General features: G+C 37.6%; 54 protein-coding genes, 1 tRNA gene and 3 pseudogenes (1 of these 58 cut by a window edge). 22 read left to right on the forward strand and 36 right to left on the reverse strand.

Features of this window, described 5'->3' with window-relative positions:
- A protein-coding gene (locus FJR38_RS06170) for an RNA polymerase sigma factor, RpoD/SigA family (protein WP_168495540.1) crosses the window boundary here: on the forward strand, positions 1-730 show its 3' portion. 254 nt of this gene lie to the left of the window's left edge; only the last 730 of its 984 coding nucleotides appear in the window; its start codon lies off the left edge, out of view; it ends in the stop codon at positions 728-730.
- 442 nt (positions 731-1,172) lie between these two features.
- Complete coding sequence (locus FJR38_RS06175) at positions 1,173-1,931, forward strand: hypothetical protein (RefSeq protein WP_168535972.1); 759 nt, start codon at positions 1,173-1,175, stop codon at positions 1,929-1,931.
- Between the two features lie 53 nt (positions 1,932-1,984).
- Here the strand turns inward: FJR38_RS06175 and cobO are convergent, their stop codons facing one another.
- From cobO to FJR38_RS06195, 4 genes are all read right to left on the reverse strand, one after another.
- Positions 1,985-2,671, reverse strand: coding sequence for a cob(I)yrinic acid a,c-diamide adenosyltransferase (gene cobO, locus FJR38_RS06180; protein WP_168535973.1), 687 nt, complete (start codon positions 2,669-2,671; stop codon positions 1,985-1,987).
- Between the two features lie 124 nt (positions 2,672-2,795).
- Entirely contained in the window at positions 2,796-3,113 is a 318-nt protein-coding gene (locus FJR38_RS06185; RefSeq protein WP_168495534.1) for a DUF433 domain-containing protein, read from the reverse strand.
- A 42-nt stretch (positions 3,114-3,155) separates the two neighbouring features.
- Positions 3,156-4,568, reverse strand: coding sequence for a hypothetical protein (locus FJR38_RS06190; RefSeq protein WP_174763897.1), 1,413 nt, complete (start codon positions 4,566-4,568; stop codon positions 3,156-3,158).
- The gene (locus tag FJR38_RS06195) at positions 4,561-4,962 is read right to left on the reverse strand and encodes a hypothetical protein (protein WP_168535974.1); all 402 of its coding nucleotides are present in this window, start codon (positions 4,960-4,962) and stop codon (positions 4,561-4,563) included. The genes FJR38_RS06190 and FJR38_RS06195 overlap by 8 nt, the downstream gene beginning before the upstream one ends.
- 130 nt (positions 4,963-5,092) lie before the next feature.
- On the opposite strand from FJR38_RS06195, the gene FJR38_RS06200 reads away from it, so the two are divergent.
- Positions 5,093-5,896, forward strand: a complete 804-nt coding sequence (locus tag FJR38_RS06200) for an Rpn family recombination-promoting nuclease/putative transposase (protein WP_168535976.1) — start codon at positions 5,093-5,095, stop codon at positions 5,894-5,896.
- 71 nt (positions 5,897-5,967) lie between these two features.
- Here the strand turns inward: FJR38_RS06200 and FJR38_RS06205 are convergent, their stop codons facing one another.
- Genes FJR38_RS06205 through FJR38_RS29245 form a run of 3 tightly spaced genes read right to left on the reverse strand, consistent with a single transcriptional unit; the run spans position 5,968 to position 9,233 of the window.
- Complete coding sequence (locus FJR38_RS06205) at positions 5,968-6,789, reverse strand: CHAT domain-containing protein (RefSeq protein ID WP_168535978.1); 822 nt, start codon at positions 6,787-6,789, stop codon at positions 5,968-5,970.
- Positions 6,728-8,296 (reverse strand): tetratricopeptide repeat protein, encoded by a 1,569-nt coding sequence (locus FJR38_RS29240; protein WP_168535980.1) that lies wholly within the window; start codon positions 8,294-8,296, stop codon positions 6,728-6,730. The genes FJR38_RS06205 and FJR38_RS29240 overlap by 62 nt, the downstream gene beginning before the upstream one ends.
- Positions 8,247-9,233 carry a tetratricopeptide repeat protein gene (locus tag FJR38_RS29245; protein WP_168535982.1) on the reverse strand — a complete coding sequence of 329 codons (987 nt, stop codon included), beginning with the start codon at positions 9,231-9,233 and terminating at the stop codon, positions 8,247-8,249. The genes FJR38_RS29240 and FJR38_RS29245 overlap by 50 nt, the downstream gene beginning before the upstream one ends.
- 101 nt (positions 9,234-9,334) lie before the next feature.
- Between FJR38_RS29245 and speY the strand changes: the two genes are divergently transcribed.
- Entirely contained in the window at positions 9,335-10,483 is a 1,149-nt protein-coding gene (gene speY / locus FJR38_RS06220) for a deoxyhypusine synthase (protein WP_168535984.1), read from the forward strand.
- Positions 10,484-10,584: 101 nt separating this feature from the next.
- Here speY and FJR38_RS06225 read toward each other — a convergent pair whose 3' ends face one another.
- Positions 10,585-11,082: a bifunctional nuclease family protein gene (locus FJR38_RS06225; protein WP_168495522.1), complete on the reverse strand. Its 498-nt coding sequence runs from the start codon at positions 11,080-11,082 to the stop codon at positions 10,585-10,587.
- Positions 11,083-11,483: 401 nt separating this feature from the next.
- Here FJR38_RS06225 and FJR38_RS06230 point away from each other — a divergent pair, with 401 nt between their 5' ends.
- Complete coding sequence (locus FJR38_RS06230; RefSeq protein WP_168535986.1) at positions 11,484-12,140, forward strand: riboflavin synthase; 657 nt, start codon at positions 11,484-11,486, stop codon at positions 12,138-12,140.
- 167 nt (positions 12,141-12,307) lie between these two features.
- On the opposite strand, the gene FJR38_RS06235 is transcribed toward FJR38_RS06230, so the two are convergent.
- Complete coding sequence (locus FJR38_RS06235; protein WP_168535988.1) at positions 12,308-13,993, reverse strand: M23 family metallopeptidase; 1,686 nt, start codon at positions 13,991-13,993, stop codon at positions 12,308-12,310.
- Positions 13,994-14,149: 156 nt separating this feature from the next.
- On the reverse strand, positions 14,150-14,965 hold the full coding sequence (locus FJR38_RS06240; protein ID WP_168495632.1) for a biotin--[acetyl-CoA-carboxylase] ligase: 816 nt from the start codon (positions 14,963-14,965) through the stop codon (positions 14,150-14,152).
- 104 nt (positions 14,966-15,069) lie between these two features.
- Between FJR38_RS06240 and pgeF the strand changes: the two genes are divergently transcribed.
- Positions 15,070-15,849, forward strand: a complete 780-nt coding sequence (gene pgeF, locus FJR38_RS06245) for a peptidoglycan editing factor PgeF (RefSeq protein ID WP_168535990.1) — start codon at positions 15,070-15,072, stop codon at positions 15,847-15,849.
- Positions 15,850-15,904: 55 nt separating this feature from the next.
- On the opposite strand, the gene FJR38_RS06250 is transcribed toward pgeF, so the two are convergent.
- The 4 genes from FJR38_RS06250 to csaB all read right to left on the reverse strand — a co-directional run bounded on the left by FJR38_RS06250 (position 15,905) and on the right by csaB (position 18,515).
- Complete coding sequence (locus tag FJR38_RS06250) at positions 15,905-16,483, reverse strand: Uma2 family endonuclease (protein WP_168535992.1); 579 nt, start codon at positions 16,481-16,483, stop codon at positions 15,905-15,907.
- Positions 16,484-16,586: 103 nt separating this feature from the next.
- On the reverse strand, positions 16,587-17,030 hold the full coding sequence (locus FJR38_RS06255) for a type II toxin-antitoxin system VapC family toxin (protein WP_168495513.1): 444 nt from the start codon (positions 17,028-17,030) through the stop codon (positions 16,587-16,589).
- A complete protein-coding gene (locus tag FJR38_RS06260) occupies positions 17,030-17,317 on the reverse strand; it encodes a DUF2281 domain-containing protein (protein ID WP_168495511.1) in 288 nt (95 codons plus the stop codon). The genes FJR38_RS06255 and FJR38_RS06260 overlap by 1 nt, the downstream gene beginning before the upstream one ends.
- A gap of 148 nt (positions 17,318-17,465) precedes the next feature.
- Positions 17,466-18,515, reverse strand: coding sequence for a polysaccharide pyruvyl transferase CsaB (gene csaB, locus FJR38_RS06265; protein ID WP_168495509.1), 1,050 nt, complete (start codon positions 18,513-18,515; stop codon positions 17,466-17,468).
- Between the two features lie 100 nt (positions 18,516-18,615).
- On the opposite strand from csaB, the gene FJR38_RS06270 reads away from it, so the two are divergent.
- The 3 genes from FJR38_RS06270 to hisA are packed head-to-tail and all read left to right on the forward strand — an operon-like array spanning position 18,616 to position 20,045.
- Positions 18,616-18,951, forward strand: a complete 336-nt coding sequence (locus FJR38_RS06270) for a DUF2499 domain-containing protein (protein WP_168495507.1) — start codon at positions 18,616-18,618, stop codon at positions 18,949-18,951.
- Entirely contained in the window at positions 18,948-19,238 is a 291-nt protein-coding gene (locus FJR38_RS06275; protein WP_168495505.1) for a DUF3593 domain-containing protein, read from the forward strand. Before FJR38_RS06270 ends, FJR38_RS06275 begins: the two co-directional genes overlap by 4 nt.
- A 33-nt stretch (positions 19,239-19,271) precedes the next feature.
- Positions 19,272-20,045 carry a 1-(5-phosphoribosyl)-5-[(5-phosphoribosylamino)methylideneamino]imidazole-4-carboxamide isomerase gene (hisA, locus tag FJR38_RS06280; RefSeq protein WP_168535994.1) on the forward strand — a complete coding sequence of 258 codons (774 nt, stop codon included), beginning with the start codon at positions 19,272-19,274 and terminating at the stop codon, positions 20,043-20,045.
- A gap of 28 nt (positions 20,046-20,073) precedes the next feature.
- On the opposite strand, the gene FJR38_RS06285 is transcribed toward hisA, so the two are convergent.
- Complete coding sequence (locus FJR38_RS06285) at positions 20,074-20,382, reverse strand: HigA family addiction module antitoxin (RefSeq protein WP_168535996.1); 309 nt, start codon at positions 20,380-20,382, stop codon at positions 20,074-20,076.
- On the reverse strand, positions 20,375-20,698 hold the full coding sequence (locus FJR38_RS06290) for a killer suppression protein HigA (protein ID WP_168535998.1): 324 nt from the start codon (positions 20,696-20,698) through the stop codon (positions 20,375-20,377). The genes FJR38_RS06285 and FJR38_RS06290 overlap by 8 nt, the downstream gene beginning before the upstream one ends.
- A 135-nt stretch (positions 20,699-20,833) precedes the next feature.
- On the opposite strand from FJR38_RS06290, the gene FJR38_RS06295 reads away from it, so the two are divergent.
- Positions 20,834-22,345, forward strand: a complete 1,512-nt coding sequence (locus FJR38_RS06295; protein ID WP_168536000.1) for an FAD-dependent oxidoreductase — start codon at positions 20,834-20,836, stop codon at positions 22,343-22,345.
- Positions 22,346-22,539: 194 nt separating this feature from the next.
- Here FJR38_RS06295 and FJR38_RS06300 read toward each other — a convergent pair whose 3' ends face one another.
- Together FJR38_RS06300 and FJR38_RS06305 are read right to left on the reverse strand one after the other, a co-directional pair.
- Positions 22,540-22,968: a hypothetical protein gene (locus FJR38_RS06300; RefSeq protein WP_168536002.1), complete on the reverse strand. Its 429-nt coding sequence runs from the start codon at positions 22,966-22,968 to the stop codon at positions 22,540-22,542.
- Between the two features lie 161 nt (positions 22,969-23,129).
- Positions 23,130-23,984, reverse strand: coding sequence for a DUF72 domain-containing protein (locus FJR38_RS06305; RefSeq protein ID WP_168536004.1), 855 nt, complete (start codon positions 23,982-23,984; stop codon positions 23,130-23,132).
- Between the two features lie 109 nt (positions 23,985-24,093).
- On the opposite strand from FJR38_RS06305, the gene FJR38_RS06310 reads away from it, so the two are divergent.
- Positions 24,094-24,528, forward strand: a complete 435-nt coding sequence (locus tag FJR38_RS06310; RefSeq protein WP_168495491.1) for a molybdopterin-binding protein — start codon at positions 24,094-24,096, stop codon at positions 24,526-24,528.
- 62 nt (positions 24,529-24,590) lie between these two features.
- Here FJR38_RS06310 and FJR38_RS06315 read toward each other — a convergent pair whose 3' ends face one another.
- The 5 genes from FJR38_RS06315 to FJR38_RS06335 form a co-directional block, all read right to left on the reverse strand.
- Positions 24,591-24,875 (reverse strand): DUF427 domain-containing protein, encoded by a 285-nt coding sequence (locus FJR38_RS06315; RefSeq protein WP_371418160.1) that lies wholly within the window; start codon positions 24,873-24,875, stop codon positions 24,591-24,593.
- A 218-nt stretch (positions 24,876-25,093) separates the two neighbouring features.
- Positions 25,094-26,527, reverse strand: a complete 1,434-nt coding sequence (locus FJR38_RS29250; protein ID WP_168536011.1) for an SUMF1/EgtB/PvdO family nonheme iron enzyme — start codon at positions 26,525-26,527, stop codon at positions 25,094-25,096.
- Positions 26,528-26,588: 61 nt separating this feature from the next.
- Positions 26,589-27,167: a hypothetical protein gene (locus FJR38_RS06325; RefSeq protein ID WP_168536013.1), complete on the reverse strand. Its 579-nt coding sequence runs from the start codon at positions 27,165-27,167 to the stop codon at positions 26,589-26,591.
- Positions 27,168-27,471: 304 nt separating this feature from the next.
- Positions 27,472-27,921: a PIN domain-containing protein gene (locus FJR38_RS06330; RefSeq protein WP_168536015.1), complete on the reverse strand. Its 450-nt coding sequence runs from the start codon at positions 27,919-27,921 to the stop codon at positions 27,472-27,474.
- Complete coding sequence (locus tag FJR38_RS06335; RefSeq protein WP_168536017.1) at positions 27,908-28,141, reverse strand: hypothetical protein; 234 nt, start codon at positions 28,139-28,141, stop codon at positions 27,908-27,910. The genes FJR38_RS06330 and FJR38_RS06335 overlap by 14 nt, the downstream gene beginning before the upstream one ends.
- A gap of 150 nt (positions 28,142-28,291) precedes the next feature.
- Between FJR38_RS06335 and recQ the strand changes: the two genes are divergently transcribed.
- The 7 genes and pseudogenes from recQ to FJR38_RS06370 all read left to right on the forward strand — a co-directional run bounded on the left by recQ (position 28,292) and on the right by FJR38_RS06370 (position 38,740).
- Positions 28,292-30,481 carry a DNA helicase RecQ gene (gene recQ / locus FJR38_RS06340; protein ID WP_168536019.1) on the forward strand — a complete coding sequence of 730 codons (2,190 nt, stop codon included), beginning with the start codon at positions 28,292-28,294 and terminating at the stop codon, positions 30,479-30,481.
- 1,083 nt (positions 30,482-31,564) lie between these two features.
- On the forward strand, positions 31,565-33,568 hold the full coding sequence (locus FJR38_RS06345; protein ID WP_168536440.1) for a long-chain fatty acid--CoA ligase: 2,004 nt from the start codon (positions 31,565-31,567) through the stop codon (positions 33,566-33,568).
- Positions 33,569-33,725: 157 nt separating this feature from the next.
- The gene (locus tag FJR38_RS06350; RefSeq protein ID WP_168495628.1) at positions 33,726-34,175 is read left to right on the forward strand and encodes a YlqD family protein; all 450 of its coding nucleotides are present in this window, start codon (positions 33,726-33,728) and stop codon (positions 34,173-34,175) included.
- A 283-nt stretch (positions 34,176-34,458) separates the two neighbouring features.
- Positions 34,459-35,541, forward strand: a complete 1,083-nt coding sequence (locus FJR38_RS27525) for an RNA-guided endonuclease InsQ/TnpB family protein (protein WP_371418149.1) — start codon at positions 34,459-34,461, stop codon at positions 35,539-35,541.
- Positions 35,542-35,718: 177 nt separating this feature from the next.
- Complete coding sequence (locus FJR38_RS06360) at positions 35,719-37,026, forward strand: dihydrolipoamide acetyltransferase family protein (RefSeq protein ID WP_168536021.1); 1,308 nt, start codon at positions 35,719-35,721, stop codon at positions 37,024-37,026.
- Positions 37,027-37,192: 166 nt separating this feature from the next.
- Complete coding sequence (gene trxA, locus FJR38_RS06365) at positions 37,193-37,510, forward strand: thioredoxin (RefSeq protein WP_168536023.1); 318 nt, start codon at positions 37,193-37,195, stop codon at positions 37,508-37,510.
- 98 nt (positions 37,511-37,608) lie between these two features.
- Positions 37,609-38,740 (forward strand): annotated as a pseudogene (locus FJR38_RS06370) (aldo/keto reductase).
- Between the two features lie 92 nt (positions 38,741-38,832).
- Here FJR38_RS06370 and FJR38_RS06375 read toward each other — a convergent pair.
- Positions 38,833-40,740 carry a sodium:proton antiporter gene (locus FJR38_RS06375; protein WP_168536025.1) on the reverse strand — a complete coding sequence of 636 codons (1,908 nt, stop codon included), beginning with the start codon at positions 40,738-40,740 and terminating at the stop codon, positions 38,833-38,835.
- A gap of 507 nt (positions 40,741-41,247) precedes the next feature.
- Between FJR38_RS06375 and FJR38_RS06380 the strand changes: the two genes are divergently transcribed.
- Positions 41,248-41,320, forward strand: a tRNA-Glu gene (locus FJR38_RS06380).
- Between the two features lie 193 nt (positions 41,321-41,513).
- Here FJR38_RS06380 and FJR38_RS06385 read toward each other — a convergent pair.
- The 3 genes from FJR38_RS06385 to FJR38_RS06395 form a co-directional block, all read right to left on the reverse strand.
- On the reverse strand, positions 41,514-42,041 hold the full coding sequence (locus FJR38_RS06385) for an SRPBCC family protein (protein WP_168495469.1): 528 nt from the start codon (positions 42,039-42,041) through the stop codon (positions 41,514-41,516).
- The gene (locus FJR38_RS06390; RefSeq protein WP_168495467.1) at positions 42,031-44,076 is read right to left on the reverse strand and encodes a GAF domain-containing sensor histidine kinase; all 2,046 of its coding nucleotides are present in this window, start codon (positions 44,074-44,076) and stop codon (positions 42,031-42,033) included. The genes FJR38_RS06385 and FJR38_RS06390 overlap by 11 nt, the downstream gene beginning before the upstream one ends.
- A gap of 497 nt (positions 44,077-44,573) precedes the next feature.
- Positions 44,574-44,909 carry a hypothetical protein gene (locus FJR38_RS06395; protein ID WP_168495466.1) on the reverse strand — a complete coding sequence of 112 codons (336 nt, stop codon included), beginning with the start codon at positions 44,907-44,909 and terminating at the stop codon, positions 44,574-44,576.
- Positions 44,910-44,992: 83 nt separating this feature from the next.
- Between FJR38_RS06395 and FJR38_RS06400 the strand changes: the two genes are divergently transcribed.
- The 3 genes from FJR38_RS06400 to FJR38_RS06410 all read left to right on the forward strand — a co-directional run bounded on the left by FJR38_RS06400 (position 44,993) and on the right by FJR38_RS06410 (position 46,242).
- Entirely contained in the window at positions 44,993-45,229 is a 237-nt protein-coding gene (locus FJR38_RS06400) for a hypothetical protein (protein WP_174763884.1), read from the forward strand.
- Between the two features lie 79 nt (positions 45,230-45,308).
- A complete protein-coding gene (locus FJR38_RS06405; protein WP_168495463.1) occupies positions 45,309-45,827 on the forward strand; it encodes an HNH endonuclease in 519 nt (172 codons plus the stop codon).
- Positions 45,828-45,843: 16 nt separating this feature from the next.
- Entirely contained in the window at positions 45,844-46,242 is a 399-nt protein-coding gene (locus FJR38_RS06410) for an alr0857 family protein (protein WP_168536029.1), read from the forward strand.
- A gap of 63 nt (positions 46,243-46,305) precedes the next feature.
- Here the strand turns inward: FJR38_RS06410 and FJR38_RS06415 are convergent.
- The 9 genes and pseudogenes from FJR38_RS06415 to FJR38_RS28240 form a co-directional block, all read right to left on the reverse strand.
- Positions 46,306-46,554 (reverse strand): annotated as a pseudogene (locus tag FJR38_RS06415) (polysaccharide deacetylase family protein); the annotation flags it as partial.
- 307 nt (positions 46,555-46,861) lie between these two features.
- Positions 46,862-47,956: a glycosyltransferase family 1 protein gene (locus FJR38_RS06420; protein WP_168536031.1), complete on the reverse strand. Its 1,095-nt coding sequence runs from the start codon at positions 47,954-47,956 to the stop codon at positions 46,862-46,864.
- Positions 47,957-48,026: 70 nt separating this feature from the next.
- Positions 48,027-49,439 (reverse strand): methyltransferase domain-containing protein, encoded by a 1,413-nt coding sequence (locus tag FJR38_RS06425; protein WP_217359987.1) that lies wholly within the window; start codon positions 49,437-49,439, stop codon positions 48,027-48,029.
- Positions 49,440-49,483: 44 nt separating this feature from the next.
- The gene (locus FJR38_RS06430; protein ID WP_168536033.1) at positions 49,484-50,770 is read right to left on the reverse strand and encodes a glycosyltransferase family 1 protein; all 1,287 of its coding nucleotides are present in this window, start codon (positions 50,768-50,770) and stop codon (positions 49,484-49,486) included.
- A 45-nt stretch (positions 50,771-50,815) separates the two neighbouring features.
- Positions 50,816-51,565, reverse strand: coding sequence for an ABC transporter ATP-binding protein (locus FJR38_RS06435; RefSeq protein WP_168536035.1), 750 nt, complete (start codon positions 51,563-51,565; stop codon positions 50,816-50,818).
- Positions 51,566-51,656: 91 nt separating this feature from the next.
- Positions 51,657-52,328 (reverse strand): Uma2 family endonuclease, encoded by a 672-nt coding sequence (locus FJR38_RS06440; protein ID WP_168536037.1) that lies wholly within the window; start codon positions 52,326-52,328, stop codon positions 51,657-51,659.
- A 9-nt stretch (positions 52,329-52,337) separates the two neighbouring features.
- Positions 52,338-53,024, reverse strand: coding sequence for a Uma2 family endonuclease (locus FJR38_RS06445; RefSeq protein WP_168536039.1), 687 nt, complete (start codon positions 53,022-53,024; stop codon positions 52,338-52,340).
- A gap of 35 nt (positions 53,025-53,059) precedes the next feature.
- Positions 53,060-53,791, reverse strand: coding sequence for a Uma2 family endonuclease (locus FJR38_RS06450; protein WP_168536041.1), 732 nt, complete (start codon positions 53,789-53,791; stop codon positions 53,060-53,062).
- Positions 53,792-53,899: 108 nt separating this feature from the next.
- Positions 53,900-54,209: pseudogene (locus FJR38_RS28240) on the reverse strand (Uma2 family endonuclease); the annotation flags it as partial.

The following is a 54,209-nucleotide window of genomic DNA, read 5'->3' on the forward strand; positions in this document are numbered from 1 at the left end:
GGTGATGCAAGGTAAGAGAGCCAAGCAAAAAATGATTGAAGCGAACCTGCGTTTGGTAGTAGCGATCGCTAAAAAATACCAGAAGCGAAATATGGAATTTCTGGATTTAATCCAGGAAGGAACTTTGGGACTAGAAAGGGGTGTGGAGAAATTTGATCCTATGCGGGGTTATAAATTCTCAACCTATGCTTACTGGTGGATTCGTCAAGCAATTACAAGAGCGATCGCTCAACAAGGTCGTACCATCCGTTTACCAATTCATATTACCGAAAAACTGAACAAAATTAAAAAAGTTCAACGGGAATTAGCGCAGAAGTTGGGAAGATCCCCATCACCAGTAGAAATTGCGCGGGAACTAGAGTTAGAACCTGCTCAAATTCGTGAATATCTAAACATGGCGCGTCAACCAGTCTCTTTAGATATCCGTGTTGGTGATAACCAAGATACTGAGTTGCAAGAAATGTTGGAAGATGATGGTCCATCACCAGAGTATTATACTACTCAGGAATTCTTGCGTCAGGACTTAAATAACCTACTTGCAGAACTCACACCCCAACAGCGCCAAGTTTTAGCCTTACGCTTTGGGTTAGAAGATGGACATGAAATGTCTTTGGCGAAAGTCGGTGAACGGTTGAATCTCAGCCGCGAACGAGTCCGTCAATTAGAGCATCAAGCTCTTGCACATTTACGTCGCCGTCGAGCTAATGTCAAAGAATACATTGCCAGCTAGGAATGCAAACGCACAGCAGCGTATTTCAAAACATCCCTCTTGGTGATGCGCCTCCTAAATCAGGGGGCGATTTTTTTTTGTTTTTTAGGAATCTCGTCCGAAATCTCCAAGATTGCTGTTGTAGTTAAAAATAGACAAGTGATTTGGACTGTGGATGCAATATCTATGATCACAATTTGCTTATACAAATTCTCTAGGGGTCTTATCGTTAAAAAAATATTTTTCATCCCCCAAATGGGTGAATACCTTGGGTGAAGCCTTAAATTTTTAAACAATGATATTGTCAAATTATCAACCAAAATCCCGGAAAAATTCATTTTTAGATAGTTTTTAATCCCAATAATATATATAAAACCTTTGAGGGAATTACGAAGTATCAATAGTTAGTTATCATTCTAGCAAGTTTGAAAGCAGTAGTTAAGTTTGTTACAGGAGGAACGGGGTGTTTAATCATATTTCTAAATTCATTACTTCTAGCATATTAAAAGTTCCCGTCGCTGGCATAGTTCTTTCTATGAGTGTTTTAGGTATTAGTTATGCTGGTGAACAACATAAAGAAATACTGCCCTCTAAAGCGATCGCTACTAATTATGTAATTCCTACCCATCAAAGTCAGGTTAATTCTCAACCTGATCTTTTATCACGGCTTAGAGAGGTGAAAGAGGCAAGAATTCAAAAACAAAGTAATCTTGATAGTCATAACTTTACAAAAGTTGAAAAATCGCCAGTTGCTAATTCCCATGAAGAGTCTGCTGAAAGATTAACGGAAAATCTCACAACATTATCTACAAATACCAGAGAACTAGATAGAAAAGGAATAGTTCAATTTCCACAACAAGATGGTATTTATCTTTATGGACAGTCTGCAACACCAAATCAATTAGGACAAGGTTATATCCTCTTTCAAAAACAACAAGGTAAAGTTATTGGTGCTTTGTATATGCCTCAATCAGAATTTAGTTGTTTTCAAGGGGCTTTGGCTCAGTCTGGAGAATTAGCAATGACAGTAAGAAGTTCACCAGGTGAACTGGGGACAATGGAAATTTCCACAGCTAGTACAATTCCCAAATTCAATGATGATGAATCCACAAGTTATGCTCACTCGGTAACTTTGCAAGACTATCATCCCCTCAAGTTTTTAAGTGCTAATGATCGAGAAATGTTGCAGAAGTGTAAACAGGAAGTAAATGGTGTTAGGTAGAAGGCAGGATGCAAGGGGAAAGGGAGGAGATGTTTCCCCATTCCCAATTTAGATTAATATTCAATTCCTGCTTGAGCTTTCACACCTTGATCGCGGAAAGGATGTTTAACTAATGTCATTTCTGTTACTAAGTCGGCTTTTTCAATTAATGCCGGGGGTGCGCCTCTTCCAGTGAGAATTACGTGCTTGTCTAGTGGTTTTTGGGCTAAACCTGCTAACACTTCTTCAACTTGTAAATAACCTAGTTTGAGGGCGATATTAATTTCATCTAAAAGAACTAATTTAAAATCTGGGTTTTGGATAAATTCTAAGGATTTTTCCCACGCAGCAGCAGCTTTATCAAGATCCCGATCACGATCTTGAGTTTCCCATGTAAAGCCTTCACCCATGGCGTGAAATTCTAGTTGTTCTTCCCAATGGCTAAAAGCGCGTTTTTCTGCTGGTTCCCATGCGCCCTTTATGAATTGGACTATTGCTACTTTGTGTCCATGTCCGAGCGATCGCAACACCATTCCTAAAGCCGCAGTAGTTTTACCTTTACCATGACCAGTATTAACAATAATTAAGCCTTTTTCAGATATGGCTTTAGCTATTCTTTGATCTTGGACTTCTTTCCGTCGCTGCATCTTTTGACGGTATTTGTCGTCAGTGGGGGATGATGACATCACCTCATCAATTAAACGGGAAATTTCTTGATCTGCTGGATCTGTATTTAGTTCTTCTGGTGTGTCGCTTTTCATAAACCCTGTTGATAAATAACTGTTAACACTAAGAGAATGAAGTATAATTTTTCGGCTTTGATAAATTCATTAGTCATGATAGACGAGAAATCACATAAGTTCTGTTAGCTGCGATCTTAAAAATTCAAAATTGTAATAATTTATTTTTTTGGTGATTTTTAAACATAAGCACTTCTGCTTCGAGTCGTTGGCATTCTTCTTGATATCGAGCAAATTCAATATCTAGTAATTCCTTATTAGCATAATAATAAGCCAACGCAGTGTAAATACCTGCAATTGTCAAATAAGGCTTATCTTCGATAATTTCTTCTGGGGTCATACCAGATTTAATCTCATTGACAATATACTGAACAGTAATGCGAGTGTCAACAATTCGCAGACGACCGCCACAAGTACCTGGTGTGCTAACAATCAAAGTGGAAATATCTGTGAGGGTTGGCATCGGTTGGTAAATAAATCCTTAGATATAAGTTTATTATAAGTCCTAGAAGCGTCTAATAAGACGGAAAATAAAGAACATTACTATAGCTGAAACAATACCAATACTTACACTCCAACCAAAAACTTCAACCCGAAATGGCAGATTTTCTGTATTTTTATAGTCGTTAGGTGAAGCGAGAATCACCGCAGAGGCTATTTGACTGGTGGCTAATCCCACACCAGCGATCGCTATGGTCGTATTCAAAGTGCGATCGCTTTTTGTCTGTTCTAAATCAATAATACCTTGGATTGTACTATTGAGATTTTGTAGTAATATTAAACCAGGGCTAAGATTTTCATAATCTGCATCTACTTGAAGCTGATATTTTTGCGCGTAAATTTCACTTTCACTAAACCTTTTCAAAACTTCCAAATCACTACCTGGATACTTTTTTTCGATTTCAACTAATCTTAATTTGTAATTATATAAATTTAGCTTAATTGTGCGACTGTGATTTTCTAAAAAATTTAAAGCAATGGTATAATCGGAGAGATTAATTAAATTGTTTGTCAAAGTTGTTTGTAAATCACTTAACTTTAAATTATTAGTTTGCAATAATCGAGTTAACTGACCAGCTTGTTGAATCGAAGGTTGAACATCAACATATTCTTGTTTAAGAATACGTTTTTGATAGCGACTTTGATAATATGCCCAAACTATTTTATGACGATATTGCCACAGTTTTAAAAAATCTTGATATAATTTCTTTACCTGTTTTCGCATTTCATCGGGTGAAATATGCTCAGGAAATAACCAAATTAAGATATGTTGATTTAATTGTCGAAATTTATTCCAAAACTCTTTACCTTCTACTTCTAAATTTTGGGGATGATACCATATTTCAAATATTTTACCTTCACCTAAATCACCTTTGCCAATTAAATCTCGTTGCCAATTATAATCATTAACAACTTGAGTATAGCATTTTTGAGCTATTTCTTCTATTTCTAAATCAGTTTTAGGGCTGGTTAGCTTTCCCCATAATAACAAAGTTTGTCCAATTGTTCCTGTTTGTTCTCCAATCAGATTATTTATTTTTTGTTTGAGGTTTAAAAATGGTTTATCATCAATATTTTGAACATCATCATTAGGTTGACCATTAGCATCTAATTTACCAGAATAATCAACTAACAATGAATAAGTATCATTAACTTGTAAAGGGTAGTAATAGCCATCTAAAGGACTAGGAAATTCTCTAGTTCTACTTTCTAGAAGTTCTATATCTTCAGCGTCAAAATTTTTATATTTCTCAAATTGTGCTACTTTTTGCAAAAACTCCTTTTTACCAAGATCATTGTATATTTTTCGGCAGAAGTTCTCACAATTTTTATTTACTTTGGTTTCATCTTCTCCTAAACCATCTTTCAAATCATAGAGAAATAAATTAATGGTGGGATAAATAATTTGTTCAGTCATTATTTGTGTTACCTGTAATAAATGCGAGAACTTTGGTTATGAAATTGGAGGTAGCAACTTTTTTAGCAGTATCTACAGAATCATAACTATTAAAAACATTAACTGCTGCATTCGTCAATTCATTAGTTGGTTTATTGTTTAAAGGTTCAGGTGGTAAACTTTTGTTTCGTTCACCGATAAGACCGCGAATTTTCAAGACTTCCTGCTGATAAATCCGATCTAAATCTGGATAACTTTCAGCTATTAAGTCCAAACCACGAATATTGCTAGAATTTAACTCTATAGCTTTACCAATATTATTAATTTGAGATTGAATATCAAAAGGCAGTGGTGTATCTAACTGACCAAGAGCAGTTAAAAAAGCAAATACACTGATAATATCGTTGTCTTTCATGGTAAATTTGGTAAAAGGTAGATACAAAAAACTGGTAGCTTAATTTTATTTGACATCATTTAGGTTAACATTCATAAAACTTTTCAATGTCTACCCTAACTGAATAGATTGTCAAGGCTTTATAAATATCATGTACGACAATATCTGTAAATATCTCGCCGAGAATTTTAAAGACGATTTAGCAACATGGTTACTAGGTTCACCAATTAAATTAACGGAACTTAGCCCTACAGAATTATCAAATGAACCAATTCGCGCTGATTCACTAATATTATTACAATCGGATAATTTAGTGTTACATATCGAATTTCAAACAGACCCTGAAGATCATATACCATTTAGGATGTTAGATTACCGTGTGAGAGGATATCGGCGATTCCCTCATAAAGAAATGCGTCAAGTAGTGATTTATTTGCGAAAAACAGGTTCTGAGTTAGTCCATAAAAACAGTTTTAAGTTAAGCAATACTTACCATGCTTTTGAAGTTATCCGTCTATGGGAGCAACCAACAGAAAGGTTTATGAGCGTTCCTGGGTTATTGCCATTTGCTGTGCTAAGTCAGACAAAAGATCCTACAATAGTATTAAGCCAGGTGGCACAAGCTGTGGCAGCAATTAAAGACCAACAGCAACAACGAGATATAGCCGCTGCTACCAGCATTTTAGCAGGGTTGGTGTTAGATAGAAATGTAATTAAGAAAATCTTTAGGAGTGAGATGATGCGCGAATCAGTGATTTATCAAGAAATTCTTGAGGAAGGTAAAGCCAAAGGTATGGCTGAGGGTAAGGCTGAAGGTAAAGCCAAAGGTATGGCGGAAACAGCAAGAAAGATAGCTTTAAATTTGTTGGGAATTGGTATGAGTTTAGAACAAGTTGCTCAAGTTACTGAATTATCTATTGAGCAGGTTCGGGTTTTGCAACAGGAGATTATTTAGGCTGAATTAAATATCTTTCAGAACCCAGATTTCTTTAAGGAGTCGGGGTTTTTTGTTGGTTTTAAATTAAGTTAAAAGCCTGTAATGGTAAAACCTGCCCAATAATAAGGATTTGCATATAGTTTTTTCTGTTTTTCGGCAATAGACATTGATGGTATAGCTGCAATATATGGGCGGATAAATGGACGTAATGGTACTTCTTCTCTGGGTAGTTTGGAGAAGATTAAGTTATAAATTCTCTCTAGTTTGGCAAATGTTAAATTAGATAACCATTTTTGAGATTTTTTTAAGGCAATTGCTGGTGGTTGGCCTTTTTTTAGTTGCCAATAAAAATAAATCATAAAAAAGCCGCTGGAGTTGTCGGGTACAGTCCATAGTGTACTAATAACGGTGTTTACTCCTTGGGCAAGAAAGGCACTGACTAAACCTACATATTCCGCCGTGATAGTTTGTTGGTTGGTAATGGCTGTTTCACAAGCAGAAAGGGTGACAAGTTGATATTTATTTAAGTTGGGAATATTGTAAATTTCTTCTAGTGTTAATAAGTCTTTGCCGCTTAATGCTAAGGCAGATTTTAGGGGATTGTTGAAGTTATAAAAACTATGTCCGGTAAAGTGCAAAATACCATGATTATTTTGCAAGGCGTTGATAACTTCTTGGTTGGTGGCTTGGTTTTGGGCGAGTTGTTGAGAAATTGGGAATAGTTGATTAATGGCGGCTGATTCTATTTCTGCGTATGGTAAGCTACCGTAGCCTTCATGATTGGGGTTTTCGATGCTGAGTATGGGTAATTGATAAATTGGGGTAGGGTTAGGGTTGATTTTTTGTAAGTTAATCCCCATTTGGGCGCTGGGTAGGTAGGTAATGGTGAAGTTGGGGGGGAAATATTGCATGGAGTGGGAATAGGTGTAAGTCGCGGTGAGGTATTAAAATTAGGTTTTGGATGGAGTTGGATTCTTGATCATTGATGATGTTGACAATGGCGGCTATGTCGAGAATTTCCCTGAGTTTTTGTAGTGTTGAGGGTAGGTGATCTCGCCAAGTGGGTTGTGTTTCTGGTGGGGAATCTTTGCCTTTGCGGTGTTTACTGTATTCCTCGTTCCAGGTTTTTGTCCAGGTTTCAAATTGCTGTAAGTGTTGGCTGGAGGTTTGCAGAATAATGGGTGGTTTGTTCTCGGTGAGGATGAAGGTGTGGAGGGCGTAGGGGCTGAGATGCCAGTAAACTATGACTGTGGTGGGATTGAGGAGTTGTTGGATTTGGGCTAGTCTGGGTTGATTAGGTTCGGAAGTTGAATCTTCAAGCAAATCAGGTAACAGCCAACCTAAACAGGCGTTTTTGCCTTCCTCTGCTAACTCTAAGGCGGCACACCAGTTACCAGACTGCACTGCTAAATCAACGGTGAATTGTTGAAAACTTACAAATTTTAAGGTTAGTTGTTTTTTCTGGGTTGGGTTTTGAGATTCATCTAACAAGCGTCTCAATAAATCTGTTCCTAGTCGTTTCAGTTCTTGTGCTTCTGTGGTTTCGCCCAAATGCAAATGGACACGAATTAAGCCTCGTAAAACCTCAAGGCGCAATTGGGGAAAATCTGCCACTGTCAGGAATTTGAGGGACTCGTTATAACTTTTAACGGCTTTGCGGTAATAGGTGCGGCGGTGGCGTTGGCTTAAACCTTGGAAATAGTGAGCATCACCAATTTTCCGATGTAATAAACCTTGATCTTCTGGCTGAGGACAATATTTCAACCCTTCTTCATAACTTGCTAATTCGCCATCATAGCCACGCTGGTTAAGTTGAGGATTTCTTCTAGCCACAGCGCTTGATAAATTCAGGAAGGGATCGGAACTCCTTGATCGTCCAGCTGCCACACCTCTATTTAACCAAGCTTTGTGGTAATCAGGTTTAAATTGGAGTGCTTGGTCGTATGATGCGATCGCCTCTTCATTTCTTCCTAAATTCCCCAAGTCAACGCCCCGGTTGTTCCAAGCTGTGTGGTCATTAGGTTTAAATTGGAGTGCTTGGTCGTATGATGCGATCGCTTCTTCATTTCTTCCTAAATTCCCCAAGGCAACGCCCCGTTTGTGCCAAGCTGCGTGTGAATCAGGTTTAAATTGGAGTGCTTGGTCGTATGATGCGATCGCCTCTTCATATCTTCCTAATTTCTCCAAGGCAACGCCCCAGTTGTTCCAAGCATCGTGGTCATCAGGTTTAAATTGGAGAGCCTTGTCAAAGGAAACGATCGCCTCTTCATATCTTCCTAATTTCTCCAAGGCAACGCCCCGGTTGTTCCAAGCATCGTGGTTATCAGGTTTAAATTGGAGAACCTTGTCAAAGGAGGCGATCGCCTCTTCATATCTTCCTAATTTTCCCCAATGCAATGCCCCGGTTGTTCCAAGCATAGTGGTAATCAGGTTTAAATTGGAGAGCTTTGTTGTAGGAGGCGATCGCCTCTTCATATCTTCCTAATTTCCTCAAGGCAATGCCCCGGTTGTTCCAAGCATACTGGTAATCAGGTTTAAATTGGAGAGCTTTGTCATAGGATGCGATCGCTTCTTCATTTCTTGCTAAATCTGCCAAGATAACGCCCCGGTTGTTCCAAGCTTCGTGGTGATCAGGTTTAAATTGGAGAGCTTGGTCGTATGATGTGATCGCTTCTTTATTTCTTCCTAAATCCCTCAAGACATTGCCCCGGTTGTTCAAAGCTTCGTGGTGATCAGGTTTAAATTGGAGAGCTTTGTCATAGGATGCGAGTGCTTCTTCTTTTCTTCCTAAACGCTCCAAGGCAATGCCCCGGTTGTTCCAAGCTTCGTGGTGATCAGGTTTAAATTGGAGAGCTTTGTTGTAGGAGGCCAGAGCAGCTTCAAAATTTCCCGCCATAAATTGCTCATTACCACGATTTAACGAAGTTTCTGCTTCCCCAACTGCCTCTATTTCTTCATTTCCAGGTGGGATAGAAACATCATTCCTTTCCTGTGGTTGCAACTGTACCCCAATCTGATAAGCCACCTCACCCAAATCCATCCCCAAATCACGCAACAGTACCAAACGCCTACCTAACTCCTGATTGGGCGCATCAGCAACTAATAACCTTTCCCCAAACCCCCGCAACCAAATAATTAACTCAGTCTCAGCCACACCATTGGTAGCTAATAAGCCCTTGACTCCTGCCCTGGTCAACCCCTGTTCAACCTCAGCCAACAACCGGAAAAATAAAGCCTCATACTCAGTATCAGTTAACCGTCGCGCTGGTTTTACTTCCACAGGTGCAGAAGTGGGTTTTTTCACAAATATCCGCCGCCAAAACCTTTTGAGCCACTGCCAAATCCGTCTGAGCATGGTTGCTAATTCACATCGCTACAAAACATTTTAGCAACTTCCGTACATTTGAATACGATAACATTGTATTCAGCATATTTACTATTCAGGATTTCCCGAAAATGTCAAAACAGCAAGGTAAGAAAATTGCACCGATACCAATGTCTAACAATGTTAGCGTGGTTGATTTAATTGATACCTATTTTACCGCTTACAACTCAGCCCGGTTACGGGAAGCCTGTCAACTGCTGACTAAAGATGTGTTTCAAGAGGGTGTAACTGTCGGGGTGAGTCTTTCAGGAGCGATGACACCCGCAGGTTTTGGTGTTTCTGCTTTTGCGCCTTTAATTCGCAATGGTTTTATTGACTGGATGATTAGCACTGGTGCGAATCTTTACCATGATATGCACTATGGTTTAGGTTTTGAACTATTTGCTGGTAGTCCCTTTTTAGATGATGTCAAATTGCGGGAAGAAGGAACTATCAGAATTTATGACATTATTTTTGGTTACGACGTACTGCTAGAAACCGACGCTTTTATTCGCAAAGTTCTCCAAGCAGAACCTTTCCAAAAACGCATGGGAACGGCTGAATTTCATTATCTGTTAGGTAAATGTGTGTGGGAAGTAGAAAAGCAATTAGGTGTCAAAAATTCTTGCTTATTAGCCACAGCTTATGAATGTGGCGTACCTATTTATACTTCTTCTCCCGGTGATAGTTCCATTGGGATGAATGTCGCAGCTTTGGCTTTAGAAGGTTCAAAGTTGGTATTAGATCCCGCTATTGACGTAAATGAAACAGCAGCGATCGCCTACAGTGCGCGAGAAACTGACGGTAAAAGTGCAGCGGTAATTATTGGTGGTGGTAGTCCTAAAAACTTTTTATTACAAACACAACCGCAAATTCACGAGGTATTAGGACTAGAAGAACGGGGACATGACTTCTTTCTCCAATTTACTGATGCTCGTCCTGATACAGGTGGGTTATCGGGAGCGACTCCAGCCGAAGCTGTAAGTTGGGGGAAAATTGACCCAGATGAGTTACCTAGCACAATTGTGTGTTATACTGACAGTACGATCGCTTTGCCTTTGGTGACAGCTTACGTTCTTAATCAATGTCCACCCCGTCCCCTCAAGCGTTTATATGACAGACGCGAAGCTTTATTAGATACTTTGCAAAAAGATTATCTAGCAGCTAAAGACAAGCCAGTAAGTGAAAGTAGTCAAGAAAAAGTAGCTACTTATCCCTGCGGCACACCAGTTAAAAAGTAGTTCACGACTTACACAAAACATCTCAAAAGTAGGGGTAATTCATGAATTACCCCTACAAAAAAGTTAGGTTTTTGGTGAAATCCTCAGAAGTTTATCAGATTTTAGCTATCACCATTACCAAATCGCTTAATCAAATCCTCCGGACGAAGATTAGAAATAAATTCACGGAAAGCTTCCTGTTCAGCTTCATCAGCATCACGATCTACGGGAATAGAAGCATCAGCTACTACTTCTTCCATGACCCAAATAGGAGTATTTGTGCGGAGAGCAATGGCGATCGCATCACTAGGACGAGCATCAATTTCCTTTTTGACATCACCTTGTTGCAGGATCAACGCAGCATAAAAAGTATCTTTTTGGAGAGTATGAATAATAACTCGATCTAAAGTCATATTCCATGCTTCCAGAATATTCACGATGAGGTCATGAGTTAAAGGTCTAGGAGGCTTTTGATTTTCCATTGCCCCCATAATTGCCCTAGCTTGTTCCTGACCTATGTAAATGGGCAAAGCGCGACGATCTGAACCATCCTTCAGAAGTACAATCGGGCTGCGGGTGATCGCATCTAATGCTATACCAGCGACTTTCATTTCTATCATTTGGTTCAGCCTCTAAAATTCTTTAATCGCTTGGAACTATGTAGCAGATAGTACAGTTTCTCAGTTCTTTCTGGGACAGAAATTAACATAGGTCTTTTCTTGTCTATAATGCTTCTCTTAAACTCCGATAGCGTAGCGTGGCATCAGCCATATTGTTGGTAAATGACAGAAGTAACTTAACTCAAGAGTGAAGTTTGAAGTTTATCTATTCTTCATATTTTATCCTTGATCCTGCTTTCACCTTCTTCTTCAAGTATGCCTTGAGATTGATGCTAATGTATTAATATTCATTTACCAAATAAGGAAAGAAATTAAATTCAGAAGCTTTACATTTTCTCCTGGAATTATTAGTTGATTTCCGCCAGAATTAGGCAATAAATAGATTTACTTTTGCAAAAGCTGTGTTTACAGGATTAATTCAAGGTTTGGGAACCATAAAACCCTTAGAAGCAGATTCTTGGCAGATTAATTGTATTAGTCAGCCAGAGATGATCATTCAAGACTTAGCCTATGGTGATAGTGTGGCCGTAGATGGGGTATGTTTGACTGTTGAAGAAATATTAAGAGATGGGTTTATCGCCACTGCGTCACCAGAAACCCTCCGCCGCACTACATTAGGCAAAGAAGAAACTCAACAAAAATATGTGAATCTAGAAACATCGCTGCGGGTAGGTGGTAAAGTCGGCGGTCATTTTGTTATGGGTCATGTAGATGGAATTGGTCAGCTAATCACATCTGAACAAACTGCTACTTCGTGGGAAATGAAATTTGTTGCCCCAAAAGCGATCGCCCGCTATATAGTCCCTAAAGGTAGCATTGCTGTCAATGGTATTAGTCTGACTGTAGCTGACTATCACTCAGAGTCATCTCAGTTTACAGTTGCCGTCATCCCCTTGACATATAGCGAAACTAATCTTAGTCATTTAATCGCTGGTAGTTGGGTAAATTTAGAAGGAGACATCCTTGGTAAATATGTAGAAAAATTCCTAACGCCTGAAAATCATCATCAACAAGAGGAAATTACAAATGCCTTTTTAGCGGAAAATGGGTATTTATAGAGGGGGAAGGTGACAGGTTACAGGTGACAGGTGACAGAGAAGAGGCAGGGGCAGGGAGCAGGGGGGCAGGGGAGCAGGGGAGCAGAAATAAGTTTCCCAATCACCAACCCTTCAGCTACGCTCAGGGCAAGTCACCAATCCCCTATCACCAATCCCCTATCCCTAAATTACTGAGCTTGTGCTGTTCTTCTATCTTGTGTAGTTTGAACTAACTGGCTCAGGCCGCCTTGTAACTGTACACCTGGATCAACAGCAACCCATCCATTTTGGGTGAGGTGACGGACTTCAAAGTGCAGGTGAGGTCCAGTCGAGTTACCAGTGCTACCAACTCGGCCAATGACAGTTCCAGGTTCTACCCATTGACCGGGTTGAACAAGAATTTCTGACATATGTCCGTAGAGACTTTGTTGAGCAGAACTGTGATTGATAATTACAGTCAAACCATAACCACCTAACCAGTTAGCTGTTTCTACTTGACCTTTAGACGCTGCTAAAATTGGTGTTCCTGTGGGCGCACCTATATCTGTACCAGCGTGGAAACGACGATCGCCTGTGATAGGATGAATCCGCCAGCCAAATAAAGAAGTAATTGGTGCAGCAGCAGCTAGTGGAAATACCATTCCCGAACCACCACCACGATAAGCAAGAGTATTAGTATAAGGAACTTGTGGTAATACTGATGCTAGAGAGAAGTCATAAGACACCATGCTAGGACGGGGGGCAAAATTACCCTCAATCATCGGTGCTGGTAAACTACCTACCTGTGGAGCAATAGGAGTAGCACTCACAGTTGTAGTGCTAAATTCTCTAGGACTAGGAACAAAGCGATTAGCATTATAAGCAGCCTTTGTATGACTGTTAGTATTAGCTTTGGAAACCTGCCAATTATTTTGACTAACTTTACTAACACTACGCGCAACAGCCCCAGCAACACTATTATCCTGGTTTCTGTTTGCAGTTATAGTTGGTGCGTTTAATTTTCTTTGCGGGGAAACTGGAGATAATTTAGCAGTTTCACTTTTTTTCAGCCAAGTTGGTGATGATTCTTTTGACTTAGCCACACTAGGAGTCTGAGTAGCTTTAGCGCAACCACTTCCAGCACTTTGCCCTGCTGCTACAGTTGCCTGACAACCACTAGAACGTTCTGTAACGATGACAGAGCTAGGTGGTTCATAGTTACCTGTGGCTGTATTTTTGTAATCGGTAGGATCAATATAAGCGTTGTTATAATCCTTAGTGTTATTCCCTGTTTTCTTAGCAGTATTTTGGGAATTATTAACTGGTTGGGCAACTTCGGGAAGTTTTTTGATTACTGAGTCAGCTTCATTGACACTAGCGGTAGGTTGAGTATTTTCAACTTTAGGTTTTGTGATTCTGACACTAGCGGTAGGTTGGGTATTTTCAACTTTAGGTTTTGTGATTCTAACACTAGCGGTAGGTTGAGTATTTTTAACCTTGGGTTTGGTGATTCTGACACTAGCAGGAAGTTGATTATTTTCAACTTTAGATTTTGAATCTTTAACAACTTCTCTTGCTTCCGAAACATTTTTATTATTTAGCCTCTTTTTCAGCCTCACTTGTCGTTCTGAAAAATCTGGTTGTGACTTTACTGTTTCTGGAATCACAATTTCTTTCTGGACTGGATTTTTAACTGCTGTTGGTTGGGAATTCTCAATAGTGGGGACAATGTTATCTATTGAGGAAGTTTCCGATTGAGCAACTACAAAACCGCTACCGAGAAGACTAAAGCTACTTAACAAACAGAGGCTTTGTGCTGGTAGTCTAGAAGCAAAGCGTTTACTCATACCACCGTAGTAAAAATTTTTATGGGCAGATTTATGGCGCTGCGTCATTTGTTCTCTTTTGTTGTGTGTAATCAGTCTAAAGAAATAATGTCATTCAATTTTAGATTTTAGATTTTAGATTAACTCTAATCTCAAATCTCAAATCCAGAATTGCTTCAGCTAGTGGTTTACCTGTTCATGCAGTGACATTTTTAACAAAAAAAATCATAAAACAGAAGATTGACGATAACCCAAACTGATTGTACCTGGTTGGCAAGAAATTTCTGGTGTTACCGCTGCTTTTAAATCATCATTTGTCATTTTTAACCGGAGATTACCCTCTTGAGTTACTCCCACCACTGTACCTAAAAAATTATTGACATAAACTTGATCACCCATATTTGTGAGTACATCAAGATAGCGCGACAAGAGGATGTTTATTCCTTCTGTCTGTAGACACTCGATACCGGACTTAATTCCTATTAAAACTTGTGAGGTTAGCATTTCCAGGTGATTAATCATGTGATAATTCTGGGAATTTTGCCATATTTGCAGATTAATTCCGGTTTCTGGAACTGAGTTTGCCCAATTAATACCAACACCAATAACGGCTTGAGTGATTTGTCCTTTATTGACTTTTGTTTCAGTCAAAATGCCGCCTAGTTTGCGACCATCTAATACTAAATCATTTGGCCATTTTATGCCTACAGGTATACCACATTTTTGAAACTGTGCTGTAATTCCCCAAGCAGTGGCTAATGTGAGTTGATAACTATTGGTAGCTGCTAGTTGAGGCACTATGGACATCGAAAGATATAGACCACCAGTAGAAGATAGCCATTGACGACCCCATTGCCCCCGTCCAGCGGTTTGCTGAGTGGCTATAACTACAGAGTTGGTTTTTTCTGTTTGGTCAATTAGTTGCCACAGGGTTTGATTTGTGGAGGATACAGTGTTAAAAATATGTAGAGAAAATGGTAAATCTTGATGCTTATATTCTGCTTTCAAGCTATCTACCAAAAGTTGCTGATTAAATTCCACCGCAGTTCCCCATTGTTCAAAATTTTTTGGCAAATCTTTTTTGGCTGTTGTTCAAGTTAGTATTGATTGAAAGTTGTTAATTTTCTGTTTAGGTTTGGTTAAAGATGCACACTTGGCACTGGCACAATTGGGAAGGTCTACCTTACCTGACTTGTAATCTTCTAAAACCCTGGTCTCATGGTTTTTTTACCCAACAGTTTTGGCCGCGTCTACCAAATGAGCTAACTCAAGCACTTCAACCAGCGGCTTCAGCTTATCGCTTAAAACAGGTACATGGCAATACTGTTTTGACTCCTCAAGAGGTTGATGATCATGTCAATACCAGTGATGATGATTTGGCGTTGGCAGATGGTTTAATTAGTCAGCAACCTTTACAAGCTGTGTGGGTGGCTTCTGCTGATTGTACACCTGTGTTGATTGGGGATGTGAAAACTGGACAGGTGGCGGCTTTACACGCTGGTTGGCGGGGAACAGCGGCAAAGATTATTCCGGAAGCTATCATGAGAATGCGATCGCACGGTAGTAGTTTAGCAGATTTACGGGTGGCTATGGGTCCGGCTATTGCAGGGGAAGTTTACCAGGTTTCTGTGGAAGTGGCTGCGGAAATTGGCAGCAGCATTATACCAGATGATGATTGGGAAAAAATTGTTGATACGCTACATAATTTGCCCAATTCACCTTTACTCAGAGATATAGAACCAGGTAAGGTACGTTTAGATGTGCGTCGAGTGAATGCTTTACAGTTAGAGCAATTAGGAATTAGTTTAGAACAAATTGCGATCGCTCCTTATTGTACTTTCCAAACTCCAGAACATTTCTTTTCTTATCGTCGAGAAAGGGAAAAAAAGGTGCAATGGTCAGGAATTGTCAGTGGAAGTAAATAATAACAGCACATTTTTAGGTTTGGTTAATATAATTCGGTTGTTGAATTTCAGCAACCTATCCCCAAATAATTTCCATATTTAAAATAAACCCTGGTAAAATATCTTCACCGGATAATTCTTGAGGAAAGTCTAAAATTTCCACTGGTTTTCCAAGACGATAAATTTCTACTTGACGCATTTTCCGATTAATTAACCAACCTAATTTAACTCCATTATTTATATATTCCTGCATTTTTGTTTGCGTTTCTTGCAAACTATCGCTGGGTGACATTAATTCTAAAACAAAATCTGGGGCAATTGGTGAAAACTTTTCTTGTTCTTCTGGTGTTAGTGTATCCCATCTATCTTTTTTGATCCAAGCAACATCAGGAGAACGATTTGCACCATTGGGAAGTTTAAAACAGGTGGAAGAATCGAAACAAACTCCTAGTTTATATTTACGATTCCAAATCCCAAAATCAATACCAATTTCAAAATTACGTTTTCCTGTTTCTCCTCCTGTTGGTGACATGATCAATATTTCTCCTTTTGCATTACGTTCAAATTTGACTTCAGGATTTTCCCGACAGAGTTGATAAAATTGGTTGTCGGTAAGTTGGATAATGGGGTTTAAGTTGACGGTGATAGCTGTCATGATGAACCTCCTTGGGGATGATATCAACCTTAACTAAATTACTAAATTATTAGGGAATTTTGTTTAGTTAAAAATAGTGCTGTCCATACGTCAAAAAATGGATTTACAACCAAGATTTAACTGAAAATGCTCTGACTTGTATAATTCGCTGAAAATCACTGTCAGATGATACAATAGTAAGGTTGTGTTGTAGAGCTACAGCAGCAATCCAGATATCATTTTCATCAAAACCTAAATTAGTAATTTTTGTTTTTCTCCGCTTGCTTTTTTCCTTCGGTGCAAATTGATTAAATAAGGATGCTTTTAATTCTCCGTAGAGATTAGCAGTAATTTCATCAATATTATAAATATATATACCATTAAGAAATCGATGAACAAGGTCTAAGTTAGCTTCGGTGTGTTGAGAACGTTTTGCCATATCTACTAGTTCTCCTTGAACAATGACACAGGTTGCAACTAAGGAATTTTCCACTTCAGCTAAATGATGAAGTACATTTTCATCACCAAGAATTGCGCGGCTACAATGATTTGTATCTAACAGGTACATTATTCAAATGGGTTATTATCATCAAATTTGGCTTTACCACGAGTATCATAAACTAACTGGAGACAATTTTGTAAATCATCACCTTCCCATTTACCAATTGTTTTCAAGTGTTCTAGGAGTGACCGTCCTGTGGAATTTTCTGAACTTTGAGTAATATCTGGTAGTTGTGACTTGGTTTGTATTTGAGTCTCCTTTGTTTTCAGAAAGCATAAAAAATCTAGGGTTTCAGCCAGAATAGTATCTGGGGTGGATTCAATTTCTTTGATAAGTAGTTCTTTGAGAGTCATTTTGGATATCTCCTTCAATGAATAATAAATATGATACAGCCAAAAATGAAAGAAAAGAATTGTTAATTAATAAGTATTAATATTTAAATTGGTTGTGGTAGAATATCTTCATTTTCAATAGTACAACCGTTTATTACTTATTAGCTAATCAAGAACTCAAAGCTTCCTTTAACAAATTCCGATGCAAAAAAGCCCCATTTATCAAAGATTGAATTTTCTCAGATGACAAAGATTGACCATTATAATAATAATCAATCCAAGTTTTACTAATTAAATCAACATCATCTGGTAAATCCTTTAAATCCCAACCAGGTATTTCTAAATCTTCCATTAACTGATTTACTTTTGGATCATAACTCAAAGCAAAACAACGAGAACCTTCACTTGCTGCCATAATTAAACTATGTAGCCGCATTCCTATGGACAGTTCCACACCGCGAAATACACCTTTTAAAATTTGTGGATCTTCCGAACAAAGGATTTTACTAACGTCTTTTAATTGAGTTTGAATTTTTTCAGCAATTCCTAAATCTTCGCTTTTTTGAAATGGTAATAATAAAATAAAAGCTTGAGTTTCTTTCTGTAAATTAACTATAGCTTGAGTTAAAATTGTTAACCTTTTGTCTGTCAATTGAGGATGATTTCTTAAAGTCACCGCAATTCTCGGTTTTGGTAAATCTACTAACTCTGGTACTGGCTTCGACTCCAACGCCCAAACCGGGTCAGGTGCAAGGATATGGGGTATACTCCAACTTGATAATAAACTAGAACTAGAGCGATCGCGCACACTCACTTGACTACAACCTGCAAAATTCCTATGAGCTAAAAACCGAGTTGGAGAACGCAACAAAGGACCTATACCCTGTCCCCAAGCCACAGTTTTTAAACCCATAACTTGAGCTAAAGCCATTAATCCCCCATAATAAAAGGGACTAATAACACTAGTCGCATCTTGAATTAAACTTCCCCCACCCCAAACAAAAGCATCACAGGAACGCAAAGCTTTAATTACCTGTAAAAACGCCATGCGATTGTAACATTCCACACCATAATGCTGATGAGTGTCTTCAGGATTTCCAGAAAGCACTACAGGAGTGACATCAGGTGGTAGCATTTGCAGAAGTGTGGCTAATAAAGCTTCATCACCACCATTACCCTTACCGTAATACCCAGACAATAAAACCCGCATCTTGACCATTTTGAATTTTAGATTTTAGATTTTGGATTACCAATTTTTTTTAAACTAGTTATCTACCACTGACAACTGACAACTGACAACTGACAACTGACTATTAATTATGCACGCCCTTTCGATTCCCACCTGGATAATTCATATTTCTAGCGTCATTGAGTGGATAGCCGCAATTTGGCTAATCTGGATATACGGTGAACTTACCAAAAATCGTAGTTGGTGGGGATTATCCTTTGCCATGTTACCAGCTTTGATCAGTGCGATGTGTGCTTGCACTTGGCATTATTTCGACAATTCCGAATCTCTAGAATGGTTAGTCACCCTCCAAGCTACCATGACATTAGTTGGTAACTTTACTCTCTGGGCAGCAGCTTATCTAATTTGGCGTTCTACAAAGCCTGCAACCACTATTGAAGCACAATCTATCAAATCAGAACAATGATATCAAAAGAAACCCTGTTTGCCCTTTCTCTCTTTCCCTATTTGGGTTTCTTGTGGTTTATCAGCCGCAGTCCGCAAATGCCACGTTTAGCCCTATATGGATTTTACGGTACATTGGTATTTGTTGCTGTCACAATCCCCGCCGGCATTTATGCCAAAGTGCAGTATGGAGAACAATTAGCCAATATAGACTGGTTACATGGCGGTGCAGAAGTCTTTTTAACTCTTTCTAACATCTTGCTAGTTTTAGGTTTTCGCCAAGCAGTACAGGAATTAAGGAATAATTGACAATTGACAATTAACAATTACCAATTAACAATTATGGAAGTAATACCCGCAATTGATTTACTAGAAGGTCGCTGTGTGCGACTATATAAAGGAGACTACGAGCGATCGCAAGTATTTAGCGAAAATCCCGTTGAAGTCGCGAAAATGTGGGCTGACCAAGGCGCGACAAGATTACATTTAGTTGATTTAGACGGCGCAAAAGCTGGGAAAATCGTTAACTTAGCAGCCATTGAAGCGATTAGAAATAATCTTTCTATTCCCATTGAAGTTGGGGGAGGATTGCGCGATCGCTCCAGTGTTGTACAATTATTTAATCTGGGTGTAAATTGGGCAATTCTCGGAACTGTCGCCGTCGAACAACCCCAATTAGTCCAAGAACTTTGTCAAGAATTTCCCGAACAAATTATTATTGGCATAGATGCCCGTAACGGCTTAGTTGCAACTCGTGGTTGGTTAGAAACATCCACAGTATTAGCTACCCAACTAGCAGTACAAATGCAAGAACTAGGTGCAGCAGCCATAATTTACACTGATATTAACCGTGACGGCACTCTAGAAGGACCCAATTTAGACGCATTACGAGAACTCGCAGCGGCAATTTCCATACCCGTAATTGCTTCCGGTGGTGTAAGTTCCGTCACCGATTTGTTAAGTTTATTAGCTTTAGAACCCCAAGGTGTCACAGGTGTGATAGTCGGTAAAGCCTTGTATACGGGTGATATTATCCTCAAAGAAGGATTACAAGCTATTGGACCAGGAAGAATTCAAGATATTCCCCCCAATTTAGGTCTTTCTAGCTTTGCTTAAAATGAAATTAATCTCATAAATGGAGATTTTAAGCCTGAACTGGACTGTATTCTGTTTTGTAGTTTTCTGCTTCTATCCGTGTTAAACCAGCCTGATATTGGGTTTCACGATTTAACCAAAATGCTGCTGTACTACCCAAAATCCTTTCTAGTTTCAGTGCTATTTCTTCATTTATAGCTGCTTTACCATTGATAAGTAAACTAACGTGATTGGCAGCGAAGCCTAACTGCTCTGCTAGTTGTGCTTCTGTCCAATTAAGCTCTTCTAATAAATCAGCAATAGTGTCACCAGGAGGAGATACCCAATCTGGCGTAAAGGAACGGTTTATTTCAATCATGGTAATCCCCAATGAAAACAATACAAATAGCAGTAACTTGTGACCAATCAATGCTTCCATCTTCATGCAAGGGAATGGGGTTATTATTGGGTCTAAATACCAACCTTTTACCCCCTTCTAGGTTCACTGCAAACTCACCTATTCTATCTTCTTTCAAAGGATGACCTGTAATTAGTTCTTTAACGCAACTAACAGCAGCAAAATCAGCCAACCTAGCCTTCAATTTCTTGACACACTTTGCACCTAATTTTCTTTCCGCTAAGTTTTGTTCCTCACATAGTTTTTGCAGTTTCCCGTCAGCGAAGATGATTTCCATGCCTTAGTAGACTAATATAAGTTTACCATTTTGGTAAATAGATTTGTTTTATTTTCAAAATAATTATTATATCATATCCTACATTATTTGAATATCAGATACATTATTAAATAAGTGCATTTATGAACAGGGAAAATGTCAAAAGAATCACAACAAAAACGGGTAGTAGTAGTTGGTGCTGGTTGGGCTGGTTTAGGGGCTACCTACCATTTAGCAAAACAAGGTTATGAAGTCACATTACTAGAAGCAGGTGCATATCCTGGTGGGTTAGTAGCAGGTTGGCAAACAGCCGCAGGTAAATCTGTAGAAGCCGGTATTCATGGCTTTTGGTATCCTTACAGAAATATTTTTGCTCTTATTAATGAATTGGGAATTAGTCCTTTTACAACTTGGACTCGTTCCGCACAATATTCTCCCGCAGGTTTGGAAGTAGAATCTCCGATTTTCCAAGATTTACCCAGACTTCCCACACCTTTAGGAACTTTTATATATCCTCAATTTCAAAGATTACCATTAATTGACCGTTTGAGCGCCTTACCATTACTTTACAGTTTGATTGATTTTGATAATTCAGATCAGGCTTGGAAACGTTACGATTATATTACAGCCCGTGAATTATTCAAAACTTTTGGTGTTTCTGCCAGACTCTATAAAGAAGCTTTTGAACCAATGTTATTAGTGGGATTATTTGCCCCTGGTGAACAATGTTCAGCCGCTGCAACTTTAGGAATGTTATACTATTTTATTCTGGCACATCAACCGGATTTTGATGTAGTTTGGTGTCGCGGTACTGTGGGAGAAAAAATATTTCGTCCGTGGGTACAACAAATAGAAAAGTTAGGTGCAAGAGTTCTATCTAAACATAAAGTTACAGATGTAATTATAGATAGTAATGAATGTGTTAAAGGTGTAGTTTGCGGTGATGAAATTTTTGATGCTGACGCTGTAATCTTTTCCGTCGGTGTCACAGGAATGAAAAAGATTGTTTCTAGTAGTCCTACTTTACAAAATCGAGCAGAATTTAGAAACTTAAATAATTTAGGGGCAGTTGATGTTTTAGCAACTCGGTTATGGTTTGATAGAAAAATAGATATTCCCCGTCCTTCTAATGCTTGTTTTGGTTTTGATGATTCTACAGGATGGACATTTTTTGATTTAAATGCTTTACATGATGAATTTAAAAATGAACCAGGAACAGTCATAGAAGTTGATTTTTATCATGCAAATCAATTTCTACATTTAAGCGATCGCGAAATTGTGCAGATAGTTCAAAGTTATTTAACAAAATGTATTCCCGGATTTAGCGAAGCCAAAGTCATAGATAGTAGCGTCATTCGTTTAGCAAATGCAGTTACACATTTTGCCCCTGGTAGTTATCGTTATCTGTTACGAGCTAGGACAAGTTTACAAAATCTGTTTATGAGTGGAGATTGGATTATTAACCGTCATGGTTCATGGTCACAAGAAAAGGCTTATGTAACTGGTTTAGAAGCTGCAAATTTAGCTATTTCTTATTTACAACAGGGGAAAAAAGCCAATATTTTACCTGTAGAAGCAGACGAAAATCATATCCAAGTTGCCAGAAACGTCAATCAAGTAGTTCGTAATATAGGTAAATCTATTTTACCTAACTTTTGGTTGCCATAAAGCCAGAATTAGTAGGCTGGGTTGACACAAGGAAAACCAACATTATTATAGCGTTTTCCAGTCTACTAAAGTGCAAATTTATCTGCGTTTATCCGCGTTCATCATCTTCTATCTGCGGTTAATTCTTTCTTGCTGTACCTGATGCTATAATCCTTTTGTTGGGTTGCGCTGTCGTTTAACCCAACCTACATAACTTAACTTTTGTTTCTGCCGTCTAAACCTTTTTGTACCCAATTTAAACATTCATAGGATGATGAAAATAATTTAGGTGCGGCAATATTAGTTAATGATTCCGGTGCATAATGATCATAATAACATCTCCCATTTTTTTGATAAACAATAATTAGATTATGCCGATAAATATAGCGGGATTTGAAAAAATCACCTTGACTAACAAAGTCTATACTTAGATCAATATGTTCCTTAGCAATATCAAGAATACTGATAATAGTATTACCATACATTGTCGCTGGATTTTCTGAAGCATGAAATCTGCTTTTATGTCCAACTTCCGCTAATAACTTGTATGAATAAATTTCGTAATCATCAACTTTGCCATAAACAAAAGGAATAATTAAATATCCTTTATACGAGACAGAACTTTCATAAATAAGCCGATTCATTTAAATCTCCTTATTGGCTAATTATAACATTTCCTAGTCTACCGAAATACAAATTCATCTGCGTTTATCCGCGTTCATCATCTTTTATCTGCGGTTAAAGCCTTCTTTCTGTACCTTACTTAGACGGGAATCGCTATATTATAAGTAAATCATGTAAATTACTACCATAAACTCAGTTGCTGAGGAGATTGTTGTAAATTATTCCCAGGAAGAGGTGGAACTAATATACCACTTTCTTCTAATAGCTGTTGGAAATAACGAGCATTATTAGGAGACATATCTTCTATGGGACAATGCACAAAGAAATAGATTTTTATTCCTGCTTGCAACCATTGTTGAATTTGTTTAACCCACTCTTCCATAAATTTTTGATTCATTGATAACTGTGGATGCGAGATAAAGCGAACCAAAGTAAAAGGTGCAGTTACACTAAAATGCAAAGGTAATTTTGGTTTACGTCGTTCTGATAGTAATTGTGGGTCATCCTCTCCAGTATAAATTGGGCGTGAATCCAATAATACCCTACCTACGCACAATTTCTCTAATAATGCTGTCAAATTACTAGCATGAGGTTCTTTAAACCACTCAATATGTCTAACTTCTAATGCTAAAGGTGTCTGTGTGCGCGGCCAAGCTGTCAAAAAGGCTGTCAAATCATCCAGTAAAGCCGGAGAATAGCTAGAAGGAAGTTGGGCAAAGAGGGGACCTAAATGTGTACCTAGAGGGCGCATTTGCTCCAAAAAAGCCAAAGCTGCGGGGATATGGGGCTGTAGTAATTTTTGGTGAGTAATATTTTTAGGTAATTTTAGACAAAATTCAAACCCCGCTGGTGTTTCTGTAGCCCAACGGGTAACGGTTTCTGAGTTAGGTACAGCGTAGAAAGTGGTATTTCCTTCTACAGTAGTAAAACGGCGACTGTAAAGATTTAAAAAGTCAGCATTGCGAGTTCCTGGGGGATAAAGTTCACCCACCCAACCCTTATAAGCCCAAACTGCACACCCGATATAAAAGTTCACAAAATAATTGGCTTTGATATGTTCTATTCAATTGTACAAGTAAGTAAAAAACATTGATTCTTGCTAGTATTATATAAAGATTATACTTATTCAATAAATTAGTAAATTTATGCCAAGGAAAGAACAGGGTTGGGTGACATTTCAAACATCTGAAGAAGAACGCAAAATTTTAGAAGAATTTTGTCAAAACTCCCAGCGCACTAAAACTGAGATTCTGCGGGAATTAGTGCGGGGACTTAATAAATATTCATCACCACCAATATCACTATCAACTCCAGAGGAGAAAGCAGAGATTAATACTCCTGAATTTGAAATTCTTAGTCCCAAGAAACCATTAAAAGTAAGTTCGCGTAATGTCTTGAAAGGAGTTGTGAAACGAGTAACTACAGGAAGTGTAAATACCGAAGTAACTTTAGAAATTGTTCACAGGGTTGAGTTGACTTCAATGATTACTAGAGTTTCGGCGGAGGAGTTAGAATTATATGAAGGTACAGAAGCTTATGCTGTGATTAAATCTAATGATATTGTGATTGCGAAGGAATAAGTTTCTGATTTATAAGATTGAAATCCCCGATTTATTCAAAAAGTCGGGGATATTTTTATTTACTAAGCTTCGACTTTCACACCTTTCCAGAAGCCAATATAACCTTCAATGTTTTTAGCTTTCTCTTTGGTGCTAGGATAGTACCAAGCCGCATCTTTGTTAACTTGTCCATCTACTTCTATACTGTAGTAACTAGCAACTCCTTTCCAAGAACAAGTGGTATGGGTGTTGCTTTCTTGTAAATACTGTTTGTTAACTGCGTCAGCAGGGAAGTAATGATTTCCTTCTACGACTACGGTGTTATCGCTTTCGGCTAAAATAGCGCCGTTCCAAGTTGCTTTCATAATGAGGATTGAAAAAAGTTAACAATTATTATTGTGACATTATAAACTGCTATAAATTCATATCAGTCAGATAAACCCATGTTTTTTAATAACTTAGAAAATAAGTTTTTTGAATAACTGCCTAATTCACTCATATTTGAAAACCTATTTTGCTCGCAAGCGCGAGCAAGGGGAAATAAAAGAAAGAGGAAAGGGCAAAAGCGCAAGAGCGCAAAGGGCTACTAAGTCCTCGCCGCACTACTACAAACAACCCGAAAACCAATGTCGTTGTTAAATTTGTGGAAAAGGTTGCTGAGGCTGCGAGAAGCAGAACGGCAAAGATCAGGATTGTTGACCCACGAACCACCGCGCAGCAGTCTTTTATTATTTTTACTATAAACATCTTGCCATGCGCTTCCATCTGTAGGCGCATCTTCATAGCTATTATACCAATGGTCTTGACACCATTCCCATACATTCCCGTGCATATCATATAGTCCAAAATTATTGGCTACCTTAAAACTTCCTACTTCTGTTGTTCCTTCGTATTTTCCATCATAGTTAGCCAAATCTGTTGTAATCGTTTCCCCAAAATGAAATGGTGTAGTTGTTCCCCCACGACAAGCATATTCCCATTCAGCTTCACTAGGGAGGCGGTACTGCCTTTTAGTATGCTTTGAGAGACGTAAACAAAACTCAACGGCATCAAACCAAGAAACACGCTCTACAGGGCGATTTGCTTCTTTAAATTTAGATGGGTCAGGATTGAGTTCTTGTTTTATTTTTGAGAGAGAAGCTACTGCTTTCCATTGTGCTTGTGTAACAGGATATTTGCCCAAATAGAAGGGTTTTACAGTTACACTATGTTGGGATTTTTCTCTTTTAAAATAGTCTACTTCATATTCTTTACAAAGCCTCTCAATTTCATCATCTGTCGTTCCCATTTGGAATGTTCCACCTGGGATAGATACCATTTCTAGATTTACATTATTGTTTAAAATTTCGATAAAGTGTTTAGCTTCAATTTTTATTTCTTTAATTTCTTTATCCTGGTATTTAATATTATTTTTTTCATCTATGGTAGCAATTTTAAAATTAAAAGATTGCATGAAGGGAGCAGCATCGGACAGCATTGGACAAGCATAAGCTTCGATATTGTCTTCATGTTCTTTACCTTTTACACTTGTCTTAACAAATTGCTGTTTTACATTTTGAGAAAAAGCATTATATGTTGCTTCATCAACATAAAACCAACCAGGCTCGGCTGTAACCAGTCTTGCAACTGTAAATAAAACACCATGTCCTATTATTCTATCAAGACCTGATTGATCTTTATCATATAGAACTTTTCCAGTGGCTGCACCAATACGAAATCTTCTTGGCTCACGGTCAGATTGGGTATTATATTCATTAACATCTTTACAGAAAAGTTCAACAAATTCATAGGCATTATTAACATCTTTAAATAAGATGCGATAACCATCTCCTCCTAAAGAATAAAAATTGTCATATTCAGATCGATTACTAATTAAGTTAAAACTATCTCTGACAAATTTTTTAATCTCCTCAATAAACAATTTTATACCTTTTAGTCCCAATTGTTTTTGAATAACAGAAGTAGATTTTGAAGACTGAACCAAATCGAGTTGAACTACAGTTAATTTAATCTCTGACATACAAATTTTTATTGTCTATGAATCTAAAATTAGAATAGTGAAAAATGTAAAATAACCTACATTATAAACGCCGATAAATAACCAAACTTATGAGCATGGCACAGGGAATTAATAAAATAGATGCAATTAAAACTTTTACTGCATAAGTAAAAACCTCAAACTTCAAAAATGCAATTCTCGCATTAGTAGTGATTTGTGTAGCAATATCTTTATATTCCTTATATTCTGCTTTAGTTATATCAAGACTATCCTTGAAATAAGGTTTATTCAATGCTTCCAGTAATTCATCTGCTTTATATTTCTGTAAATCTCCAAAATACCAGAAATTATCATCTTTTGAACGTTGGAAATTTAATTTTTTATTTTGTCTATTTTGGAAATATAATGACCGCTCTAAATCTATTTTAGGCAAAAAAGAAAGGGAACAAATCAAAGCGCAAATACAAAGCAGAATCGTTGTTAACAACAACCCAAAATTTAAGGAATTAGGGATATTTTGTGCTGTAGCTAAAAGAGTTATAGTTGCAGTAATAGCAGCACCAGAAAAAGCCAGCAGAATACCATTTTTAGCCTCTGCAAACTTCAGCCACTCATTCACATTCTGGAAAATCGCTAAGAGCTTAGTAGAAACCTCATCCATAAGAAAATTTTATGTATTTAAAGGAACAGGAGTACATAATATCATTACAAATACAGATACTATCACTTTACGTCACTTTTTTATAACTCTGGATAGAAGAAATTTTACAAAATTAATCAAATTTACACATCTTATTGGTGAAAATCCCTGATTTTGCGTCTATGTATAGTCAGATGGGTATTGTACACAAAGTAAAAATTAACCTAAAAAAATTGCTTATTCTGCTAAAATCACCCAAACTAATCTTTTACCCCTAGTAATTGGAGTAGATAGAATCAATTCTCGATGAATATTTTTAGCTAAATTAAAGTTCAATTACTTCCAAAAACGGATTCACAATTTGTAAAGTATTTTCAATAATTAAGCCGTTTTGCATATCTTCTGAGTAAAGAATACTTGCTTTTCCTAAAACTGCACTAGCAACTATGAGACTATCCCAAAATGATAGTGAGTAATGTCCTCGCAATTTTGCTGAATACTGAATAGTTTCTAGCGAGACAGGTAATATTTCACAACCTGCTGCAAATTCTTCAATTAGGATTTCAATTTGTGAGTTATCAAAACCTGCTTTGCGAATTAAATTTGCACAAACCTCATTGATAACCTGCGTACTAATAATTAAGTTTTCTTGACTTGTTACCCTTGTAGCTATTTTCTGCTTTTGTATTGCACTTGCATCCGAGGAATTTAATATAAACCGATATAGCCAAATATTGGAATCAATAAAACATCGCATCATTTCACCAGCGTTCATTTGCTTCCTCTCTGGTGAGTGGCTTGAACCCTGATATTTGCATAGGATTTGCTGTTAACTGGGCAATAATACCCGTTTCTGGAAAATGTTTCTTGATTGGTGCAGGTTGCAAAATCACGATTTGTACTATTTCGGCGCTGCATATTTGTTCTTGATACTCAACGGGAATTTCAATTTTACCGTTGTTTACCCTAGCTTGAAATTGTGTATTTATACTCATACTTAAAGCTGTAGTAAGCCTACTTATTGGACTGATTTCGATGAAATAGCACCATCTATAATTATAACTACTATCCCCCTACCAATTCCCCAACGTGAGTTAAAATCCTAATATCTTCATCATCAACCAGACACGCAGCGGCCATCTACCATGCTTCAGTATCCACACTTAGAAAAAGCTTTAAAACATCATTTTGGTTATGATCAATTTCGCCCTGGACAAAGGCAAATTATCGAAGATGCACTAGAAAATCGTGATTTAATGGTAGTTATGCCTACAGGTGGGGGGAAATCTCTGTGCTTTCAATTACCGGCACTGTTGAAACCAGGTTTAACTGTGGTGGTATCCCCGTTGATTGCTTTAATGCAAGATCAAGTGGAAGCATTGCGAACTAATAATATTTCTGCCACATTTCTGAATAGTAGTCTCAACGCCTATAAAGTTCGCTCTCGTGAAGAAGCGATCATGAATGGTAAAATCAAATTACTTTATGTTGCTCCAGAACGCCTTGTTAGTGAACGATTTCTGCCCCTTTTAGACGTAGTTAAAGAAAAAGTTGGGATTTCTACATTTGCTATTGATGAAGCTCATTGTGTCTCGGAATGGGGACACGATTTTCGCCCAGAATATCGGCAATTAAGATTACTGAGAAAACGTTATCCTGATGTTCCTACAGTGGCGCTGACTGCTACTGCTACCGATAGAGTTAGGGCTGATATTATTGAACAATTAGGATTAAAACAACCAAGTATTCATATTGCTAGTTTTAACCGCCAAAATCTTTATTATGAAGTTCGTTCTAAAAGTAATCGTGCTTACGCTGAATTATTAGAAATAGTTAGAGAAAATGAAGGTTCAGGAATTATCTATTGTTTAACTCGGAAGAAAGTTGATGAAATAACTTTAAAACTCCAAAATGATAAAGTTTCGGCTTTACCTTATCATGCTGGTTTAAGTGATGATGAAAGATCAAAAAATCAAACTCGGTTTATTCGGGATGATGTGCGGGTAATGGTAGCCACTGTTGCTTTTGGGATGGGCATTAATAAACCTGATGTCCGGTTTGTGGTGCATTCCGATTTACCCCGAAATTTAGAAAGTTATTATCAAGAATCGGGGAGAGCAGGTAGAGATGATGAACCTTCTAAATGTACGTTATTTTTCAATTATGGTGATATTAAAACCATTGAATGGAGTATTAATCAAAAACCAGATTCCCAAGAACAATTAATAGCTAAACAGCAACTTAGACAAGTAATTGATTATGCAGAAGGTACAGATTGTAGACGCACAATTCAATTAAGTTATTTTGGGGAAAGATTTCCAGGAAATTGCGGAAACTGTGATAATTGTCTTTATCCTAAACCTGTACAAGATTGGACTATTGAAGCGATGAAGTTTTTATCTTGTGTGGCTAGGTGTAAAGAAAGATTTGGAATGTTGCATATTATTGATGTGTTGCGAGGCGGAAAAAATCAGAAAATTGTTGTTAATAAACATGATCAACTTTCTACTTATGGGATTGGTAAAGATAAAACTGTAGATGAATGGCGAATGTTATGTAGATCGCTTTTACATCAAGGTTTATTGGAACAAACTGCTGATGGTTATTCAGTCTTAAAACTAAATGCTTTGAGTTGGGAAGTAATGCGAAAACAACGCACAGTTTCCATTGCTGTTCCCATTGCTCAAAAAGTTACTTGGGAAGAGGGAAATGGCAAAGCCGCAGATGTGGAAGTTCTGATGCAAAAATTGCGATCGCTTCGTAAACAACTTGCAGATGAACAATCTGTACCACCTTACGTCATCTTCCATGATTCCACCTTAAAATTAATGGCACAAATGCAACCCAAAACCTTAGATGAATTTGGTAATCTTTCCGGCGTTGGTAGTCATAAATTATCTCAGTATGGCGAAAGGTTTTTAGCAGAAATTCAAACATATCGCCAAGAAAAAGGATTAGAAACACAACCTATTACTCACTTTCGTTCTTCATCTTTTCCTAACTCACCTTCGGATACAGAATTAACAACATTAGAGTTTTATAACCAGGGTTTGAGTATTGCTGAAATTGCCCAAAAACGCAACATCCGTACTAGTACAATTATCCGTCATCTCTCAGATTTAATTGAGAAAAAACAATCTCTTGATTTAAGTCAATTAGTACCTTTAGAACGCCAAAAAAAAATCTGGAATGTCTTAGAAGTTCTCGGTGATATTGCACTGACACCCATTCGGGAAAATTTAGGTGAAAGCTACACTTTTGATGAAATTCGTTTAGTGAGAGCGAAATGGCGACGAGAAAAACAGAAATCTATTAAAGATGATATTGATTTTTAGTTTTTTGCAGATAAAATCAGAGATAGCAGCTTAGGTAAAACCAAACAAATAGCTGCATTAAATATTGTGAAAAATATCCCATCAATTAATGTCATAAACAATTCTTCCTCATAAATATTGATTGTAGCTATATCGGAGTTGAAAATTGTCTTGATAACAAGGAAGGAGAAGTTGGTTTTGGGCGATTTTACTTTTCTCCACACATTTTAGTTATTTCATAAAAGAATTAAATACATTTACCAAGTTTACCAATACCGTCGCCATTTTTTCAATTTGGCGCAGGTATTGTTTATGAAAGGCATTATTAATGAATAATACCTTCAATCAAAGAACATTCACGAAAAAATAACTGGGTACTTGCTCATTTCCTGTTCTCACGAAAGAAGTTCGATTTGTAGATGAAAATTTCCATCCAAAAATCAGGAATTAGCAGTTATAATTACTTAGGAGAACACTGGGAACAAAAATGAGGACTAAATTTACAGGATTGACGGCCAGTTAAAGTGTAAGTTGTACAATATGGAAAACTAGTTATCTCCAAATTGGTTGTTTGTAAGTTAGAACCAATAGAAGACGCTGAAGACTGTTTAGATTTACGAACCAAAACTAGAGATAGAAGTTTGGGTAAAGCTAAACAAGCAGTAGCATTGATAAGTGTAAGTAATATAGTGTCCATCAAACCTATAGGGAATCACCCCCAAAAGAGATTACAGTTTAGAACTGACACTAAAGTATATGGAACTACTCTCAAGTTGAACCATAGTATTTAGTTTATATAAAAGTAGTTTAGCATAGATTTTTCTAGATGGAAGTGTTACTATTCAGCAACTGTCATACACCTAAATAAACTATACCGTCCTCCGCTATTTAAGATTAATAATTAAAAATTGAAAAAGCAGATGATAAGTTGATTTAGGAAAAGGTTAAAAGGTAAAAAGTTTTTCTTTCTCAGGGATGTATGTCCAGATTTTACTGCTGTAGTAGCACACTAAGCCGTAAATAATGTATAAAATATAGCTATTATGGGGTGAGCATCTCCCTGGTCGAAAAAAGCTATGTTTACGTTGAAGATATAAGCAATCTATTTTTCTAGTAACTTGTGATGACAAAAAACAATCTGCAACTTCTTTTCTGGCTAATATTTCTGAGCGAGAAAAGCTGGCATTAAAGAGTTTGGTAGATTATACAGATGTGGAATCACTACCAGAAATTTGGCCTTTGGCGGCCAGAAAATTTAGTAATACCGTTGCTTTGCACAACCCCCATGCTAAACCAGAAGTCAAAATTACCTATAGTCAGTTAGCTGGTCAAATCCAACGATTTGCGGCGGGTTTACAGACATTAGGAATCAATATGAGCAATGGTGAAACTTCTAGTTATGGTGAACGGGTTTCCCTGATTGCTGATAACAGCCCTCGTTGGTTTATTGCGGATCAAGGTATTATGACTGCTGGTGCGGTAAATGCGGTACGTAGCGCCCAAGCAGACCGGGAAGAATTACTCTATATCATCACCAACAGTGGTAGTACGGCGGTGGTGGTTGAGGATCTGAAGACTTTGGATAAATTAGGGGACGGACTGAATGAATTACCTATTAAGCTGGTAGTTTTGCTTTCTGATGAAACACCACCCACAGAAGTTAATTTTCAAGTGGTGAACTTTTCCCAGTTGTTAGAAATTGGTAGTAACAACACCTTAGTAGCAATTAAACAGAGTGGCGAAGCTTTAGCAACGCTTATCTATACATCTGGTACTACTGGTAAACCCAAGGGTGTCATGCTGTCTCACAAGAATTTGCTGCACCAAGTTAAAAGTTTGGGTACAGTTGTACAACCACAAAAAGGAGATATAGTCCTCAGTATTCTGCCTACATGGCATAGTTATGAACGTAGTGGTGAGTATTTCTTGCTTTCCCAAGGATGTACCCAAATCTACACTAATTTACGGGCAGTTAAAGGGGATTTAAAGAAATTTGAACCTAATTATATGATTGCTGTCCCCAGATTGTGGGAATCAATTTATGAAGGAGTGCAGAAGCAATTCCGCGAACAACCAGCTACAAAACAAAAGTTAATTAAGTTTTTACTGGAGACAAGTCAGAAATATATGGAGGCGCGGCGCATTGCGAATGGATTGAGTTTAGAACATATTCATGCTTCCGCAATTGAGCGATCGCAAGCCAAGATAGTAGCATTAGGTTTGTCGCCGATTCATGCGCTGGGAGAAAAGTTAGTTTATGCCAAGGTGCGAGAAGCCACAGGTGGAAAATTTAAGCATATAATTAGCGGTGGTGGTGCGCTTCCTAGACATATAGATAACTTTTTTGAAATTGTTGGCGTTGAGATATTACAAGGCTATGGTTTAACCGAAACCTCCCCAGTAACTAATGCTCGTCGTCCTTGGCGAAATTTAAAAGGTTCATCAGGACAACCCATTCCTGGTACAGAAGTGAAAATTGTCAATCCGGAGACTCGTCAGCCCCTACCAGCAGGAGAACGTGGTTTGGTACTGCTCAAAGGACCACAAATTATGCAAGGCTATTACCAAAATCCTGAAGCCACTCAAAAAGCTATAGACGCAGACGGTTGGTTTGATAGCGGTGATTTAGGTTGGGTAACTCCGGAAAATGATTTAGTGCTGACTGGTAGAGCCAAGGATACCATTGTCTTAACCAACGGTGAAAACATCGAACCCCAGCCCATAGAAGATGCTTGTTTGCGATCGCCTTACGTTGACCAAATCATGTTAGTAGGACAAGATCAACGCAGTATTGGCGCTTTAATTGTTCCTAACCTGGAAGCCTTGGCAAAATGGGCAGAATCTCAAAATCTGAATTTAACTTCACCAGATAATCGTGAAAAAATTGACTTGGAGAGTAAAATAGTCCAGGACTTGTTTCGTCAAGAATTAAATCGGGAAGTCCAAAACCGTCCCAGCTATCGAGCCGATGATCGTATTGGACCATTCAAACTCATTGAGGAACAGTTCTCAGTGGAAAATGGCATGATGACACAAACACTCAAAATCCGTCGTCACATTGTCATGGAACGATATTGCGATATTATTGACAGAATGTTTGCCAAATAATTCCCTAAAGCGCAAATTTCTTTGACTACATGATGGAGAGGTAGGGAAGCACAGGAGCAAAGGAAAAATTTTCTTTTTCCCTCTCCTGATAACGCACTTGGTATTAGCCATACGCCTCTCCATGCTACAAACTATTAAGAGTGAACGTACAATTTTTATGGATGTCTCCAACCCGCAATTGCTTTTAAAACGCCCGATTAATGTTAAAGCGATCGTTACTACCCTCTGGAAAGAGGAAGTACAACAGCAATTACAAACCCAAATTAATCAAATTGACCAACAACTACAACAATTAGATATTGAAGGGCAAAGAGCAACTAGCGCCATTCAAAAACAGAGTGTTCAACCACCAGGACCGCAAACACTCCAACAAATTGACAATATTCAACTGCAAGTCAATCAAAAGAAAAGCGAACTTCTAGAACAGAAAAATCAAATGTTGCAAAACCTCCAACAAGTGCAATTGTTGGAATTAGATCAAGAAGTCAACCAATTTCAAATGGAAAGCTTTTTCCGCATTGAACCAGGTGATAACTTGATTAGTAAAATGCAAGTTGAAATTGTACTGCGTGATGGCATTGTCGAAGAAATTCGCGGTGATATCTAAACGGTAATGGGTAATGGGTAATTGGTGATTGGTAATTGGTGATTGGTGATGGGTCATTGGTAATTGGTGAGAATTAAGATAAATATTTCCTGTTCCCTGTTCCCTATTCCCTGTTCCCTATTCCCTATTCCCTGTTCCCTATTCCCTGTTCCCTGTTCCCTGTTCCCTAAACATACAAATTTTTATCTCAACTACTCTGACCAAGATACAATTTTAGCTAATTACCAAAGAAATGGGTTTGAGGTTCCTCGCCCTTCTAGGGCGACTTTGATATAATATTGTCATGAAAACACTGAAGTTTAAACTGTACGAACACAAAAGGAATAGACACCTCAAACGGATGATTAACGCCGCAGGGGTGATCTATAACCATTGTATCGCTCTACATAAACGGTACTACCGAATGTGGGGCAAACATTTAAACTGTACAAAACTCCAGTCTCATATTGCTAAACTAAGAAAACGTAATTCTTTCTGGCAATCAGTAGGTTCTCAAGCAGTGCAAGATATCTGTCAACGCATAGAGAAAGCCTACCAATTATTTTTTAAACACAACAAGAAAGGAGTCAGACCACCAGGTTTTAAGAAGGTTAGAAAATATAAATCATTCACTCTTAAACAAGCAGGTTATAAATTCTTAGGTGGTAATAGAGTTAAAATTGGCAACCGAGTTTATCAATTTTGGCAGTCTAGAGAAATAGAGGGGAAAATCAAGACACTAACCATCAAACGTACACCACTAGGTGAATTGCTTATGGTTGTTGTGGTTGATAATGAGTCAGAACTAGAAATTAAATCAACGACTAGTAAAATAGCGGGGTTTGATTTTGGGCTGAAAACATTTTTAACTTGTTCTGATGGAACTTTAATTGATTCTCCACAGTTCCTGAAACAGTCTCTAAATGCCATCAAAAAAGCTAGTAGAATCCACTCCAAAAAGGTAACAGGGTCAACTAATCGTGAACGAGCTAGAAAGAACTTAGTTCGTAAACATGAAGATGTTTGTAACCGCAGACGTGATTGGTTCTGGAAATTAGCTCATAAGTTAACAGACAAGTTTGATGTTTTATGTTTTGAAACCCTAAACCTCAAAGGTATGCAACGTCTTTGGGGTAGGAAAATATCAGATGTGGCTTTTGGAGAATTTATGCAAATCTTAGAATGGGTAGCTAAAAAGAAAAATAAACAGGTTGTTTATATAAATCAATGGTATCCATCTAGTAAAACTTGTTCTTGTTGTGGGCATATTTTAGCAAGTCTAGATTTATCTATTAGACAGTGGCGTTGTCCATCTTGTCAGTCAATTAATGGACGGGATGAAAACGCTGCTCGAAATATTCAACGGTTCGGCTTCGCTCACCGTTGACCCTGAGCGAAGCCGAAGGGTCAAATGGTTGGGGCATCAACCATTGGGTTAGGTAATGTTAGACTGGCTATGCCAGCAGTTGCTATTTGATCCCAGAATTCCCACGCCTTTAGGTTGGGGAGTATGTCAAAACTGTTAAAGTCCAAGTCACAAAATTTTGATTCTAAAACCACCATTATGAGCATTAACGAAGTATTTATGCCGGCGCTGAGTTCCACCATGACCGAGGGCAAAATTGTCTCCTGGGTCAAGTCGCCTGGAGATAAAGTGGAGAAAGGCGAAACGGTGGTGGTTGTCGAGTCAGATAAGGCTGATATGGATGTAGAAACCTTTTATGAAGGATATCTAGCCCATATCATCGTTCCGGCTGGTGAAACCGCCCCTGTCGGTGCAGCGATCGCTTACATTGCCGAAACAGAAGCAGAAATAGCCACAGCCAAGTCCTTAGCCAACGCAGACGGCGCTGCTGCTACCCCCACACCCGACCCAGTACCAGTCGCCACAGCCGCAGTTGCTGCCCCTGTCACCGCATCTCAAAACGGTTCAAACCATCAACCAGGACGAGTAGTAGTTTCACCCCGCGCTCGCAAGTTAGCCAAAGAACTTAGAGTAGATTTAAATACCCTCAAAGGTAGTGGTCCCTACGGTCGCATTGTCGCCGAAGATGTGGAAGTTGCAGTCGGCAAAGTTCAGCCCGTTACTACCGCCCCTAGCATTCCTCCCCAGCCACAACCACCTGTATCTGTACCCACACCGATATCTACACCTACACCAGCATCTACACCAGCACCAGTAGTTAGTAGTTCCGTTCCCGGTCAAGTAGTCCCATTCACAACCTTACAAAATGCCGTAGTCCGGGGCATGGTAGCTAGTCTATCCGTACCCGTTTTCCGTGTCAGTTACACAATTAGCACGGATGGACTTGATAAACTTTATAAACAAATTAAGTCCAAAGGCGTGACAATGACGGCGCTATTAGCCAAAGCTGTAGCCGTAACATTGCAAAAACACCCTATCCTCAATGCCAGCTACTCAGATCAAGGAGTTGTCAATCACTCTAATATTAATGTTTCTGTAGCAGTAGCAATGGATGATGGTGGATTAATTACACCAGTTTTACAGAATGCCGATGCAGTTGATATTTATTCTTTATCTCGCACTTGGAAATCTTTAGTAGAACGCGCTAGAGCTAAACAGCTACAACCAGCAGAATACAACAGCGGGACTTTCACTCTTTCCAATTTGGGAATGTTTGGTGTTGATACCTTTGATGCTATTTTACCTCCTGGGCAAGGTTCGATCCTAGCCATTGGTGCATCTCGTCCCCAAGTAGTCGCCACACAGGACGGATTATTTGGTGTCCGTCAACAAATGCAAGTTACTATTACCTGTGATCACCGCATTATATACGGCGCTGACGCAGCAGGCTTCTTGCAAGATTTAGCGAAGTTGATTGAAACAAATCCTCAATCTTTGACGATGTAAGACTGGAAATTTAGGCTGTAGCTTACTCATGGGAAGCTACAGCCAATTTACTTTTGAATTTAATAGTTCCTTATACTTTTGCTAAAAAAAAATATAAAAATATACAGATTTTATATTCTAAGAACTAACATGAAAACAAACAATTAATTAAAAATTGGTGTGTATTATGGCAACTAAAAAACAATTCAACAGCTTTGAAGAAATGCTATCTGGCTCAGATGTGCCTGTATTGGTAGACTTTTATGCAGACTGGTGTGGTCCTTGTCAAATGATGGTGCCTATTTTAGAACAAGTCAATATCCAATTGAAAGATCAATTACGGATTGTCAAAATTGACACAGAAAAGTATACAGAATTGGCAAGTCAGTATAATATTGCGGCTTTACCAACTTTGGTACTATTTAAACAAGGAAAGCCTGTAGATAAAATTGAAGGTGTCATGCAAGCACCACAATTAGTACAACATCTACAAACACTTCTTTAAAAAGCTTTTCAAATTAGAGATGCGAAACGTTACGTCTCTATACGTAGAAACCCTATCTTCAACTCCGTAAGATAGGGTGAGAATTGTGAACTGGAATTATGCAATATCGTCGTTTTGGTAAAACTAATTTACATCTTTCAGTTTTCTCCTTGGGAACAATGCGCTATTTAACTGATAGCGAAAATGTCCAGCAGACTATTGAAAAAGCTTTATTTTTAGGAATTAATCATCTAGAAACAGCTAGAGGTTATGGTGACAGTGAAGCATATTTGGGTAAAGCTATAAAAACTGGTTTATCAATACCCCGTAACCAACTTTATATCACCACTAAAATTCCCCCTACACCTGATGCTGACAGTATGCGTCAGTATATTGATGAATCTTTAAAACGGTTAAATTTAGACTATCTTGATTGTTTAGGAATTCATGGATTAAATACCCAGCAACACTTAGAATGGGTACAGTCAAGAAATGGTTGTATACAAGCTGTACAGGAAGCTGTTAATGATGGGAGAGTGCGACATATTGGTTTTTCTACCCATGGCTCATTAGATGTAATTTTAGCAGCGATAAATACAGATTTATTTGCATTTGTAAATCTCCATTATTACTATTTTTTCCAACATAATGCCCCAGCAATTCAGTTAGCAACTGAGAAAGATATGGGCGTTTTCATTATTTCTCCTGCTGATAAAGGTNNNAAAATTATATACTCCATCTCAAACTTTAACAGAACTCTGTCATCCATTGACACCATTAGATTTAAATTATCGTTTTTTATTAAGTGACAACCGTATTACTACCTTGAGTATAGGACCAGCAAAACCAGAAGAATTAGTAATATCTCCAGAAATATTTGATGATCAAAATGATTTAACAAAAGCGGAAATTGCTACTTTAGAAAAATTAGAAAATCAACAAAATCATGTTTTACTAACTGATAAATGTAGTCAATGTTATGCTTGTTTACCTTGTCCGGAAAATATTCACATTCCAGAAGTATTAAGACTACGCAATTTAGCTATAGCTTTTGATATGCAAGATTATGGCAAATATCGTTATGGAATGTTTGAAAATGCCGGTCATTGGTTTCCAGGAATGAAAGCCAACCGTTGTACCGAATGTGGTGATTGTTTACCCAAATGCCCAGAAAAGTTAGATATTCCGGCTTTGTTAAAGGATACTCATGAGAGATTGCAAGGGAAAGCAGGAAGAAGATTGTGGGGATGAAAATATTTCCAATCATGTAGAAAAGTTCCATGTAACGTCTCTACAAAATTTCTGCATCACGCATAATTTAATTCAGACGATATCTAATGATTTCATTTAAGCTTGTCTTCAGTATTAGTATCTTTGATTCTTACTTCTTCAACTTCTGCTAAAGTTTCCAAAGATAGGGGTGTAGATTGGCTTGCACCAGATAGACGTTTTAAAAGATTGGGACGGGAATCATGTAATAAATAGATAATGCGATCGCCAACTTCCCATTCTTGACTTGCAGACATTACCTGTAGACGTTCTTCTCGTTCTAAGAATAGTGGTACTAATATCCCATCCCGAATTTTTTCTTGGATGTGTTGTTGTTGAGAGCCAAATTCTGCCGCCTCTAATGTCGTTGTTCCCAACTTTACCTGCCCATTACTCAAATATTCATTCCAAGTTTTTATCGGTAAATCAGACACAAAAGCTTGATTTACCTTACTATTGGCTGACGGAGAACCTTGGGGGTGACGGGGGAATATAGCTAAGACACGGGGGGGATTAAATTCCTCAGCAGCCCGTTGTGCTAGGACAAAATTCACCTCACCATTACTGGTTATTGCCAAAAAAGTACCCATTGCACCAATCCCAGCTTCTTCCAATATTTCCCCGTCCAAAGCACTACTAGCAATCACTCGGAGATTTTGGGCTTCAGCCTGCGCTAACCGTTCCGGGTCAGTATCAATCATCACCACAGTTTCGCCTCGTTCCTGAAAAAAGCGGGCAATTAATAAACCCAAAGGATTACAACCAACAATTACCGCCCCAGTTGCATCTTTAGAAGTGATTCCTAGCCATTTAACGAGCCACCCAGCAGTTAAACCTTGACAAAAAACCGTCATGATAATTGTCAAAAAGACCAAAGCTTTAATTGAGTCACCACCATTAATGCCCCGTTGCGTCAGCAAAATTGCAAATAAAGAAGCCACAGATGCAGAAACTATCCCTCTAGGTGCAACCCAACTTAAAAACAGTTTCTGTCGCCAATTTAGATTACTGTTCCAAGTACACAAAATAATGTTGATTGGGCGCACCACAAACATTAAAACTAAAACGGTGAATAAACTCCCCCAACCTAGAGCCAACACACTGGCAATAGATAAATCAGCCGCTAGGAGGATGAATAAAACAGACACGCTGAGAATTGTCAGCTGATTTTTAAAGCTTCGCAATAATCTTTCTTCTGGAACTGAGGCGTTAGCCAATACCGCTCCAGCTACTACTGTGGTCATAATTCCTGATTCACTCTGGATGATTTGCGCTAGGGTAAACAAACCCCATAACACTGCCAGTACAACCAGATTTTTCAATTCAAAAGAGATGAAATTGGCGCGTTTAAACATCCAACTCATTAAGTACCCACCGATGCCGCCAATGGCCGCACCTACACCCAAACGCAAGAGTAAACCAAAAATGGCATTAAACGGATCTGCATCACCGTTTAAAATTGTATCCAGGACAACGTAAGCCAGGATAGCGCCCACTGGATCAATTAATACCCCTTCTCCTTCTAATAGAGTTGCCACTTGTCTATCTACGTTAATTTGTTGAATTAAAGGACCGATAACAGTTGGACCAGTAACAACAACAATAGAAGCGTAAAGAAAAGCTATATTCCACGGAAACTCACCTAGCCAGTGAGCCGCTAGACTTCCTCCCAGCAGGGTGATGAGTGTTCCCAGTGTGACGAGTAACTGTAAACTGACTGAAACTTTGCCCAATTCTCGCCGATCTAATTTGAGTCCGCCTTCAAACAAAATGATTGCCGTTGCTAGGGAAACAATCACTTCTAATCCTGTTCCTAATAAGTGCGGTTGCAATAGTCCAACGCCGTCTCTACCCAAAAGGATGCCTAATAGGAGGAGTAAGACGATGCTGGGTAATTTGAAATATGCAGCCATCACCTGGGCGCTAATGCCTGCAAATACAGTGATCACCATCTGGAGGGTGATTTCAAAAGGTGCTTCCATGTTGTAAGTCGTAAAGCAAAATTAACAAAACTAAGAAATGCGAAATTAATTTTGCACAGGTACTTAGGTTTTACGCTATTGATTTCAAAATTCTCCATACAGAATTTTGACGCTCCCCACTCTATAGCGAGGGATAAATACAGCTGGGACTTTTTGTGGGTTTTGCAATTGGTTAGTTATTTTGGCCACGCTGCACTAGTTATCTAGTTTAGGCTGGTAATGGATAATTAGTAATTGGTAATTATCCCCTCTTTCATCTACAACTCTTTGGGAATATCTTCTGCAAAGACGCTATATGTGCTGTAAGCATACATCTTCATAGAAAAGGAGTGTGCTGGAAATTATAAGTAAGTGGCAGGAAAATTCCCGAATCTTGCTCCCTTATTCTTGGTCCCCTCCTGTAAATACTCACCAATCCTCATTTCTTCCTCTTTTTCAAAAAACTTTTCCAAACCTGTTGACATCTTCAGAAAAACCCTTTATATTATTAAAAGTCACGAAGTTCAAGCCCCCATCGTCTAGAGGCCTAGGACACCTCCCTTTCACGGAGGTAACGGGGATTCGAATTCCCCTGGGGGTACTGAAGAAAGGAAGGAAAAGTATTTTTCCTTCCTTTTTGGTTTTTATGTAGGGTTTGCTGAGAGGGTGACGTAAGCCAATAAACTATAATTGACAATTGACAATTGACAATTGACAATTGACAACGCTTAATAACTCAGATTCGAGACTATTCTTCTTACCTGTCACCTGTCACCTGTCACCTGTCACCTTCTTCATAGACTAAATTCTGTAGCTCGTTGATGGATTGCTAAGAGATTTGTTTGTAGGTCTTTACTGAGACGACGTTCAATAATTGATATTGGCATAGTAAGTTTAGGCCAGATTTGGATTGTATAACAAAGAATTGTTCCTTGTTGTTCGCTAAAGAAATAAGGATCTAAGCACCAACTACCAGAAAAGCCTTTAAAGTCGCCTTCTACCATATTGAATTGGATTAATTTAGGGAATAGCTCTTCTAAATCCAATACTACCCGCGCACAGAATTTAAAGTTAAGTAAATTCTGAGAACCGATTTGTTCCAGTCGAATTCCTCCTTCGGGATGTTCAAGAAGACGGCTGTGGGCTAGATTGGGGATAAAGTCAGGTAATGATTCATAGTCGGTGAGAATCTTCCAAACTTTTTCTATTGGTTGAGGAATTTGGATTTTGGCGCTGATTTGTCGCTGTCTCTCGGATAATTTATCAACTTGGATAGCTACTTCAGGGGTGTTGTGATCGGGGGTGGAAGAATCAATTCCCATTTTCTGGTGTCACTTTTTTTGAATATGAGTTAATTGGTGGGGAAGATAGGGGGAGAGTAAGTGTAAAACTAATTTCACTGAGTTGAGAATTGGGGATAGGAATACTCTCAACCGCGATCGCTCCATTTAGATGTTGCACTAAAGATTTAACCAAAGCAAGTCCTAAGCCAGTTCCGGGAATCCAGCGGCCTTTACCACGACGGAATTTATCAAAGATATAAGCCGCTTCTTCTTCAGATATACCCCGTCCTGTATTTGTTACCTTAATAATAACTTGATCAAGCTCTTCTGCGACTTTGTGAGTTACTTTTAAGTGAACGGTTGTATCATGCTCCGAGTATTTACATACATTGGTTAACAGTTCCTGTAAAATCCGGTCAAAACTCTCTACTTCCGTTTGTAATTTTAAAGATTTCTTCGGTAATTTTACTGAAATACTTAATGCTTTATCTGTCAGTTGTTGATCAAAAGTAGTGAGGAGAGTTTGAATTTTAGTATTTAAATCTATGCTTTCAAATTGTGGTAATTCTTGATGGGATTCTAGTTTTTGAAGGGTTAATAGGTCATTAATTAAGTTAATTTCCTTAGTACATTCTGACTCTAAAATATTTAAATATCGGTCTTGACGTTCTGGAGATATTCCTGGTAAACGTAGATTACGAATAGACATGAGCATATTTGTCAGAGGATAACGCAAGCGATCGCTAATATTGCTGACAAATTCATCTTTAAGTTCGTTAAGCTGTTGTAATTGTTCTACATATTGTCTGGTTCTTTCATATAGTTTTGCCTGTACTTCTAAACTGCGTTTGAGTTGTTCAGTGCGTTCATCTACTAAAGTTTGCACTTGTCGCAATGTTTGGGACTGAATCACAGCATCACTCAATTGAGCGCAAAGCATTTCTATCAAATTTAAGTCTGTTGTTTCCCAATCCCGTGTTGCAGCTTGTTGTAAAACTACAAATCCTAAAACCTTACCTTGACTTTCTAATGGCATTAATAGCGTATTAGGAAACTCATCAATAGCAAATAATTCAGCAAGTTTACCCGTATTTTTCTCTTCACAATTATTCGTCATAATTGGTTTCCCTGGCTCTGTAAATAGACGCTGACATAAACTACAATCAGATACCCAGAAAGATTGCTCTAAGTTATCTAATTCACCAATAACAGTAGTATATGTATCCTTAGTCCATGCTCCAACTAAAGTAGCTCTTACCTTGGGTACTTGTTGTTTGGGAAGTTTTCTAAATAGTGGATCTGCATATTTGAGTAAAAGTAATAAACCACGATCTGCTTCTAGAGCTTCAGCAGTAGAGGTAATGACTAATTGGAGCATTTGATTCAACTCCAAGTTGCTGCGATTGAGAATAGTTAATTTTTGGATTAAACTTTGATGCTGGTTAGCTTTTTGGAGATGCTTTGTTTGAGTCGCTAACATTTGTGATTGTGCTATTTGAGCAAAACCGATCGCACAACATGAATCTATGGATTGTAATAGACTAATTTCTGATTCTTGCCATTCATAACTTTGGAATTTAATCAGACTAATTACACCATTACTATGACCACCAAATTGAGTAGTAATTGCCAAAACAGCCTTCATTTGTAATGGTATATCTTGCCAACCACTTACTAAAGTTTGCTGAATCAGAGAAATATCTTCAAGACTCAATTTTTTATCTGCACATTGTACAACTGGTAACTCAAATAGTAATTCTTCCCTAGATAAAATCTGTTGAGTTGGTGACAAACCTAAAAATTGTTCATGACACCAATGGGCTGTAATCGTTTCCCTAGATGTATCATTTACTACCGTAACTAAGCAGCAATCTATATTAAATGCAGATCCTAGTGCCTGGGCAATCTCTGATAAGATCAAGGATGTTACCGTACCATTAGCAATAGTTGTGTTAATCCTTTGTGCCAAAACATGGGCAATTTCTTCTTGGTGCGGCATCACATTGGCTGGGGATATATGTAATTGTTCTACACTATTTATATATTTTTGTGGTGATAATAAACGTTTTTTCATTATTTATCCGCTTTGAGATCATGCTCAGTTTGTGGACAGGAATCACAAATTTATGAATAATTGCTACTCCTTACTGCTAGTTTATCTGTACAAAAAATAACTATTGGTTGTCAGTAATTATTACAAATAACTAAAAAATATCAGACAGAAATTTAAAAGCTGTAATACTTGCAATACAAGATATTATCCAAATTTCTCCAGTTGATTTTTCCTCTCACTATCTACTAGCTAATAGATAAATCATGGAAAGATAAAAGTATAATTTTTTACTGCATTGCCAATAATAGTTGAGATGATAATCTGGAACTTAGGATATCTTGTCTCGAACTAGATATAAACCGTAATCCCTCTATAATTAACTCAGAAATTCGCTGTTTTGCATCCGAGTTAACACTGGAAAAGTTACTTAATCCAATTAATGGTATAAAATAAATCTGAAAGTTAATTTTACCCAGTTACTAGAATTGCATCTGGGTAAAATTAACTAAAACTACCAACTAGCCAGCTAAACTTTCAACACTTAGCGGCACCATGTCACCATTTCTAGTCAATCCTAATAACATTGACTGTTGTGGTTCAATTAATTTACCCGTAAGAACACAACGCTCTTCTTGTTGGGCGATCGCCGAAATACTAGCACGAATATCAGATTTAGAAAATCTCGGTTTCCACTCACCTGATTTTTGCTGCACGTAATTCCAAAGGATATCTCGAATTAAAGATTGATATCCCTGATTACCTGCCATATCTTTGAGTTTATCCTTGAGTTCTCGTTCTAGTCGAATACTGGTAACTTCCATATCAGTTGTTGAGGTGCGTGTGATGGTCTGCATGAGTTTTTCTCCTTATAGGTATAGACAGGATAGTAATACAAGTGTAGTATGTTTAAAGGAATGTTCAATAGGTGAAATTTTCTGTGAAATCCATTTATCCCATCTCTACCTCTTCACAAGCCACCAACTGTCAAGGCAGTTGGGAATTTGCGGCTGCGGTTGTGGAGTATTTATTTATGGGTGAAAATAGCCAACATCAAGGGCAAAGAACAAAAGACAATTATGATTTTAAATATGCCAGCATAAATTTGCTGAATAGAAAACCACAAATAGAGATCAAAAGCGGGAGGTACAAGCTAAAAAATGCTGTACCAAAATAAGACGAAAAACCATCAGGTCAATTGTTAACCCCCGCTGTGTCTAAGACAGAAGCGGGGGTTTTTTATAAGGAGTCAGGCTGTGACAAGCGCAATCCAAGTATTAGAGCAATCTGTGGTCGTGTTTTCTCAGAATTACTTACCACTGTGTCGGGTAAATATCAAGCGGGCGATAGTGTTGCTAGTCAGCAATAAAGCCGAACCATTGGAATTTTCTACAGAAGGCGGTTGGTTAATTAATTCACCTAGATTCGTCCTGTCTGTACCCAAACACATCCGCTTGAAAATTGCTGCTACGGAACGGATGTGGAAAGTTCCGCCAGTTAATCGTCGGGAGGTTTTGCGACGAGATCATAGCAGTTGTCAATATTGCGGTACTAACAAACGTCTCACCCTAGATCATGTAATCCCCCGATCTAAAGGTGGCCGACATACTTGGGATAACGTAGTCATAGCTTGCGAAAGATGTAACTCTCGCAAAGGCGATAAAACACCCGCTGAAGCTGGGATGCAATTGCGGAAACTACCTAAACCACCTATTCACCCCACGGTGACATTTGCTGAAAAATTTTGGAATGATATGCAAGCAAACCTGGAATAACAGGAGAGCAAGAGGAATGCTGAAATTAACTTACACAGAAAACAGTTTTTATTTAGAGTGTCTCACTCAGTCTCTAGAAGAATGGGTCGCGCAAAGAGTGATTTTATCACTGCGTGTCAGTCAATCTTTGCGTGTTGAACCGACAACAGCATCCTTTTTGCTACCTCTTGATTTACCGGGAGTAGAAAGACTGAAGGCGGAAGTAAATCGCCATGATAGTGAAATCATTGCCTTATGTAACTGTGATACTGAGTATCTGGAAGTTACTCTAGAGGGTTCTTGGTTATCGGATGGTAATGATGATGCTGTAGGCGTATTTGTCACCACTATGAGCTATACGTCCGAGTTTTTTTTATACAAACTCTGGCAAGAAGCTCAAGTCTGTGCTTCCGTCATCAGTGATTACAATTGCTGATTTTGACTATCGTAGGGGCGCAGGGCCTGCGCCCAAATTAACTATGCCTGCGCCCAAAATTAACTATGCCTGCGCCATTTCTAAGAGTTCAGGAACTGTCACAAATCGGTAGCCTTGTTCTTTGAGTCCACTGATCATTTCTGGCAAGGCCTTGACCGTTCTGGAGCGATCGCCTCCACCATCGTGTATTAAAACTATAGCCTCTGGTTTTGCACCTTGAACAATATTTTTCACAAAGACTTGGTATTTTGCACGAGGATCGGTGTCTGCTGAAGTCAGAGACCACATAACAACAGAGTTTTGCTGACTTTTGTCAGTGAGGTAAAAGATTAAGAGCGTAAGTAGTTGTACCTGTGGGTTTTATGAGGAGAAATGAAAGATTAATGACTAATTGCATTTTTCATTATTCATTTTGGAAAAATTTAATAGATAATTGCATTTTCAGTGAGTTGGTTTATTAGTAAATTGGTGTTCTAGCGATCGCTCATTTATTAACTCAAGTTGCTAGTACACTCTCAAGTAAGAATTTTCTTACTTTTAGTATTACATATTGGAGCTTTGAGGTAAAGTTCTTTGTTATTCATTGTCAAATTTCCTTCTCTTTAGGATCATAAATTATTTAAAGATATTGTTTTAAAACTTCAACTGTAGCAAGTCCAGTTTTTTCCCAACTAAATTGATTTGCTCTTTTTAGACCTTTTTCTGAAAGTTGTTTTCTTGTTTCTGAATCATTGACAATCGTTTGCATTGCGGCTGTAATTTCCCCGATATTATAGGGATTAATTAAAATAGCAGCATCTCCCGCAACTTCTGGAAGCGAGGAAATATTAGAAGTAATAACTGGTGTACCACAAGCCATTGCTTCTAAAACTGGTAAACCAAATCCTTCCCAAAGACTGGGAAAAACTAGTGCGATCGCTTGATTAATGATTATTGGTAATTCGTCATAAGATACATAGTTAAGGAATTTAACAAGATGACTTATTCCTAATTCTTGAGTTTGTATTTCTAATAATGGGGAGTAACGTTTATCATAAGGACCTGCTAACCATAGTTCATAGTCATTTCTGTGAGGTAGTGCAGAAAAAGCGGTAATTAATCTTTGCAGGTTTTTATAAGGGTCTTGACGACCGATGTATAAGAAATAGTTACGAGTGGGGAGGTTGAGGAATTGGAACGGTGAGGAGTCGTACGCTAGAGGAATAGGTGTTATTTTATTACTAGGAATATGGAAAAAATCAACTAAATCTTTAGCTGTTGCTTGGGAGTTACAAATAATATGTTGTGCTTGGTTAAGGACTTGGGGGGTGTAGTAGCGGTGGTATGGGGTGAGTGGTGAAAAAGGTTTAGGAAATCGTAACGGTATCATGTCATGAGACATGACGATAAAACGACAATTTTGGTAAAGAGGTGCTTCAGGAATGGGGGAAAATAGGAGATTAGATTTGAGGCTTTGATATATTTTTGGTAATTGAAATTGTGTCCATAATAATCGGTTTAAATGTCCTTTTGTACCATGAGCAGGAGTAAGATTATTGGGGACTGGATAGCAGGTATATTCAGGGTAGTTTTGCGCTGTTAATAGCGTAGGTTGGAGAGATTTTAAATAGGTAAAAAGATTTTTGGCATAGTTACTTATGCCTGTTGGTTGAGAGAAGAGAATAGATAAATTGATGATTAATTGATTAGAGAATGAATTATTTATAATGTTCATTTCTCTTGTTTAGTTATTGATATCATCTCATCAGCAGTTATTTTTGTTTTAACTTGATCTCGCATTACTTCTACTTTGTGATAATTAAGCCAAAGCAAGTACACGGATAGCCATCTACACTAAGTTTTAAGTGTGCGCCTTGATTAACATCATTCCAAGTATCTTTGGATAACCATCCTTCTCCAATTGCATAAGGAGGTATATCAATAAATCTATCTAATGGTTGATTACCTACATTAAAATCTAATTCTGCCACCTTGTAGCCTTGGTTTCTTAACCTTTTAGCAATTTCCTGAAAATGATGGTTTTGGAAAATAACAGTCGGCCAATTATCTATCGTTTCTGGTTCATTTGTGTAGTTGTATTCAGTAGTGTGAACGGCTATTCCTCCTGGTTTTAAAACCTTGAGAGAATTTTCAATAAAATCAAGACCTTTGCTGATAGAACCCAAATGTTCTAATGCACATATAGACCAACAAAAATCATAATTTTCATGTAAGTTTTTGGGAATATCATTCATATCAACATACTTTAAACTAATATTTTCGTCAAATCTTTCCCGATTTACTATGTCGGGATAAAATACTTGCTCCAGCATATTGGTATGTTGACCAGTTTCCATCCATCCCATACCCTTAACTTTATCAGGATGTAAATCTGTGACAGTTATTTCCCAACCCATAGAAGCAAATAAAGATGGTAAAGGTTCTTGACCACAACCAAATCCTATACCAGTAAGTTTGGCACTAGTTCCCATCTGATAACATATAGCTTGAGGAACATAGCATAATTCCCATATTTTTCTATGATAAATCGGATTAATTTTTAATTGTTGACACCAGTATTTAAGCCATTTACTTTCTATGTCTGCTTGAGTAGTTGGTTTAGATTTAAGATAAATAGGTTGAAAATTTAAGTTCTCATCTATGGTTAAATTACTCTCTGCTAAATCTCGTGCTAGTTGATAACCGAAATTTTTAATATTTAAACGAATTGATTTCATATCACGAAGCAATAGATTCAATTCGTTAATATTAGGTTGTCCATTTTTAACTAGCTGCAATAAAGAGCCTATGAATTTATTAGCCGAAGTTTTTTCTACATCAATTTTTAATTTACTATACATATTCTTGAATAAATCAATTTTTTGCCAAAAACTTTGTAAATGAATAAAGTTTCGATCTAATACAGGAATATGAATGTGGTTAGAAAAAATAACGAAAACTTCATTAGCAAAAACTGGCATATATTTATTTACAGTTTCCTCTAGAAAAGTATATTCTAGAGTGTCTAGCATATCTTTGTGGATGATAAACCACTGAAAATCACTACATAAACTTTCTCTTAGTGAGTAATAGGATATAACCTCTGTAAATTTTTCCTCAAATTCACTTGGTGCTACTATTTTATCTCCAGCATGAATTCTTGACTGCAAAAAATCCACTGTATCTACCCAGTATTTATCATTGATTGGAAAAGCCATATTTTTAACCTGCTATATCAAATTATGTACAATCAGTCAGTTACTTATAGCACTTTTTTATAAGCTTCACAAAGTTTTTTTGCATAATTTTCCATACTAAATAATTTTACTCTTTCTTTGCCTGATTCTATAAGTTGGGTTCTGATTTCACAACTGTTAATCAACTTCTCAATTCCCTGTCTAATCTCATCAGGATTATAAGGATCTACATAAATAGCAGCATCTCCACAAACTTCTGGTAAAGAAGATACATTAGATGTTATGACAGGACATCCCAAGGACATAGCCTCTAACGGTGGTAAACCAAATCCTTCGTATAAAGATGGAAAAACAAGACAAAAGGCACCATGATACAAATATATTAAATCTTTTTTTGACACATATTCTAATAATTTAATTTTTTCATTAAAACCATTGCCAAATAATGCTTCTAATTGACTAATATTATCTTCCCATAACCATCCTTTTTTGCCAACAATAACTAACTGCATATCAGTATCTAAACAACTATAAGCAGTTAGTAATCTTCCCAAATTTTTTTTCGGTTCTATCGTTCCTACAAAAAGAATGTATTTTTTGTTTTTCAGATTATATTTTTTTAAATTAATTTCTGTTGTCTCATTTTCGACTAAATGTGAATTATCAATTATTGGCTGATATGTTACATAAATTTTATCTGGATTAACATCAAAGCAATGTAAAATATCTTTTTTTGTATTTTCTGAAACCGTCAGAATAATTTCGGAATTTTTAATTGCATTCTTTGTTAAATTAAAAAAAGAATTTTTATCATCTAAAGTGGTATAAGGGAGTTTTAACGGGATCAAATCATGAATTGTGGTAATTTTTTTGGCATTATTTACTTTAATAGGAAGTGGATAAGTTTCATGCCAAATATCAATTTTTTTTTTAATGTTAACCCTGGTTTCTAATGGAAAATATTTATATAAATTGTTGGCTAACTTATAGCAATTATAGATATTAAATATCTTTCCAGAACCAGCTAAATAATCAAAAATCAAATCTGCGTCTCGTTTGATAACAAAATTACTAACTGGTACTTCTTTAGCTTGATAAAACCTTTGAATAACTGCACCAATAACGCCCTTAATTTGTAAATTTCTACCATTATATTTTTGCGTATCAAAAAATAAAGCTTCACCTAAAATTAAATTATTAGTATTAGTATAACGACTACACAGTATATCTACATTTGCTTCCAAAGAAATTAAAGTTTTAATTAAAGTAATACCATAACTTTTAATACCTGTTCCTTGGATCATTTCCAAATTATATCCATCTACTAATACATTAATTCCGTGTAAATTCATTAAAATTTTACCTCTATAATTGTATTTAAATCTTTAGTGAAAAAATTAATTAATTTCATAGTGAGCTACACTATTCAAATAATAATCTACGGTTTGACTAGAAATTCCAGAAAATACTATTTTTCCTTTATTTATCCAAATTGCCTGATTACAAGATTCACTGATAAATTCCATTGAATGAGAAACTACCAAAACTGTTGTTTCTTCACCCCAAAACTGGTCCATTCTCTGCTTACACTTATTCTTAAAACTCTCATCCCCCACAGATAAAACCTCATCTAAAATCAAAATATCCGGCTGTATATCTGTCGCAATAGAAAAACCCAAACGAGCCACCATACCCGAAGATAAACCCTTAACTGGAACTAAAGCATAATCCTCCAACTCTGCAAACTCCAAAATAGAACGCGCTCTTGCTTTCATCTCAGCCCTAGAAAAACCCAACAATACACCATAAAGGAGGATATTGTCCATCACAGAGATTTCTGCATCAAAACCTGCTCCTAGTTCAATTAAAGGTGCAACTTGACCCCGAACCCTGACAGTACCAGTTGTAGGCTGAAGAATTCCAGAAATTATCTTTAACAGAGTGGATTTACCAGAACCATTCGCGCCAATTATACCAATTTTTTCTCCCTTGTCAACAACCAAATTAATATTATCTAACACTAATTTCTTAGCAGGTTTCCGATATTTACCCTCTACCACAGATAGGAGCGTTTTCTTCAAATCATAGGAAAATTCCTCTTGAGTCCTTCTCCACAGCGAAACATTATCCAGACGAATTACTTCCATTTACAGCAAATCCATAAATTCTTGTCCCTACAGATGAAAAAAGTCCATCCCCAGCCTAAAATAATTAGGCCACTCAGTAAAGCCTCCCCATTTACAGACTATCAGGCTCAATACCTAACTCTCTTAACCTTTGAGCTAAAATTGCTACTTTAGCCTCCGCATCATCAACCCGTTGACGTTCATTTTCAGCCTTTTGCGCTAGTTCTGTAGGTATGAGTAATTTATCACCTGTATCAAGACGATAAAATCTTAAAAGTTCCCCTTCCACTTCCAAACGCAAACCTAAAGGTTGAGATAAACTATCAGTAATTGGTTGATAAATTTCATTCTGTAAACGATACCCCTGTAATTTTTTGTTTATCCATTCTCCCTTGGGGTCAAATAACCAATATTCTAAAATTCCTAATTGTTCATATAATAACTTCTTTTGTTCTTGGTCTTGCTTTTGAGTTCCGGCGCTAGTCATTTCCAAGACTACTTGGGGAACTTGACCTTCTTCCCAGACTTTATAATTATCTCTACCCCCTGGTGGAACATCAAAAATTACCATTACATCTGGTGCTACTCTTAATTTTGGAAAACCTTGAGCATAGTATAAAAATTGATTTGCGAGTACCGTTGCTTGTTTTCCTGCTAGGTATTGTTTCAAAACTTCTAAAGTAGTTAAAATCGCATAGAGATGTATATAGGTTTCCACTACGGGTTCTCCATCAGCACGAGGATATTCAATGGTGACATCAGTTAAGTTTATGGTTATAGTCATCATTTTCTCCTAACTTACACTATCAGGATCTACGCCGATTGCTCTCAATTTTTCCGCTAGTTTATCAGCACGTTGGCGTTCAGATTCAGCTTTTCTGACCTCTTCCAAATTTGCTTCTTCTGGTGTAGGTATCAATCTCCCTTCAACACTAAAATATCTCAATCTACTTTCAAAGACTCCTAAATATAACCCTAATTCCTGACTCCAATACCAGCCATTTTCTGAAGGAGTAATACTTTTGTATTTATTTCCTATTAATCTCCACCCTACAAATTCCAAGGTATTCGGTGAAAACCAAAAATACTCAAGAGTCCTAAATCGGTTTTGATACAACTCTTTTTTTAATCCCCTGTCTACTTTGGCTGTAGAATCAGAAAGTAATTCAATAATCAAGTTGGGATATCTACCATCTTCTTCCCATATTACCCAAGAAGCACGGGGACGTTTTTCCGTGTCTTTGACCAAAAAAAAGTCCGGACCTCTAAAGTCTCGATTTTTTAACTGTTGTCGGCTATAGTAAATACTGAGATTTGCACCAATAAAGAAATCTTCTCTATTACGCCATAACCATTCTAAACAAGTTACTAATATTAATAGTTGTGTATAGTGTAAGGAGCTTTCCATTTCTGGTTCGTCGCTGAGTAGTTCCGTGCAATCTGGCATTAATGCTTCTATTTCTTGTGCGGTTAAAGCCATAGATTTGATTGGGATAAATTACTATCTTTGGTTAATTATAAACTATCAGGATTTACGCCGATTGCTCTCAATTTTTCCGCTAGTCTATCAGCACGTTGACGTTCAGCCTCAGCCCGTTCGGTCAAAGTTGGCAACCAACCATCAGCATTATACCAACGCAACCACAAACCCTCTGTATTTTGATAACTTCCCTGCCATAAACCTAAACCCATTTCTATTTCTTCTAACCAAAAACGGTGATCTGACAAATTGACAGATTCATAACGAGTACCATTGAGTTTAAAACCACGGAAATTATTTTCATAGCGGTCATAAACGACATAGTAGGGAATACGCAAAATCTGTTCATATACTTCCCATTTGGTTGGAGGTTTATTAACTTCCCTGAGAGTTTGTCCTAAATCTTCTTGTTCTGTTCCTGGTGACAGTAATTCAACTACCAAAAACGGATCAACTCCTTCTTGCCATACTACATAACTTAAACGTAAATCTTGCTGTTGCTTAGTATTAGTAACCCCTAACACCATATACCAATCTGGGCGTTTATACCAACTGGGATGACGAGGATCATAATAAAGGTTTAAATCGCTGGCCAGTAACATTTCCTCAGATGAATAATTGACAGGTTGACAAGTTTCACTGAGTAAATCTGCTTGTATACAATGAAATTCATCCGGCAATCCCGATTCTCCTACTAATTCACTAGGTAAATCACACATTGTCGGCATAGTTTCTTGGGGTGGCAGAGGTGGATTATTTTGATACATACTCCATTCCCATCCTTCTCTCTAACTGTAACAAATACATAATCCCCATATCCTCGACTAATATCTATTGATAAAGAATTGGAGAATATGATGATTGGTGGTGATTAGTTAAAAAATCTCAGGTTCAACACCTAATTCTCTCAGTTTTTTAGCTAAAATAGCTGCTTTATTCTCTGCTTCATCAGCACGTTGACGTTCATTTTCAGCACGCTGACGTTCAGATATAGCTTTTCGTGTTTCAAATTCAGCCCTTAGCCATTCAGCTTCAGCCTTTTGCTGTTCAAATTCAGCTTTTCTAATTTCTTCTAAATTAGATTCTTCTGGTGTGGGAATTAATCTTCCTTCAACAGTAAAATATCTTAACGTATCTTCCCAAATCCCTAAGTATAAACCTAACTCCTGACTCCAATACCAGGCA

Origin of the sequence: Anabaena sp. UHCC 0253, from assembly GCF_009712085.1 — a bacterium.
Taxonomy (GTDB): domain Bacteria; phylum Cyanobacteriota; class Cyanobacteriia; order Cyanobacteriales; family Nostocaceae; genus Dolichospermum.

Excerpts from the sequence above, each read along its gene's own strand:
- cobO (WP_168535973.1), bottom strand. The coding sequence starts at position 2,671 with ATGAAAAGCGACACACCAGAAGAACTAAATACAGATCCAGCAGATCAA.
- FJR38_RS06185 (WP_168495534.1), bottom strand. The coding sequence starts at position 3,113 with ATGCCAACCCTCACAGATATTTCCACTTTGATTGTTAGCACACCAGGT.
- FJR38_RS06190 (WP_174763897.1), bottom strand. The coding sequence starts at position 4,568 with ATGACTGAACAAATTATTTATCCCACCATTAATTTATTTCTCTATGAT.
- FJR38_RS06195 (WP_168535974.1), bottom strand. The coding sequence starts at position 4,962 with ATGAAAGACAACGATATTATCAGTGTATTTGCTTTTTTAACTGCTCTT.
- FJR38_RS06200 (WP_168535976.1), top strand. The coding sequence starts at position 5,093 with ATGTACGACAATATCTGTAAATATCTCGCCGAGAATTTTAAAGACGAT.
- FJR38_RS06205 (WP_168535978.1), bottom strand. The coding sequence starts at position 6,789 with ATGCAATATTTCCCCCCCAACTTCACCATTACCTACCTACCCAGCGCC.
- FJR38_RS29240 (WP_168535980.1), bottom strand. The coding sequence starts at position 8,296 with ATGCTTGGAACAACCGGGGCATTGCATTGGGGAAAATTAGGAAGATAT.
- FJR38_RS29245 (WP_168535982.1), bottom strand. The coding sequence starts at position 9,233 with ATGCTCAGACGGATTTGGCAGTGGCTCAAAAGGTTTTGGCGGCGGATA.
- speY (WP_168535984.1), top strand. The coding sequence starts at position 9,335 with ATGTCAAAACAGCAAGGTAAGAAAATTGCACCGATACCAATGTCTAAC.
- FJR38_RS06225 (WP_168495522.1), bottom strand. The coding sequence starts at position 11,082 with ATGATAGAAATGAAAGTCGCTGGTATAGCATTAGATGCGATCACCCGC.
- FJR38_RS06235 (WP_168535988.1), bottom strand. The coding sequence starts at position 13,993 with ATGACGCAGCGCCATAAATCTGCCCATAAAAATTTTTACTACGGTGGT.
- pgeF (WP_168535990.1), top strand. The coding sequence starts at position 15,070 with ATGCACACTTGGCACTGGCACAATTGGGAAGGTCTACCTTACCTGACT.
- FJR38_RS06250 (WP_168535992.1), bottom strand. The coding sequence starts at position 16,483 with ATGACAGCTATCACCGTCAACTTAAACCCCATTATCCAACTTACCGAC.
- FJR38_RS06255 (WP_168495513.1), bottom strand. The coding sequence starts at position 17,030 with ATGTACCTGTTAGATACAAATCATTGTAGCCGCGCAATTCTTGGTGAT.
- FJR38_RS06260 (WP_168495511.1), bottom strand. The coding sequence starts at position 17,317 with ATGACTCTCAAAGAACTACTTATCAAAGAAATTGAATCCACCCCAGAT.
- csaB (WP_168495509.1), bottom strand. The coding sequence starts at position 18,515 with ATGGTCAAGATGCGGGTTTTATTGTCTGGGTATTACGGTAAGGGTAAT.
- FJR38_RS06270 (WP_168495507.1), top strand. The coding sequence starts at position 18,616 with ATGCACGCCCTTTCGATTCCCACCTGGATAATTCATATTTCTAGCGTC.
- FJR38_RS06275 (WP_168495505.1), top strand. The coding sequence starts at position 18,948 with ATGATATCAAAAGAAACCCTGTTTGCCCTTTCTCTCTTTCCCTATTTG.
- hisA (WP_168535994.1), top strand. The coding sequence starts at position 19,272 with ATGGAAGTAATACCCGCAATTGATTTACTAGAAGGTCGCTGTGTGCGA.
- FJR38_RS06285 (WP_168535996.1), bottom strand. The coding sequence starts at position 20,382 with ATGATTGAAATAAACCGTTCCTTTACGCCAGATTGGGTATCTCCTCCT.
- FJR38_RS06290 (WP_168535998.1), bottom strand. The coding sequence starts at position 20,698 with ATGGAAATCATCTTCGCTGACGGGAAACTGCAAAAACTATGTGAGGAA.
- FJR38_RS06295 (WP_168536000.1), top strand. The coding sequence starts at position 20,834 with ATGTCAAAAGAATCACAACAAAAACGGGTAGTAGTAGTTGGTGCTGGT.
- FJR38_RS06300 (WP_168536002.1), bottom strand. The coding sequence starts at position 22,968 with ATGAATCGGCTTATTTATGAAAGTTCTGTCTCGTATAAAGGATATTTA.
- FJR38_RS06310 (WP_168495491.1), top strand. The coding sequence starts at position 24,094 with ATGCCAAGGAAAGAACAGGGTTGGGTGACATTTCAAACATCTGAAGAA.
- FJR38_RS29250 (WP_168536011.1), bottom strand. The coding sequence starts at position 26,527 with ATGTCAGAGATTAAATTAACTGTAGTTCAACTCGATTTGGTTCAGTCT.
- FJR38_RS06325 (WP_168536013.1), bottom strand. The coding sequence starts at position 27,167 with ATGGATGAGGTTTCTACTAAGCTCTTAGCGATTTTCCAGAATGTGAAT.
- FJR38_RS06330 (WP_168536015.1), bottom strand. The coding sequence starts at position 27,921 with ATGAACGCTGGTGAAATGATGCGATGTTTTATTGATTCCAATATTTGG.
- FJR38_RS06335 (WP_168536017.1), bottom strand. The coding sequence starts at position 28,141 with ATGAGTATAAATACACAATTTCAAGCTAGGGTAAACAACGGTAAAATT.
- recQ (WP_168536019.1), top strand. The coding sequence starts at position 28,292 with ATGCTTCAGTATCCACACTTAGAAAAAGCTTTAAAACATCATTTTGGT.
- FJR38_RS06350 (WP_168495628.1), top strand. The coding sequence starts at position 33,726 with ATGGATGTCTCCAACCCGCAATTGCTTTTAAAACGCCCGATTAATGTT.
- FJR38_RS27525 (WP_371418149.1), top strand. The coding sequence starts at position 34,459 with ATGAAAACACTGAAGTTTAAACTGTACGAACACAAAAGGAATAGACAC.
- FJR38_RS06360 (WP_168536021.1), top strand. The coding sequence starts at position 35,719 with ATGAGCATTAACGAAGTATTTATGCCGGCGCTGAGTTCCACCATGACC.
- trxA (WP_168536023.1), top strand. The coding sequence starts at position 37,193 with ATGGCAACTAAAAAACAATTCAACAGCTTTGAAGAAATGCTATCTGGC.
- FJR38_RS06375 (WP_168536025.1), bottom strand. The coding sequence starts at position 40,740 with ATGGAAGCACCTTTTGAAATCACCCTCCAGATGGTGATCACTGTATTT.
- FJR38_RS06385 (WP_168495469.1), bottom strand. The coding sequence starts at position 42,041 with ATGGGAATTGATTCTTCCACCCCCGATCACAACACCCCTGAAGTAGCT.
- FJR38_RS06390 (WP_168495467.1), bottom strand. The coding sequence starts at position 44,076 with ATGAAAAAACGTTTATTATCACCACAAAAATATATAAATAGTGTAGAA.
- FJR38_RS06395 (WP_168495466.1), bottom strand. The coding sequence starts at position 44,909 with ATGCAGACCATCACACGCACCTCAACAACTGATATGGAAGTTACCAGT.
- FJR38_RS06410 (WP_168536029.1), top strand. The coding sequence starts at position 45,844 with ATGCTGAAATTAACTTACACAGAAAACAGTTTTTATTTAGAGTGTCTC.
- FJR38_RS06420 (WP_168536031.1), bottom strand. The coding sequence starts at position 47,956 with ATGAACATTATAAATAATTCATTCTCTAATCAATTAATCATCAATTTA.
- FJR38_RS06425 (WP_217359987.1), bottom strand. The coding sequence starts at position 49,439 with ATGGCTTTTCCAATCAATGATAAATACTGGGTAGATACAGTGGATTTT.
- FJR38_RS06430 (WP_168536033.1), bottom strand. The coding sequence starts at position 50,770 with ATGAATTTACACGGAATTAATGTATTAGTAGATGGATATAATTTGGAA.
- FJR38_RS06435 (WP_168536035.1), bottom strand. The coding sequence starts at position 51,565 with ATGGAAGTAATTCGTCTGGATAATGTTTCGCTGTGGAGAAGGACTCAA.
- FJR38_RS06440 (WP_168536037.1), bottom strand. The coding sequence starts at position 52,328 with ATGACTATAACCATAAACTTAACTGATGTCACCATTGAATATCCTCGT.
- FJR38_RS06445 (WP_168536039.1), bottom strand. The coding sequence starts at position 53,024 with ATGGCTTTAACCGCACAAGAAATAGAAGCATTAATGCCAGATTGCACG.
- FJR38_RS06450 (WP_168536041.1), bottom strand. The coding sequence starts at position 53,791 with ATGTATCAAAATAATCCACCTCTGCCACCCCAAGAAACTATGCCGACA.